Source organism: Streptomyces sp. JLSY215, from assembly GCF_059682825.1.
This window is the reverse complement of the sequence record NZ_CM185022.1, coordinates 7336935-7391372: the sequence shown is the minus strand read 5'-3', so window position 1 is coordinate 7391372 and position 54438 is coordinate 7336935. Positions and strand designations below refer to the sequence as shown.

55 protein-coding genes (2 of these 55 running past the window's edge) are annotated in these 54438 nt (G+C 72.0%); 30 read left to right on the top strand and 25 right to left on the bottom strand.

Annotated features, from left to right (window positions below):
• From AC5677_RS32780 to AC5677_RS32755, 6 genes are all read right to left on the bottom strand, one after another.
• A protein-coding gene (locus AC5677_RS32780; RefSeq protein ID WP_497191502.1) for an acetyl-CoA C-acetyltransferase crosses the window boundary here: on the bottom strand, window positions 1-367 show its 5' portion. The gene continues 848 nt to the left of window position 1, outside the view; 367 of the gene's 1215 nt are visible here — the first part of the coding sequence; the start codon lies at window positions 365-367; its stop codon lies beyond the left edge, outside the window.
• 111 nt (window positions 368-478) lie between these two features.
• Entirely contained in the window at window positions 479-1621 is a 1143-nt protein-coding gene (locus AC5677_RS32775; protein ID WP_497196840.1) for an acyl-CoA dehydrogenase family protein, read from the bottom strand.
• A gap of 27 nt (window positions 1622-1648) precedes the next feature.
• Window positions 1649-2674, bottom strand: a complete 1026-nt coding sequence (locus tag AC5677_RS32770) for an LLM class F420-dependent oxidoreductase (RefSeq protein ID WP_497191501.1) — start codon at window positions 2672-2674, stop codon at window positions 1649-1651.
• On the bottom strand, window positions 2674-3831 hold the full coding sequence (locus AC5677_RS32765; protein ID WP_497191500.1) for a CaiB/BaiF CoA transferase family protein: 1158 nt from the start codon (window positions 3829-3831) through the stop codon (window positions 2674-2676). Before AC5677_RS32765 ends, AC5677_RS32770 begins: the two co-directional genes overlap by 1 nt.
• Window positions 3832-4025: 194 nt before the next feature.
• Entirely contained in the window at window positions 4026-4403 is a 378-nt protein-coding gene (locus AC5677_RS32760; protein WP_497191499.1) for an MmcQ/YjbR family DNA-binding protein, read from the bottom strand.
• 478 nt (window positions 4404-4881) lie between these two features.
• Window positions 4882-5334 (bottom strand): winged helix-turn-helix transcriptional regulator, encoded by a 453-nt coding sequence (locus AC5677_RS32755; RefSeq protein WP_497191498.1) that lies wholly within the window; start codon window positions 5332-5334, stop codon window positions 4882-4884.
• A 100-nt stretch (window positions 5335-5434) separates the two neighbouring features.
• Here AC5677_RS32755 and AC5677_RS32750 point away from each other — a divergent pair, with 100 nt between their 5' ends.
• A complete protein-coding gene (locus AC5677_RS32750; RefSeq protein WP_497191497.1) occupies window positions 5435-6724 on the top strand; it encodes an MFS transporter in 1290 nt (429 codons plus the stop codon).
• Window positions 6725-6856: 132 nt separating this feature from the next.
• Here the strand turns inward: AC5677_RS32750 and AC5677_RS32745 are convergent, their stop codons facing one another.
• Window positions 6857-8275: a sialate:H+ symport family MFS transporter gene (locus AC5677_RS32745; RefSeq protein ID WP_497196839.1), complete on the bottom strand. Its 1419-nt coding sequence runs from the start codon at window positions 8273-8275 to the stop codon at window positions 6857-6859.
• Between the two features lie 137 nt (window positions 8276-8412).
• Window positions 8413-9360, bottom strand: a complete 948-nt coding sequence (locus AC5677_RS32740) for a dihydrodipicolinate synthase family protein (protein ID WP_497191496.1) — start codon at window positions 9358-9360, stop codon at window positions 8413-8415.
• A 251-nt stretch (window positions 9361-9611) separates the two neighbouring features.
• On the opposite strand from AC5677_RS32740, the gene AC5677_RS32735 reads away from it, so the two are divergent.
• Window positions 9612-10802 (top strand): saccharopine dehydrogenase family protein, encoded by a 1191-nt coding sequence (locus AC5677_RS32735; RefSeq protein ID WP_497191495.1) that lies wholly within the window; start codon window positions 9612-9614, stop codon window positions 10800-10802.
• A 35-nt stretch (window positions 10803-10837) separates the two neighbouring features.
• Window positions 10838-11143, top strand: coding sequence for a hypothetical protein (locus tag AC5677_RS32730; RefSeq protein WP_497191494.1), 306 nt, complete (start codon window positions 10838-10840; stop codon window positions 11141-11143).
• A 48-nt stretch (window positions 11144-11191) separates the two neighbouring features.
• Here the strand turns inward: AC5677_RS32730 and AC5677_RS32725 are convergent, their stop codons facing one another.
• Window positions 11192-11923, bottom strand: a complete 732-nt coding sequence (locus AC5677_RS32725; protein WP_497191493.1) for an endonuclease V — start codon at window positions 11921-11923, stop codon at window positions 11192-11194.
• A gap of 148 nt (window positions 11924-12071) precedes the next feature.
• Here AC5677_RS32725 and AC5677_RS32720 point away from each other — a divergent pair, with 148 nt between their 5' ends.
• The gene (locus AC5677_RS32720) at window positions 12072-12371 is read left to right on the top strand and encodes a YciI family protein (protein WP_497191492.1); all 300 of its coding nucleotides are present in this window, start codon (window positions 12072-12074) and stop codon (window positions 12369-12371) included.
• A gap of 64 nt (window positions 12372-12435) precedes the next feature.
• Here AC5677_RS32720 and AC5677_RS32715 read toward each other — a convergent pair whose 3' ends face one another.
• Window positions 12436-13881, bottom strand: a complete 1446-nt coding sequence (locus tag AC5677_RS32715) for a sugar porter family MFS transporter (RefSeq protein ID WP_497191491.1) — start codon at window positions 13879-13881, stop codon at window positions 12436-12438.
• A 330-nt stretch (window positions 13882-14211) separates the two neighbouring features.
• Here AC5677_RS32715 and AC5677_RS32710 point away from each other — a divergent pair, with 330 nt between their 5' ends.
• The 3 genes from AC5677_RS32710 to AC5677_RS32700 all read left to right on the top strand — a co-directional run bounded on the left by AC5677_RS32710 (window position 14212) and on the right by AC5677_RS32700 (window position 16956).
• On the top strand, window positions 14212-15120 hold the full coding sequence (locus AC5677_RS32710) for an SIS domain-containing protein (protein ID WP_497191490.1): 909 nt from the start codon (window positions 14212-14214) through the stop codon (window positions 15118-15120).
• A gap of 55 nt (window positions 15121-15175) precedes the next feature.
• Entirely contained in the window at window positions 15176-16057 is an 882-nt protein-coding gene (locus AC5677_RS32705) for a class II fructose-bisphosphate aldolase (protein ID WP_497191489.1), read from the top strand.
• Window positions 16058-16128: 71 nt separating this feature from the next.
• Window positions 16129-16956: a DeoR/GlpR family DNA-binding transcription regulator gene (locus AC5677_RS32700; RefSeq protein WP_497191488.1), complete on the top strand. Its 828-nt coding sequence runs from the start codon at window positions 16129-16131 to the stop codon at window positions 16954-16956.
• A 407-nt stretch (window positions 16957-17363) separates the two neighbouring features.
• Here AC5677_RS32700 and AC5677_RS32695 read toward each other — a convergent pair whose 3' ends face one another.
• Entirely contained in the window at window positions 17364-17798 is a 435-nt protein-coding gene (locus AC5677_RS32695; protein ID WP_497191487.1) for an SRPBCC family protein, read from the bottom strand.
• 175 nt (window positions 17799-17973) lie between these two features.
• Window positions 17974-18750, bottom strand: a complete 777-nt coding sequence (locus tag AC5677_RS32690) for an SDR family oxidoreductase (RefSeq protein ID WP_497191486.1) — start codon at window positions 18748-18750, stop codon at window positions 17974-17976.
• Between the two features lie 512 nt (window positions 18751-19262).
• Between AC5677_RS32690 and AC5677_RS32685 the strand changes: the two genes are divergently transcribed.
• On the top strand, window positions 19263-19907 hold the full coding sequence (locus AC5677_RS32685) for a TetR/AcrR family transcriptional regulator (protein WP_497191485.1): 645 nt from the start codon (window positions 19263-19265) through the stop codon (window positions 19905-19907).
• Window positions 19908-20146: 239 nt separating this feature from the next.
• Window positions 20147-20458: a hypothetical protein gene (locus AC5677_RS32680; protein WP_497191484.1), complete on the top strand. Its 312-nt coding sequence runs from the start codon at window positions 20147-20149 to the stop codon at window positions 20456-20458.
• A 378-nt stretch (window positions 20459-20836) separates the two neighbouring features.
• Here AC5677_RS32680 and AC5677_RS32675 read toward each other — a convergent pair whose 3' ends face one another.
• The gene (locus AC5677_RS32675) at window positions 20837-21454 is read right to left on the bottom strand and encodes a TetR/AcrR family transcriptional regulator (RefSeq protein WP_497191483.1); all 618 of its coding nucleotides are present in this window, start codon (window positions 21452-21454) and stop codon (window positions 20837-20839) included.
• Between the two features lie 87 nt (window positions 21455-21541).
• On the opposite strand from AC5677_RS32675, the gene AC5677_RS32670 reads away from it, so the two are divergent.
• Entirely contained in the window at window positions 21542-23332 is a 1791-nt protein-coding gene (locus AC5677_RS32670; RefSeq protein WP_497191482.1) for an FUSC family protein, read from the top strand.
• Between the two features lie 221 nt (window positions 23333-23553).
• Window positions 23554-24060: a MarR family winged helix-turn-helix transcriptional regulator gene (locus tag AC5677_RS32665; protein ID WP_497191481.1), complete on the top strand. Its 507-nt coding sequence runs from the start codon at window positions 23554-23556 to the stop codon at window positions 24058-24060.
• 67 nt (window positions 24061-24127) lie between these two features.
• Here AC5677_RS32665 and AC5677_RS32660 read toward each other — a convergent pair whose 3' ends face one another.
• On the bottom strand, window positions 24128-24475 hold the full coding sequence (locus AC5677_RS32660; RefSeq protein ID WP_497191480.1) for a hypothetical protein: 348 nt from the start codon (window positions 24473-24475) through the stop codon (window positions 24128-24130).
• A 544-nt stretch (window positions 24476-25019) separates the two neighbouring features.
• Here AC5677_RS32660 and ssgD (AC5677_RS32655) point away from each other — a divergent pair.
• Window positions 25020-25433: a spore wall synthesis regulator SsgD gene (ssgD, locus tag AC5677_RS32655; protein WP_497191479.1), complete on the top strand. Its 414-nt coding sequence runs from the start codon at window positions 25020-25022 to the stop codon at window positions 25431-25433.
• A gap of 216 nt (window positions 25434-25649) precedes the next feature.
• Here the strand turns inward: ssgD (AC5677_RS32655) and AC5677_RS32650 are convergent, their stop codons facing one another.
• Complete coding sequence (locus AC5677_RS32650; RefSeq protein ID WP_497191478.1) at window positions 25650-26264, bottom strand: TetR/AcrR family transcriptional regulator; 615 nt, start codon at window positions 26262-26264, stop codon at window positions 25650-25652.
• A gap of 333 nt (window positions 26265-26597) precedes the next feature.
• Here AC5677_RS32650 and AC5677_RS32645 point away from each other — a divergent pair, with 333 nt between their 5' ends.
• Window positions 26598-27116, top strand: coding sequence for a PH domain-containing protein (locus AC5677_RS32645; RefSeq protein WP_497191477.1), 519 nt, complete (start codon window positions 26598-26600; stop codon window positions 27114-27116).
• On the top strand, window positions 27113-28666 hold the full coding sequence (locus tag AC5677_RS32640; RefSeq protein WP_497191476.1) for a PH domain-containing protein: 1554 nt from the start codon (window positions 27113-27115) through the stop codon (window positions 28664-28666). The genes AC5677_RS32645 and AC5677_RS32640 overlap by 4 nt, the downstream gene beginning before the upstream one ends.
• Here the strand turns inward: AC5677_RS32640 and AC5677_RS32635 are convergent.
• Window positions 28653-29567 carry an NADP-dependent oxidoreductase gene (locus AC5677_RS32635; RefSeq protein ID WP_497191475.1) on the bottom strand — a complete coding sequence of 305 codons (915 nt, stop codon included), beginning with the start codon at window positions 29565-29567 and terminating at the stop codon, window positions 28653-28655. The two genes, AC5677_RS32640 and AC5677_RS32635, sit on opposite strands and share 14 nt — an antisense overlap.
• Window positions 29568-29716: 149 nt before the next feature.
• On the opposite strand from AC5677_RS32635, the gene AC5677_RS32630 reads away from it, so the two are divergent.
• Window positions 29717-30976 carry a LuxR C-terminal-related transcriptional regulator gene (locus tag AC5677_RS32630; RefSeq protein WP_497191474.1) on the top strand — a complete coding sequence of 420 codons (1260 nt, stop codon included), beginning with the start codon at window positions 29717-29719 and terminating at the stop codon, window positions 30974-30976.
• A 200-nt stretch (window positions 30977-31176) separates the two neighbouring features.
• Window positions 31177-31590 (top strand): spore wall synthesis regulator SsgD, encoded by a 414-nt coding sequence (gene ssgD, locus AC5677_RS32625; protein WP_497191473.1) that lies wholly within the window; start codon window positions 31177-31179, stop codon window positions 31588-31590.
• Between the two features lie 95 nt (window positions 31591-31685).
• Here ssgD (AC5677_RS32625) and AC5677_RS32620 read toward each other — a convergent pair whose 3' ends face one another.
• Window positions 31686-32462, bottom strand: coding sequence for a polysaccharide deacetylase family protein (locus AC5677_RS32620; protein WP_497191472.1), 777 nt, complete (start codon window positions 32460-32462; stop codon window positions 31686-31688).
• Window positions 32463-32609: 147 nt separating this feature from the next.
• Between AC5677_RS32620 and AC5677_RS32615 the strand changes: the two genes are divergently transcribed.
• From AC5677_RS32615 to AC5677_RS32600, 4 genes are all read left to right on the top strand, one after another.
• Window positions 32610-33317 (top strand): response regulator, encoded by a 708-nt coding sequence (locus AC5677_RS32615; protein WP_497191471.1) that lies wholly within the window; start codon window positions 32610-32612, stop codon window positions 33315-33317.
• A gap of 17 nt (window positions 33318-33334) precedes the next feature.
• Window positions 33335-34846: an ATP-binding protein gene (locus AC5677_RS32610; RefSeq protein ID WP_497191470.1), complete on the top strand. Its 1512-nt coding sequence runs from the start codon at window positions 33335-33337 to the stop codon at window positions 34844-34846.
• Window positions 34843-35448, top strand: a complete 606-nt coding sequence (locus tag AC5677_RS32605) for a hypothetical protein (protein ID WP_497191469.1) — start codon at window positions 34843-34845, stop codon at window positions 35446-35448. The genes AC5677_RS32610 and AC5677_RS32605 overlap by 4 nt, the downstream gene beginning before the upstream one ends.
• A 99-nt stretch (window positions 35449-35547) precedes the next feature.
• Window positions 35548-35949: a DnaJ family domain-containing protein gene (locus AC5677_RS32600; protein WP_497191468.1), complete on the top strand. Its 402-nt coding sequence runs from the start codon at window positions 35548-35550 to the stop codon at window positions 35947-35949.
• Between the two features lie 6 nt (window positions 35950-35955).
• Here AC5677_RS32600 and AC5677_RS32595 read toward each other — a convergent pair whose 3' ends face one another.
• Window positions 35956-37236 carry a DUF5005 domain-containing protein gene (locus AC5677_RS32595; protein WP_497191467.1) on the bottom strand — a complete coding sequence of 427 codons (1281 nt, stop codon included), beginning with the start codon at window positions 37234-37236 and terminating at the stop codon, window positions 35956-35958.
• A gap of 252 nt (window positions 37237-37488) precedes the next feature.
• On the opposite strand from AC5677_RS32595, the gene AC5677_RS32590 reads away from it, so the two are divergent.
• The 4 genes from AC5677_RS32590 (at window position 37489) to AC5677_RS32575 (ending at window position 43238) form a co-directional block, all read left to right on the top strand.
• Complete coding sequence (locus tag AC5677_RS32590; protein ID WP_497191466.1) at window positions 37489-39381, top strand: methylmalonyl-CoA mutase family protein; 1893 nt, start codon at window positions 37489-37491, stop codon at window positions 39379-39381.
• Window positions 39381-41603 carry a methylmalonyl-CoA mutase gene (gene scpA / locus AC5677_RS32585; protein WP_497191465.1) on the top strand — a complete coding sequence of 741 codons (2223 nt, stop codon included), beginning with the start codon at window positions 39381-39383 and terminating at the stop codon, window positions 41601-41603. Before AC5677_RS32590 ends, scpA begins: the two co-directional genes overlap by 1 nt.
• A 10-nt stretch (window positions 41604-41613) precedes the next feature.
• Complete coding sequence (gene meaB, locus AC5677_RS32580; RefSeq protein ID WP_497191464.1) at window positions 41614-42639, top strand: methylmalonyl Co-A mutase-associated GTPase MeaB; 1026 nt, start codon at window positions 41614-41616, stop codon at window positions 42637-42639.
• A 110-nt stretch (window positions 42640-42749) separates the two neighbouring features.
• Window positions 42750-43238: a coenzyme f390 synthetase gene (locus tag AC5677_RS32575; protein ID WP_497191463.1), complete on the top strand. Its 489-nt coding sequence runs from the start codon at window positions 42750-42752 to the stop codon at window positions 43236-43238.
• Window positions 43239-43272: 34 nt separating this feature from the next.
• On the opposite strand, the gene AC5677_RS32570 is transcribed toward AC5677_RS32575, so the two are convergent.
• A complete protein-coding gene (locus AC5677_RS32570) occupies window positions 43273-43758 on the bottom strand; it encodes an ATP-binding protein (RefSeq protein WP_497191462.1) in 486 nt (161 codons plus the stop codon).
• Between the two features lie 194 nt (window positions 43759-43952).
• On the opposite strand from AC5677_RS32570, the gene AC5677_RS32565 reads away from it, so the two are divergent.
• Window positions 43953-44195, top strand: a complete 243-nt coding sequence (locus AC5677_RS32565; protein ID WP_497191461.1) for a DUF397 domain-containing protein — start codon at window positions 43953-43955, stop codon at window positions 44193-44195.
• A 101-nt stretch (window positions 44196-44296) separates the two neighbouring features.
• Entirely contained in the window at window positions 44297-45205 is a 909-nt protein-coding gene (locus AC5677_RS32560) for a Sco1979 family transcriptional regulator (RefSeq protein WP_497191460.1), read from the top strand.
• A gap of 75 nt (window positions 45206-45280) precedes the next feature.
• Here AC5677_RS32560 and AC5677_RS32555 read toward each other — a convergent pair whose 3' ends face one another.
• The gene (locus AC5677_RS32555; RefSeq protein WP_497191459.1) at window positions 45281-46096 is read right to left on the bottom strand and encodes an SAM-dependent methyltransferase; all 816 of its coding nucleotides are present in this window, start codon (window positions 46094-46096) and stop codon (window positions 45281-45283) included.
• Between the two features lie 325 nt (window positions 46097-46421).
• Here AC5677_RS32555 and AC5677_RS32550 point away from each other — a divergent pair, with 325 nt between their 5' ends.
• Window positions 46422-47120 (top strand): ABC transporter ATP-binding protein, encoded by a 699-nt coding sequence (locus tag AC5677_RS32550; protein WP_497191458.1) that lies wholly within the window; start codon window positions 46422-46424, stop codon window positions 47118-47120.
• Here AC5677_RS32550 and AC5677_RS32545 read toward each other — a convergent pair.
• The 4 genes from AC5677_RS32545 to AC5677_RS32530 form a co-directional block, all read right to left on the bottom strand.
• Complete coding sequence (locus AC5677_RS32545) at window positions 47093-47680, bottom strand: ABC transporter substrate-binding protein (RefSeq protein WP_497191457.1); 588 nt, start codon at window positions 47678-47680, stop codon at window positions 47093-47095. The two genes, AC5677_RS32550 and AC5677_RS32545, sit on opposite strands and share 28 nt — an antisense overlap.
• Window positions 47680-48408, bottom strand: a complete 729-nt coding sequence (locus AC5677_RS32540) for a 2OG-Fe(II) oxygenase (RefSeq protein WP_497191456.1) — start codon at window positions 48406-48408, stop codon at window positions 47680-47682. The genes AC5677_RS32545 and AC5677_RS32540 overlap by 1 nt, the downstream gene beginning before the upstream one ends.
• 24 nt (window positions 48409-48432) lie before the next feature.
• On the bottom strand, window positions 48433-48939 hold the full coding sequence (locus tag AC5677_RS32535; RefSeq protein WP_497191455.1) for a methylated-DNA--[protein]-cysteine S-methyltransferase: 507 nt from the start codon (window positions 48937-48939) through the stop codon (window positions 48433-48435).
• A 151-nt stretch (window positions 48940-49090) separates the two neighbouring features.
• Window positions 49091-50608, bottom strand: a complete 1518-nt coding sequence (locus AC5677_RS32530; protein WP_497191454.1) for an AlkA N-terminal domain-containing protein — start codon at window positions 50606-50608, stop codon at window positions 49091-49093.
• A gap of 92 nt (window positions 50609-50700) precedes the next feature.
• Here AC5677_RS32530 and AC5677_RS32525 point away from each other — a divergent pair, with 92 nt between their 5' ends.
• Window positions 50701-51588, top strand: a complete 888-nt coding sequence (locus AC5677_RS32525) for a class I SAM-dependent methyltransferase (RefSeq protein ID WP_497191453.1) — start codon at window positions 50701-50703, stop codon at window positions 51586-51588.
• A gap of 81 nt (window positions 51589-51669) precedes the next feature.
• On the opposite strand, the gene AC5677_RS32520 is transcribed toward AC5677_RS32525, so the two are convergent.
• Entirely contained in the window at window positions 51670-52149 is a 480-nt protein-coding gene (locus tag AC5677_RS32520) for a DUF6314 family protein (RefSeq protein WP_497191452.1), read from the bottom strand.
• Between the two features lie 232 nt (window positions 52150-52381).
• Between AC5677_RS32520 and AC5677_RS32515 the strand changes: the two genes are divergently transcribed.
• Together AC5677_RS32515 and AC5677_RS32510 are read left to right on the top strand one after the other, a co-directional pair.
• Window positions 52382-53851, top strand: a complete 1470-nt coding sequence (locus AC5677_RS32515) for an aldehyde dehydrogenase family protein (RefSeq protein ID WP_497191451.1) — start codon at window positions 52382-52384, stop codon at window positions 53849-53851.
• Window positions 53848-54438, top strand: partial view of an APC family permease gene (locus AC5677_RS32510; RefSeq protein ID WP_497191450.1) — the beginning only. It continues 996 nt past the right edge of the window; 591 of the gene's 1587 nt are visible here — the first part of the coding sequence; the start codon lies at window positions 53848-53850; the stop codon falls past the right edge of the window. The genes AC5677_RS32515 and AC5677_RS32510 overlap by 4 nt, the downstream gene beginning before the upstream one ends.

Here is a 54438-nt window from a genome sequence, read left to right as displayed (position 1 = left end):
TCGACTCGACGCCGCCCGCGAGCACCAGGTCCTCCCATCCGGAACGGACCTTGGCAGCGGCCATGTTGACGGCTTCGAGGCCCGAGGCACAGAAGCGGTTCTCCTGGACGCCGGCAACGGTGTCGGGCAGTCCGGCGGCGATCGCCGCGATCCGGGCGATGTCGGAGCCCTGGTCGCCGACCGGGCCGACGACGCCGAGCACGATGTCGTCGATGGCGGCGGGGTCGAGCCCGGGGAAGCGGCGGCGTACTTCGTGGATCAGGCCGACGACCAGGTCGATCGGCTTGGTGCCGTGCAGTGCGCCATTGGCCTTGCCGCGGCCGCGCGGGGTGCGGATCGCGTCGTATACGTACGCTTCGGTACTCAAGTCAACAAGCCTTTCGGATGAGGGGTGAGGCGGGCGGCGGAGGGGGCCCGGGGACCGGGGCCGGGCCGCTGCCGTGCGGATTCGGTCCGGATGCCGTCGGAGGGACCGGGATCAGCCGAGGAGGGAGCGGCCGATGATCTCCTTCATGATCTCGGTGGTGCCTCCGTAGATCGTCTGGATACGGCCGTCGGTGAAGGCCTTGGCCACGCGGTATTCCGTCATATAGCCGTAACCGCCGTGGAGTTGCAGGCACCGGTCGGCGACCCGCTTCTGCAGCTCGGTGGCCCACCACTTGGCCATCGAGGCGTGCACCGCGTCCAGCTCGCCGGCCGAGTGGTCGGCGATGCAGCGGTCCAGGAAGGCGCGGGTGACGGCGCACTCGGTGGCCATCTCGGCTATCTCGAAGCGGATGTGCTGGAGCTTGGCCAGCGGCCGCCCGAACGCCTCCCGCTCCTTGACGTACTGGCTGGTGATCTCCAGCAGGTGTTCTGCGCCAGCGATGGCGGCGACGGCGATGCCCATCCGCTCCTGCGCGAGATGGGTCATCAGATGGATGAAGGCGCCGTTCAGCTCGCCGAGCAGATTCTCCTTGGGCACCCGTACGTCGTGGAAGAACAGTTCGGCGGTGTCCTGGGCCTTCTGGCCGATCTTGTCGAGGTTGCGGCCCCGCTCGAAGCCCTCCATGCCGCGCTCGACGACCAGCAGGCTCAGGCCGTGCGCCCCGCCCTCGGGGGTCGTCTTGGCGACGACGATGACCAGGTCGGCGAGGATGCCGTTGGAGATGAAGGTCTTGGAGCCGTTGAGGACCCAGTGGTCGCCGTCGTCCTCGGCGGAGGTGCGGATGCCCTGGAGGTCGGATCCCGCCCCCGGCTCGGTCATCGCGATGGCGGTGATGATCTCGCCGCTGCAGAAGCCGGGGAGCCAGCGCCGCTTCTGCTCGTCGGTGCCGAGGGTGGTCAGATACGGCCCGATGATGTCGTTGTGCAGTCCGACGGCGAGCCCGGCGGCGCCGGCCCGGGTGAACTCCTCGGCCAGTACGGCGCTGTAGCGGAAGTCGCTCTCCCCGCCGCCGCCGTACTCCTCGGGCACCGCCAGGCCCAGCAGCCCCTGCCGGCCGGCCGCCCGCCAGGCTTCCCGGCTGACGATGCCGTCCTTCTCCCACTGCTCGTAATGCGGCGTCACCTCCTTGGCCAGGAAGGTGCGTACGGTCTGCCGGAAGGCCTCGTGTTGCTCGGTGAAGATCTGGCGCTTCATCTGCGCGGTCATCGCTGCGGGCCCTCCTCAGAGCCAGTTCTTGACGGTTTCGATCAGCTTCGCGGGCTCGGGTCCTATGGGGTGGACGTTGAGCATCGTCACGCCCGCCTCCCGGAAGGCGGCGATGCGCTCGCGGACGTAGCTCTCGGGCCCGCACAGCGACATCAGTTCGCAGAACTCCTCCGGCACGGCGGCCTCGGCCTCGCGCTTCTTCCCGGCGAGGTAGAGCTCCTGGATGGTGTCCGCGGCCTCTTCGTAGCCATAGGCGGCGGCGAGGTCGTGGTAGAAGTTCCGGCCCTTGGCGCCCATGCCGCCGACGTAGAGCGCGATCAGCGGGCGGGCCAGCTCCCGCACGGCCGCGGCGTCCTCGCCGATCGCCAGCAGGCCGCCGGCAACCGTCTGCAGTGGCCCGAGCGCCGGGTCGCGGCGGGCGGCGCCCTCGGCCAGCGCGGCGCCCCACACCGCGCCCGCCTTCTCCGGGATGTAGAGGGCGGGCAGCCAGCCGTCGGCGACCTCGGCGGTCATCCGGACGTTGGCGGGGCCGAGCGCCGCGACGTAGACGGGGATCTCGGGGCGCACCGGCCGGGTGAGGATCTTCAGCGGCTTGCCGAGCGTGCCGCCCTTCTCCTTCGGCAGCGGCATATCGGTGATGCCGTGGTGGTCGATGATCTCGCGGCGCCAGATGCGGCGGCACAGGTCAATGGTCTCGCGGGTGCGGCCCAGCGGTTTGTCGTACGGCTTGCCGTGCCAGCCCTCGACGACCTGCGGGCCGGAGGCACCCAGGCCGAGCAGCGCCCGGCCGCCGGAGACGGCGTCGAGCCCGGCGGCGGTCTGGGCGATCAGGGCGGGGGTGCGGGAGTAGACGTTGAGGATCGCCGAGCCGATCTTGGCGCGTTCGGTGCGGGCGGCGAGGAAGCCCATGATGGTCGGCGAGTCGAAGCCGTAGGCCTCGGCGACCCAGATGGCGTCCAGTCCGGCGGATTCCAGGGCGGCGACCTCTTCGGCGGCCCGGCGGGGGTCGCCCGCGTACTGGAGCGTCGTGGCGAGTTCCATCAGCTGTCCGCCTCCTGCGGCGCGGTGCGGGCCGGGCCGGCGGCCAGGCCCGGGAGCTGCCAGTCGCGGGCGATCTCTTCGGCGTCCGCGCCGGGCCGCGCGGGCGGTCTGCGCACCGTCCCCGGGGTGTGCGAGAAGCGCGGCGCGGGTGCGGGCTGGCTGATCCCGCCGTGGTCGACGAAGGTGCCGCGGGCCGCGAGATGGGGGTGGTGCGGGGCCTCGCGCAGGGACAGTACGGGCGCCACGCAGGCGTCGGACCGCTGGAAGACGGCGGTCCATTCGTCGCGCGTACGGGTCTTGAAGCGGGCGGCGATGGCGGTACGCAGCTCGCCCCAGGCGGCGAGGTCGTCGCGGCTGGGTGCCTCCTTCTCGATGCCGAGCAGGCGGATGAATTCGGCGTAGAAGCGCTTCTCCAGCGCGCCGACGGCCATATAGCCGCCGTCCGCGGTCTCGTACGCCCCGTAGAACGGCGTCCCGCCGTCGAGCAGATTGGCGCCGCGCCGGTCCTGCCAGCCGCCGGCCGCCAGCATGCCGTGGATCATCGCCGTCAGATGGGCCGTGCCATCGACGATCGCGGCGTCCACGACCTGGCCCCGGCCGCCCTCGGAGCGGGCGTGCTGGAGCGCCGCGAGCACGCCGATGACCAGATAGAGGGAGCCGCCGGCGTAGTCGCCCACGAGGTTGGCGGGGATGGCGGGCGGGCCGTCCGGCGGGCCGATCATGCCCAGGGCGCCGGTGATGGCGATATAGCCGATGTCGTGTCCGGCGGTGTCGGCGAGCGGCCCGCCCTGTCCCCAGCCGGTCATCCGTCCGTAGACCAGCCGGGGGTTGCGGGCCAGGCACTCGTCGGGGCCGACGCCGAGCCGCTCGGCGACGCCGGGGCGGTATCCCTCGACCAGCACATCGGCCCGCTCGGCCAGATCGAGGACCTGAGCCACCCCTTCGGGTGCCTTGAGGTCCACCAGCACCGAGCGTTTGTTGCGGTTGGTGACGTCGTACGCCGGGTCGATGCGCAGCCCGGCGCCTCCGGGCCGGTCGACCCGGACCACATCGGCGCCGAGATCGGCCAGCAGCATGGCCGCGAACGGACCGGGGCCGATACCGGCGAGTTCGACCACTCGCACCCCGCTCAGCGGGCCGTTACCTGACTCTGCCATCGCGCCCCCGGTCCTTCCGCCGCACTTCGAAAGCCACTGTGACACTTCTGATGTAACACTCGCGATGTTAAGAACGTGTTCCACTTTCCACAAGCCCCCCGGACCAAGTGCCGACCACCGGAAAAGGCCCGCGCCGACGATGCTCGATCACCATCGCCGTCACGGGCCTTTGCGCGCCTGCTGCCGCTGCGCCGCTATCCCCCGTCGAGCTCGGCGATGAGCTTCTTCGGGGCTATGACGCGATAGGACTCCTCGGTCCAGTCGCAGAGCAGCTCGGCGGCCGGAGCGGCCTGCTCCGCCAGCGAAATCCGCACCCAGCCGGCCTTGCCCAGGCCGTAGCCTGCGGGCTCGGCGCCGGGCGAACTGAGCGCATGGGCATGCGCCTCCGGGGCCTTCAGCTTGACCGTGATCCCCGGCCGGCAGCCGGCGTCACCGGCGCCGAGGAAGACGAAGACCTTCTTGTTGACCTTGATGACGCTCTCGCCCCACGGAAACTCCTCCACCGCCCCGGGAAGCCCCAGCGCGAACTTGCGCACCCGTGCCCGTACCGCCGCCGGACCCGCCTTCGCCATGAGCTCCTCCACGTCCGCGCCCCCTCCCGCACCGCCCGCGATGCCCCTGCCGACGTGTCCCACGCACGCCCGGCCCATCGCATTCCACGCTAACCGCGACCACTGACAACGGCCCGCGGAGCGCCGGACGCAGGGCCGACGGAGGGACACGGCGCCCGGATCGCGGCCGCAACCGGCCGCCGGTCCGGTCGACTTGGGGCACCGGCAAGAACCGTGTCACCAGCCGCAATCGCGGCGTTCAGCCCAGCTCGTCACCCGTTCGGGCGCAGGGAAGTCCATACGGCTTCGGCGATCGGGGCTCAGCGAGGACGACGGCGACCGTGTCACGGGCGCCGATGGATGGCATGGATGGCGAGGAACCGGTCGCGCGCTGGGCGCTGCTGAAGGAGGGGCAGGCGCTCGTGCCGGGCAAGCGCGGTGGGACTCGGCAGGGGACCCGGCGAGACTCGGGGGACCGGCCCCCGGTCTCCGGCTCGGATCACCGGGTGGAGATCTTGTGGACGGTGGTGTCGTCGGGGTTCAGCCGTCGCCCGTCCGCGGACAGCACTTCCAGTGCGCGGAGGCGATGTCCCTGTCGGCGGTCGACCAACTGTGAGTGCGGTTCACCAGGTGCGAAGAAGTTCTCTTCGCCCCACTGCCGCAGGGCCACGATGACGGGGAAGAGCGCCTTGCCCTTCGGAGTCAGGACGTACTCGCGGTAGGCGCTGCCGTCCGAGGCGGGGACGGATTCGAGGACTCCTCCGGCGACCAGGGTGCGCAGACGCGCGGTGAGGATGTTCTTCGCCACTCCGAGGCTGCGCTGGAACTCCCCGAAGCGCCGGCTTCCGTCGAAGGCGTCCCGCACGATCAACAGGGACCACCAGTCGCCGATCGCGTCCACCGACCGGGCGACAGGGCATTCGCTGTCGTCGAAACGCTTCCTGGTCACCATGGCGTCCCTCACTCCCTCACACGCTGGTTGCAACATGCCACCAATAAGTCTACCGTCATCATCGGTAGCAAGATGAAACCAGATATGCGGAGGAGTGCCGATGCCCGGCAACTGTGCGGCCGTAACACGACGGACCGAGCCCCGAAGCGGGGAAGGGTCCGCGTTCGTCCTGTCCCATGGCCTCGTCATCCTGTTCGCCGTCGCCGCCGGGGCCGCGGTGGCCAATGTCTACTTCTCCCAGCCGCTCCTGGTGACCATGGGCCACGACCTCGCCATGAGCCCGGCACTCGTCGGCAGCGTGGTCACCCTCACGCATGTCGGCTACGGGCTGGGACTCTTCTTCCTCGTGCCACTGGGCGATGTGGCCGACCGCAGACGGGTCATCGTCGTCCAGTTACTGCTCCTGGTGGTGGCGCTGGCCGTGGTGGCCGCCGCCCACACGGCGACGATCCTGCTCGCGGGCATGGCCGCGACGGGGCTTCTCGCGGTCGTCACGCAGACATTGGTGGCCTTCGCGGCCTCACTGGCCCCTCCCGCCGGGCGCGGACGGGTCGTCGGTCTGGTCACCAGTGGTGTGGTCATCGGGATCCTGCTCGCCCGCACCGCATCCGGCCTCATGGCCGATCTCGCGGGCTGGCGCTCCGTCTACCTCGCCTCGGCATCGCTCACCGCTCTGCTCGCCCTGGTCCTGTACCGAGCGCTGCCGCGCCGCAGTGACGCTCCGCCGGCGACCCTGCGCTACGGACAGCTCCTGCGCTCCACGATCACCCTCTTCGCACGGGAACGGCAGCTGCGGCTCCGGGCCTTGTTCGGTCTGCTGATCTTCGCCGCCTTCAGCACCCTGTGGAGCAGCGTCGCGCTGCCGCTCAGCGCGGCCCCCTACTTCCTGCCCCACAGCGCGATCGGGGCGCTGGGGCTGATCGGCGTCGCCGGCGCCCTGGCCGCGACCGTGGCGGGCCGCCTGAACGACCGCGGACTCTCCCGTCGGACCACCGGCATCGCCCTGGCGCTGCTCGCCGCCTCGTGGGTGCCCTTGGCCTTCACCCGCAGCTCGTTCTGGGCCCTGGTCGTCGGGGTGATCCTTCTCGACCTCGCCGTGCAGGCGGTCCATGTCACCAACCAGACCCTGATCTACGCGCTGCACCCGGACGCGGGCAGCCGGCTGATCGGCGGATACATGGTCTTCTACTCGATCGGCAGCGCCACCGGCGCCATCGCCGCGACCTCCCTCTACACGGTGGCAGGCTGGGGCGCCGTATGCGCACTGGGTGCCGCGTTCAGCTGCCTCGGGCTCGTGCTGTGGGCGTTCACCCGGCACAGCACCCCGGCCCCCGCCGCCGAGGTGACCTCTCACAGCGAGGCCCGAACGATCTCGTCGAACGTTGAGTGACGGGCGCGCCCCAGGTCAGAGGTGTGTGCGGCCCCGTCGGGCAGTGGGTGACACGGCCCGCGCAGGGTGCTGGAGCCGTGGTGAGGAGTGCGCGGGGTGGCGCCGGGTGGGCGGTGCCGGGTGGGCCGGGCCCTACGGGGAGCCGGTGGGAGCCCCTTGGGGCAGGGCCCCGGAGCCGCCCGCCGGCGCGAAGTGGTCGTCGGGCGCCGCACGGTCCAGGAGCCGGGCCAGCCTCCGCGGAACATCCCCGCCCACCAGGACGATGACGAGGAACGTCAGCCCGAACGTGAGCACGGCCAGCGCCCGCCCCAGGGGCATCCCTTCGGCGAGCCGGGCCCCCAGGACCGGCGCGACCGCCCCGCCCAGGGCCCCCACGTTGTAGACGAAGCCGAGCGAGGCGGCACGGGTCGCGGTCGGGAAGTGCCCGGCGATGTACTTCGGCAGAATGCCGGAGATCCCCTGACTCAGCGCCAGCAGCCCGAACAGCAGCACTCCGAGCCCCACCAGGCTGTCCTGGACCGCGAAGACCGGGAAGACGAAGGCTAGGGAGGCCAGCAGGGTGCACGCGTAGGCGCGCCGGGTCCCCAGCCGGTCGCCGACGAATCCCGCCAGCCAGCATCCGGCCATGGTGCCGAAGCCCGCGTAGAACATCACGTCGGTGACCTGCGCGGGCGCGTACCCCAGCTCGGTCTTCAGATAGGTGGGCAGGAGGGCCTGAATGGGCCAGCTGTAGAGGAAGGCGCAGAAGACGGTCACCATCAGGGCCACATACCGCAGCCAGCCCTTGCGGCCGCCGAGCTGCGCGGCGAAGGCGATCAGGCACAGCGCCGCGAGGGCCGAGAGCCAGGGGATGTACGCCGCTCCCACGGGTGTGAAGACGCAGAACAGCGCGCCCGTGGCGGCCGTCATCAGGGCGGCGTTGCCCCAGGAGCGCAGGCGGCCGGTGAACAACGGCCGGAACGGATTGGGGCGTTCCGGCCGCGCGCCGGTCGCGGTGGGGCCGATCTCGGCCTGCCATTCGGCGGCCTCCGGCAGCGATCTGCGGATCCACACGGCCACCAGGACGGGCAGCACACCGATCCAGAACATCCAGCGCCAGCCCCAGTGCGGAACCACCCAGGTGTAGAGCTCGGCCGCGATGATGCTGCCGCCCGCATAACCGGAGATCAGGAATCCGGAGGCGCGGTTGCGCAGCCGGGTGGGCCAGCTCTCCAGCACATACGTCACGCTGGTGCTGTACTCCCCCGCCATCCCCAGGCCGATCACCAACCGGGCGACGAACAGACTGGTGTAGCCCCAGGCGAATCCGCAGGCGAAGGTGCCGAGCGAGTACAGCAGGATGCTGGCGATCATGGCCGTCTTGCGGCCGTAGCGGTCGCCCATCGCGCCCAGGACGGCCCCGCCCAGCCACCGGGTGATGAAGGCCCCGGAGATGAGCGAGGCGGCGGTGGCGGTGCCCAGGTGGAACTCGTCGGCGATTTCGGTCAGGACGAGGGTGATCAGGACGAAGTCGAAGCCGTCGAGGAGGTAGCCGATCCAGGCGGCGAACATCGCCTTCCACTGACGCGGGGCCACCTCCCGGTACCAGGGAGCGCTTCCGGCGGGACGGGCGGGAACGGCTGGACGGGCGGGACCGTCGGGGTGGCCGGGGCGTCCGGGAGGTTCGGGGCGGTCCGGGGAGCGCGTCGTCACAGCAGTCCTGCCTCCTCCAGCAGTCGGCGGACGGTTCGGATGGCGGCGCCGTCCAGCGGCAGCTGCGGGGCCGCGGTGGCCGGGCTGTCGAGGACGCCGAGCAGGTGAAGCGCGGCCTTGAAGGCGCCGAGGGCGGACGAACTGCGCCCCATCTCCGCTTCGTCCCCGACATCGGTGAGGGAGAACAGCGCGGCCAGCCGGTCCTGTTCGGCGGCCGCCGCCTCCCACCGGCCCGCTTTCGCATGCGCGTGGAGCCGTACATAGCCGGCCGGGTCGACATTCCCCAGACCCGGTACGACACCGTGGGCGCCGGCGAGCAGGGCGCCGTCCACGGAGAGTTCCGACCCGGTCAGAACGGAGAAGTGTGCGTTCACGGCGCGCAACCGGATGATCAGCCGGCGTAATGCGCCGTCATCGCCGCTGCTGTCCTTGAGCCCGGCGAGCACCCCGTCGGCGGCGAGCGCCAGCACCGTGCCGGCGGGCAGCTTGGTGTGTACGGCAAGAGGGATGTCGTACGCGAAGAGCGGCAGGTCGACGGCCTTGCGCAGCCGGGTGAAATGGTCCGCGATCTCGGCCGGGTGCGTGCGCGTGTAGAAGGGCGCGGTGGCCACGATGCCGTCGGCGCCCAGGCCGTGGGCCGTCCGGGCGTGATCCAGGACCCGGGCGGTGGCCATGTCGATGACGCCGGCCAGGACAGGCAGCCGGCCCCGGGCGGCCTCGACGACCGTCTCGATGACGGTGCGCCGTTGGACGTCCGACAAGTAGGCGGCCTCGCCCGTGGAACCGAGTACGAAGAGACCGTGGACCCCGGCGTCGACCAGACGCTCGGTCAGCGCGGCCAGCGACCTGGTATCGACCTGGCCGGCGTCGGTGAGCGGGGTGCACATCGGTGGCACGACCCCGGCGAGCGGTGCGGGGAGGGGCGGAGGAAGAGGAAGGGGCATCGCGTCCGGCTTTCTGCCGTACGGTCCGGTCCGGCGTACCGGGGAACAGAGCGGCGAACCCGGCAATCCGGACGTGGGACGTGGGACGTCCTGTGTCCTGCCGAATCTGACCCCGCTCCGACGCCGTGTCAAGAGTCCGCGCCACCGGGGGGAGCCACGCCGCGCGAGACCAATCGCATGACCGAGAGCCGTCGTTGACGGAGTGTCGATGACGTGCTTAGGGTCCTGAGCTCAGGTCGAGAGGATGTGCGATGCGACGGCAGGACACCTCAGGACGGGACCACGATCTCGTCCTCTACGGCGCCACCGGTTTTGCCGGGGCGCTCACCGCCGAGTACCTGGCCCGGCAGGCCCCCGAGGACTGCCGCTGGGCGCTGGCCGGACGCAACACCGCCAAGCTGGAGCGGCTGCGCGAGCGCCTGGCTAGCATCAACCCGGCCTGCGCCGGCCTCCCGCTGCTGCGGGCCGACAGCGACGACCCCGACTCGCTGCGCGCGCTCGCCGCCGGCACGCGTGTACTGGCCACGACCGTCGGCCCGTACCTGCTCCACGGCGAGCCGCTGGTCGCCGCCTGCGCCGCGGCGGGCACGGACTACGTCGATCTGACCGGCGAGCCGGAATTCATCGACCGGATGTACCTCCGCCACCATGCGACGGCCCGCGCGTCCGGCGCCCGACTGGTGCACGCCTCGGGCTTTGACTCCGTCCCGCACGACCTCGGGGTGCTCTACACCGTCGGGCTGCTCCCGGAGGGCGTGCCGCTGCGCATCGACGGTTTCGTCCGCACCAACGCCACGTTCTCCGGCGGCACCCTGGCCTCCGCGCTGACCGCGCTCTCCCGTCCGCTGCCCATGGCACGGGCCGCCCGCGAGCGCCGCAAGGCGGAGCCGCGTCCCGTCGGCCGTACGGTCCGGGCGCCCTTCGGCCCGCCTCTCAGGAGCGGCGAGACGGGTGCCTGGGGCGTGCCGCTGCCGACCCTGGACCCGCAGGTCATCGCCCGTTCGGCGGCCGCCCTGGAACGTTACGGTCCCGACTTCCGCTACCGCCACTACGCCGGCGTGCGGCATCTGCCGGTCGCCGTGGGCGGTGCGCTGGGGGTGGGCACGGTGGCCGCGCTCGCCCAGGTGCCGCCCGTCCGGCGCTGGTTGTCGGGGCGTCTGGAGCCGGGCGAGGGGCCGAGCCCGGAGCGGCGCGCGCGGAGCCGGTTCGCGGTGCGCTTCGTGGCGACCGGCGGCGGTCGGCGGCTGATCACGGAGGTCTCGGGCGGCGATCCCGGCTACGACGAGACCGCGAAGATGCTCGCCGAGTCGGCGCTCAGCCTGGCCTTTGACGACCTCCCCGAGACGGCCGGCCAGGTGACGTCGGCGGTCGCGATGGGGGACGCCCTGACCGACCGGCTCCAGAAGGCGGGCATCGTCTTCAGGGTGGTCCGGAGCCAGTGACCGTTCTGTGCAGCCCTGCATGAGGTGATCGACGCATGAGTTACTTCATGTACGACGTGAGGGGCGGCGTGATCGACGCGCCTGATGCGGACACGATGAGGCGGGTCCTGGCCGGTCTCGCGGAGGCGGATGACGAGCACCCCGATGTGTCGTTGACGCATGAGAGCGGGTGGTGCCTGAGCGCATTCGCCGATGGCTTGCTGATCTGGGAGAACACCGAGGACGGCTCGGTGTTCCCGGGCGAGATGCGCGGGGTCGGACGCGAGGAGACCGTGCGGCTCTTCGGTCTCCTGGCGGCCGGTGACGTCGCCGCGCTCGGGGCGCTGCCCTGGAGGGGGTGACCGGTCCCGGTCGTCCCGGCGGCCCGCAGCCGCCCCGGTGCCACGGTCTCAGGCGCCGGCCAACGCCTTCCGGCACAGGGAGTCGGCGGCCCGTGTCGTCTCCGGCAGGCGGTATTCGGACGCCAGATGCACGGTGTGCGCGCAGGCCCGGTCGAGATCGACGCGGTGCCCGACGGAAACGAAGACCGGCTTGACGCCCTTTTGGGTGCGCACCGCACGTCCCACCTCTTCGCCGGCGGTATCGCCTTCGCCCGGCTCGCCCCGGTCCAGAAGGGGGGAGGTCGCGCCGCGCTCGGGTCCGGGCGGCTCGTACCGGAAGGTGAAGGGGTTCTTGGCGACCCCGATGGTCGGCAGTCCGGTCAGCACCCCGAGGTGGCTGGCCAGGCCGAAACGCCGCGGGTGCGCCAGCCCGTACCCGTCGCAGACCACGAGATCCGGGGTATGGGTGAGGCGGGCGAGGGCCTTGAGCACGGTGGGAATCTCGCGGAAGGCGAGCAGCCCGGGGATGTACGGGAAGGAGACCTGTCCGATGGCGGTGGCCTCGTCGAGGACGGCGAGGGTAAGGGCGTCGAGGGCGACGGCCGCCGCGGCCACCACGTCGCGCTCGTCGTCGTAGGCGACGTCCACCCCGACGACGGTGCCCGCGAATCCTGGTTGCGGGCCGGGTTCGTCGAGCCGCACATGGTGCCGGAGCCGGTCCTGGACGGCACGCGCCTGGGCTTCGTCCGTCGGCCAGTGCCGCAGTTCGTCGTCACACGAGATCGTTCCGGGAGTGTCCATGGTGATCGCCACGCTACCGAACCCATGATCGGTTCCCACGGCCGCCGCCGCCGCCCTCGAGCGGGCCGCCTGCGACGCGGCGGGCGCCGCCGGATCCGCCGGCCGGGTGACCATGAGGGTGACCAGGGGCATTGTCTATATTGCCTGCATGTTCGTACTGGAGCTGACCTACACCGCGCCTCTCGAGCGCGTCGACGCCGCGCTGCAGGACCATGTGGCCTGGCTGAACAAGGAGTACGCCGCCGGGCACTTCATCGCCGCCGGACGCAAGGTGCCGCGGGACGGGGGCGTGATCATCGCGACCGGCCTGGACCGCGCGGCCGTCGAGAAGGTGGTGGCGGAGGACCCGTTCACCGTGGCCGGGGTGTGCACGTACCGCATCACCGAATTCGTGGCGACGACGACCGCCCCCGCTCTGGAGGAGTACCGGGAGCAGCTGCCGTCGTGAGGTGCCGCCCCGGGCAGCCGACGAAAACCGCCGCCCGGGGCACCGCTGTGAGGACCGGGGCTTCCTAGAGCGCGGCCTCCGGAGCAGCGGCCGGGGTCGTCGGGGCAGGGGTGGGGGCGGGCCAGCGGCCGCCGTTCCTCCAGTAGCCCTGGATCTCCTCCAGCTGGCGGCCCTTGGTCTCGGGCGCGGTGAAGGAGGCGAAGACCAGGGCGCAGAGCGCGAGGACGCCGAGTCCCGCGAACGTGCGGGCCGCCCCCGCCCAGGCCATCAGCGAGGGGAAGAACTGGGCGATCAGGAGATTCGCCACCAGGTCGGCCGTCAGCATCACCGATGCACCCGTGGAGCGCAGCTGGGCGGGGAACGCCTCGCTCGCATAGACCCAGATCAGCGATCCGAAGCCGAAGTTGAAGGCCGCGGTGAACAGCAGGATGGCGCCGAAGCCCACCCAGGTCGTGGCGCCGTGCAGATCGCCCATGGCGAAGACGACGGTCAGTACGGCGAGCATGGTGACCATCGTGCCGATACCGGAGAGCAGCACCACGCGGCGGCCGAGCCGGTCGATGATGAGGATGGCGAGCACGGTCGCGGCCAGTGAGGCCAGTTGCACGAAGGACGGCAGCAGGAAGTTCTGGCCGTTGCCGCTGAAGCCCATCTCCTCGAAGATCTGCGGGCTGTAGTACGTCACGGCATTGATGCCGGTGATCTGGCAGAAGAATCCGAGGCCGACGACGAAGAACGCGGCGCGGGCGTACGGCTTGCACAGCAGCGAGCGCGCCGAGCCGCCGTTCTCCTCGGCCAGTGCGGCGCTCACGGCGGCCACCTCGGCGCGCGCGTCGACCTCCGGATCGGTCATGGCCATGACTTCGATGGCGCGCTCCGTACGCCCCTTGAGCACGTACCAGCGCGGCGTGTCCGGCAGCCGGAACAGCGGAATCATCACGAGTGCCGCGGGGATCGCGGACAGGCCCAGCATCCAGCGCCAGTGGCCGCCGCCGGACAGTCCCCAGTTGACGAAGTAGGTGACGACGATGCCCGCGACCGTGGCCACCTGGTAGGTGGCCACGGATGCGCCGCGGATGCGTGCCGGCGTCGATTCCGCGATGTAGAGCGGGGCGGCCACGATCGAGATGCCAATGGCGACGCCGAGCAGGAAGCGCACCACATCCAGCACGACGACACTGGGCGCGGCCGCGGAGAGCGCGACGAAGACGGCATACGAGCCCGCGACGATCAGCATCGCCGCCTTGCGGCCCAAGAGATCGGCGAGCTTGCCGCCGATCAGCGCGCCGACGATGGAACCGAACACCAAAATGCTGTTGACCAGGCCTTTTTCCGCCTCGGTGAGGTGGAAGTCCTTGCTGAGAAACACCAGGGCGCCCGAGATGCTGCCGGTGTCATAGCCGTAGATGACGCCGACGACGGCACCGGTGAGCGCGAACAGTCTGCCGGTGCGGCGCGCGGTCTTGGGTGACGGCGGCTGAGGCGTCTCGGAGAGCGTGGCAATGGACATGGCGGAGTCCTTTGTGCGGCGGAGCGGCCTGCTGCATGACGAACCATGACTGATCTTGCGAGTATTCGACGCACTTCACGCAGTTGTCAACAGCTGCAAGAAAGCCTCGCGAGGCCGCCTCCGCCCCTGCGTCCCAGCCACCCGAACGGCCGCACGCTGCCCGTTTCTCTTGCCGTCTCCCCACCTCCCGCCACTCCCCTCTGCTTCGTCCACCCTTTCGAGGGATGGATGTCCGCCGCATGAGTGCGTAGAGTCGTTTGCAACGAAGCCAAAAGTTGCAGAATTGCGCAGCAGAGTAAGTAGGACCCACGGATCGCGGGAGGGCGTGCCATGAGCGAGACCTCATACATGGAGCAGGAGCTGAACAGTCAGCCGGAGACCTGGCGGAAGGCGGCAGGGATCGGGGCGGACGCGGGAGGCCCGCTGCCCAAGGCCGGCCGGCGCGTGGCCGTCGTCGGCTGCGGCACCTCATGGTTCATGGCGCAGTCGTACGCGGCGCTGCGCGAAGGCGCGGGGCTGGGGGTGACGGACCCATTCGCGGCATCGGAGGCGTTCCTGGGCAGCGACCGCGGCTACGACGCGGTGGTGGCGATCACCCGCTCGGGCACCACGACCGAGGTGCTGCGTGTCCTCGACGCGGTCAAGGGGCGGATCCCTACGGTGACGATCATCGGCGACCCCGAGACGCCGGCGGTCGCGCTCTCCGACGAGACGGTCGCGCTGCCGTTCGCCGATGAGAAGTCGGTGGTACAAACACGGTTCGCGACGACGGCGCTGACACTGTTGCGCGCGCATCTGGGCGAGGACGTCTCCCAGGCCGTGGCCGATGCACAGGAGGCACTGGCCGCGCCGCTGGAGCCGGAGTGGGTGGACGCCGAGCAGTTCTCCTTCCTCGGCACGGGCTGGACGTACGGGCTGGCCAATGAGGCCGCACTCAAGATGCGGGAGGCATCGCAGAGTTGGACGGAGTCCTACCCAGCGATGGAGTACCGCCACGGCCCGATCTCGATAGCGGCGCCCGGCCGGGTGACGTGGCTGTTCGGGCAGGCTCCGGAGGGTCTGGAGGCGGACGTGGCACGGACCGGCGCCCGGTTCGTCCGCCACGAGCGCGACCCGCTGGCCGATCTGGTGCTGGTGCAGCGGGTGGCCCTGGCGCGGGCCCGAGCCCGCGGCCTGGACCCGGACAACCCGCGCAGCCTCACGCGTTCCGTGATGCTCGAGGCCCCGGCCGTGCCGTAGCCCCCGTCGCCTCTCCGACGCCAACTCACCTATTTCGCAAGGGAGTCAGGATCCCATGCCCCTCGTTCCGACCTCATCCATCGTCGACGCCGCTCGTGAGACGCGGGTCGGTGCCGCGGCCTTCAACGTCATCCACCTCGAAACCGCCGAGGCACTCGTCACCGCCGCCGAGCGCACGAACACCCCCCTCATCCTGCAGATCAGCGAGAACTGCATCCGCTACCACGGGAGCCTGCCGCCCATCACCCGCGCCACGCTCGCCCTCGCCGAGAGCTCCGCGGCTCCGATCGCGGTGCACCTCGACCACATCACCGACGCGGAACTGATCCACCAGGGCGTCGCCGCCGGGGTGGGGTCGGTCATGGTGGACGCCTCCGCCCTCCCCTACGAACGGAACGTCTCCGCCACCGCCGAGCTCACCGCCTGGTGTCACGACCGTGACGTCTACGTCGAGGCGGAGCTCGGCGAGGTGGGCGGCAAGGACGGCGTGCATGCGCCCGGTGTGCGCACCGACCCGACCGAGGCGCTGGCCTTCGTCCGGGCAACGGGCGTGGACGCCCTCGCGGTCGCCGTCGGCTCCTCGCACGCCATGCAGGAGCGCACGGCCGTACTGGACAAGGACCTGATCGCGGAGTTGCGCGGGGCGCTGCCCGTGCCCCTGGTGCTGCACGGCTCTTCCGGTGTCCCGGACGAAGAGCTCCGCCGAGCCATCGCCGCCGGAATGACGAAGATCAATATTTCCACCCACCTGGTGTCCGTCTTCACCCACTCGATACGGCAGACACTCGGCGCGGACCCGGCGCTCATCGACTCCCGAAAGTACATCAAGCCGGCCCGGGAGGCGGTGGCGCAGGAGGCGGCGAGACTCCTGGACGTACTGAGCACTCCGGCGCCGGTCCATGAGCAGTACGCCGCCCAGGCACCGGCTCCTGGGTGAGGCCATGGTCGACGTCCCGGTGTGCTTGACCGGCCTCAACGCGGTCGATCGAAACGAAATAGGCTCGCGCCATGAAGCGCCATGAACGGATGAACGCACTGCTCGAGCTGCTCGGGGACAGGGGCCGGGTGGATGTCGAGGAGGCGGCGACCGAGCTGGAGGTCTCGGCCGCCACGATGCGGCGCGACATGGACGCCCTGGCCGAGCAACAGCTGCTGACCCGTACGCGGGGCGGGGCGGTGCTCAGCTCCGTGGCGTACGACCTGCCGATCCGGTACAAGCACGCCCATCGATCGGCGGAAAAAGAGGCGGTGGCACAGGCAGCGGCGAAGCTGGTCGAACGCGGTGACGTGGTGGGGTTGAGCGGCGGCACCACGACCACGGCGATCGCCCGGGTGCTCGCCACCCGCCCCGACTTCGCGGAAGCGGGTCCGCAACCGCATCTGACGATCGTCACCAACTCCCTCAACATCGCCAACGAGCTGGCGGTACGACCACAGATCAAGATCGTGCTCACCGGTGGAGTGGCACACTCGCGATCGTTTGAACTGGTCGGCCCCTTCAGCGAGTTGGTACTGCAGCAGATCTCCATCGACATCGCCTTCATCGGGGCGAACGGCGTGGACCCGATGATGGGAGCCATGGTGCACGACGAGGCGGAGGCCAGGGTGAACCGCCTGATGGCCGAGCGTGCCCGGCGCGCCGTCGTCGTCGCGGACTCGTCGAAGATCGGCGAGCGGTGCTTCGCCCGGGTCGGCGATGCGGACGTGTTCGACACCTTCATCACGGACAACGGAGCAAAGGAGGCAACGCGACGGGAGTTCACTGACCGGGGGCTGAGAGTCGTCACGGCCCGGCCGTCCGGCAGCACCGATACGGTCCCGGCCGCCGGGCACTGACACCGCGTGACCGGCTGAGGCCGAGCGTCGGGGCTTCTGGCCCAGTGGCGGTGTGGGCGCGTGAGCGCGTGGGCGGACGGCTGCTCGGTGCCGTGGGGGCGGATGGCCGCTGTGCCGTGCAGCCGCTGGCCGTGTGAGTGTGTAGCCGCTTGGCGGTCCGGCGGTCCGAACCCGCCGGCTGACCGGGCTTGGCTACCGATACGGCGTGGGCCTGGGTGTGTGCCTGGGCGTGGGTGTGGGCCTGGGCGCGAGCGTGAGCGCGACTGCTGACGAGGGGTGGGAGAGGGGGTGGGGTGGGTGGGGCGGAGGCCCCCGGGGGAGGAGAAGGCTGGAAGGCCCCCGGCCCCGGCGCCGGTCCCCCGCCACAGTCCCCCTCCCCTCCTCGCCTCTCTCCCCTTCCGCCCGCCCTACGGCCTGCCGAACCGCTCTTCCAGCGCCGCCAGCCCCGCCCCGTACACGCCGTCTCCGAAGACCTCCTCGACCTGGGGGACGGTCTCCTCGGCACCCTGGTAAGTCGCCGTCCAGCGCACCTCGGTGCCCTGGTCGTGGGGGGCTGCCGTCAGCGTGGCCTCGTAAGCGGTGACGGGGAGGAACGGGTTGAGGACCGTGTAACGGTACGAGCGCGCGGTGTCGTCCTTGGCAAGGAGGCGTTCGCGGGCCACAACCGTGCCCTCGAGGGTGAACGCCCGTATCGCGCCGGGGGTTTCGGGGTCGGCGTCGTCCTCGATGGCCGACGGCGGAACGTGCTGGTGCCAGTCGGCGAGGCCGTCGAAGCGGCCGATGGTGCGCCAGACCGTGTCGGGGTCGGCGGAGAGCACGGTGGTGCGGATGAGGCTTGGCATGGTGTCACCTGGTCCTGTCGTCCAGTGGTCCTGTGGTCCTGTGGTCCTGATGGGTCTTGCAGCCCTGTCGGCCAGTGGCTTTGGAGTGCCGCTGGCTCTGTAGTCCAGTGGTCAGTGGTCTGGGTAGGTGCACCGGGATATGCCCGGGCGGGGCGGCCGTTGCGGGAGGTTGGCGTTACCAGGTGCTGTCGCCGCGCAGTACCGCGTCGGCGCCGCCGTCGACGAAGACGACCTGGCCGGTGACATGCGTGTTCTCCGAGGAGGTCAGCCAGGCCAGCAGCGGGGCGACCTGCTCCGGACGGGCGTGGCCGTGCAGTGGCATCGGGACGGACGCGTCGACGACCTTGCGCATATCGGCGTTGCCGAGCATGGGCTCGGTCATCGGGGTGACGATGGTGCCGGGGGCGACGGCGTTGAGGGGGATGCCTGCGGCGGCCCAGTCCGCGGTGACGGCAGTGCGGCGGAGCCAGCGGGCGATGGCGTGTTTGGACGAGCCGTAGACGGCATGCCCCTCGCCCCGCTCGATAGCGGCCTGAGCGGCGGAAACAGCCGCTTCCTCATCGTTGGCCAAAGCCGCGTCGACAATGGCCGGGTCGTGGGGGTGGACCGAGGCGACCGAGGAAATCAGGACGGCACGCGGATCGGTGCCGGCGGCCAGTAGCGGGCGTAGCCCTTCGAGGGTGGCGACCATGCCGAAGTAGTTGACCCGGACGGTGAGCGGCGCGAACTGGGCGAGGCCGGCGCAGGCGATGACGGCATCGAGCCGCCCGCCCGTCAACTCGCGTGCTTGGTCGGCCAGTTCCGTACGACCTGTGGGGGTGGAGAGGTCTGCGGAGATATCGACACCCTTGAGGTCGGCGCCGAGCACGGCATGGCCCTGTTCACGGAGATGGGCGGCGGTGGCCTTGCCTATCCCGGAGGCCGCTCCGGTGACGAGGTAAGTACGCGGCATGATCGGCTCCTTCGCTGATGCGTACCGGTCGATAGCGAGTTGATGAGGGTTGGGACGCGTCGGGGCACATCGGGGGGAGAGCCGAGTGCAAGTCAAGTGCGAGTCGAGGGCGAGTCAGCAGGGGGCGGTAGGGACGAGCAGGCAGCGGCGATCGGGGCGGCGCAGTGGCGTCGGCGGTCCGGGCGGTCCGGGCAGCCGCGGCGGCAACCACGGCCGCACGATCGGTCACGGTCGCGGGGCCCCGGCGCCGCGGCCAACATACGCTTTATTGGCATGTCGTGCCAATAAACTGTTCCGTGACAGAGTTGAGCCTCGAACGGCCTGAACGGCCCGAAGGAGCCGGTAGGCCGGGTCAGACCAGATGGACAGGATGGACCGGACGGACCTCACGGACCGCACGGATGGAACGGCCACATGGGCCCAGACAGGCAACACGACCAAGACACCCAAGACAGCCCGAACAACCAGAACAACCAGAACAACCCGATGCAGCAGACGGCAAGGAGAGGTGGATGACGGCAGCGCGAGGCAGACCAACGCTGACCGAGCGACGGCGGCAGGAGACCCGGATGGAGATCGCGGAGGCCGCGGCGGCTCTGTTCTCCGACCAGGGGTACGACGCGACGACCGTCGAGGACATCGCGTTGGCGGCCGGCATCTCGCTGCGCACGTTCTACCGCTACTGCGCGGCGAAGGAGGACGCGCTCACGCCCGTACTGACCTCCAGCGTCGGCCAGCTCGTCGACGAGCTCGCCACCCGCCCCGTCGACGAACCGCTGACCAGCGCGGTCCGCGCGGCGTTCGGCACGTCGACATCGGCCCGGCGCCTCGCGGACACCGACCGGGCGCGGCGGCTGATCCGTGTCATGGGCAGCGTTCCGGCGATCCGCATGCGGTGGATGGCCGCCGGGCGCGATATGCAGGACCGGCTGGTGCCCGTGCTGGCGGCGCGTTCGGGAGCGTCGCCGGACAGTCTCGAGGTGCGGTTGCTGGCCTGTGCGCTGATCGACGCGATCACCGTCGCCACGGAGCACTGGGCCCGCCAGGACGACCCGACGGAGGACATGGCCGAGCTGACCCGTCGGGCGCTGGACTATCTGCGGCTCGACGAGCTCCAGGCCACCGCCGGGCCCCGGCCCCCCTCCCCCACCGCCTGACCTGCACCGCCGCCCGGCCCCCGGTTGCGGTTCCCGGAAAACGGCCCCGGTCCGGTTCCGAAAGGATCGCGCTTGGGGCGCGGTGCGCACCCAGGGCCGTATTTCTTCCGGCGCGTATGGACAATGGAGAATGAACGTGCGAAAGCCCGTCCGGTAACTCCGGTGACGGACCGGCGCCGGTCCGTTACGTGTCCGGCAGGAACGGCCTTCGCAGTGGTTCCCAACGGGGGAGAGATAACGTGCGGAAGATCATCGCAATAGCCCTGGCAACGGTGGCGTGCAGCGCCTCGCTGACCCTGTCCACGGCGGCCGACGCGGCGGCGGCCGACCGCCCGCCGCAGTGCGTCAAGGTACGGAAGTACTTCAGCAAGGGGCACAGCCGCTATGTGCAGCTGACGAACCTGTGCGGCAAGCGCACCTCGTGCTTCACCATCGTCGTCCCGCACGCGAAGGACCCACGCGGCCGCCTCCAGAGGGCCGAGACCAAGGACGTCCGTTACGGGAAGACGTCGGGTCCGCGGGCGCTGCTCGTCAAGAACACGTCCTGCTGAGCCGGCGGCCGCGTCCCCTGGCGGCCGCCGTCAGCGCCCGGTGATCCACCACTACGGCCGGTCCGCCACCTCGGCGGGCCGGCCGTAGTGCTGGGCCGGGGGAACGGCGGCGCGCAGCGAGGGACCACCACTGCCACCCGATACCGCCCTGCCACTGCCACTGCCGCGCCGCTGCCACTCCCCCTGGTCAGCTGCCGGTTCTCTGTTGATCTTCTGCCGATCTTCTGCCGGTACGGCCGGACGGAAGCCCGGCCGGGCACCGCGGCAAGCCCCGGCAGAGGAGCGCAGCCGCCGAAGCCCCTGGACGATCGACTCCTCGCCGCGGACCGGCGCCCGGACCACCGGCGGTGGATCGCCGGTGACCGACTCAGCCGCGGCTCACCCCCGTACGGCGATTCCGTCCAGCACCATCGAGAGGTACTGGCGGGCGATCTCCTCGGGGGTGTGCTGCCCGCCCGGCCGGTACCAGCTCGCGGCGACCCAGACGGTGTCGCGGACGAAGCGGTAGGTGAGCCGGATGTCGAGATCGGCCCGGAAGACGCCGTCGCGCACACCGCGTTCCAGGGTGCCCAGCCAGGCCTTCTCGAACTTGCGCTGGGAGTCGGCGAGGTAGCCGAACCGGGGCTGGGCGGCGAGCTGCTTGGACTCCTTCTGGTAGATGGCGACCGCCGCGCGGTGCCGGTCGATCTCCCGGAAGGACTCGGTGACCAGGGCCTCGATGGTTTCCCTCGGGCCGAGCCCGGCATCGAGGACGGCGTCGTATCCGTCCCAGAGCTCGTTCAGGAAAGTGGCGAGGATTTCGTCCAGCATCGATTCCTTGGAATCGAAGTGGTAGTAGAGGCTGCCCGCGAACATTCCGGCCTCGTCCGCGATCCGGCGGACGGTGGTGGCGTTGTACCCCTGCGCGGCGAACACCTCTGCCGCGATGGTCAGCAGTTCACTGCGGCGCTCCGGGGACGCGTTCGCGGTCGTCGTCTTCTTCTTGGCGGTTGGCACCTGGCCATTGTCGCTGCCGGGCCGGGCGACGGACGGCGGGCCGGGCGAAGATGATTCACGAGTAAAACACCTGCTAATGTTTTCTTCATGGGGAAGCACACCGAGCCCGCCGGGCACAGACCGACCACCGCGCGCGACGGTGGGGTGCGCACCCGTCCGCTGCCCCTCCGGAGCACCGTCCGGCTGCGCCGCCCCGTCGACATCTGGCACAAGCCGGCGCTCAGTGCGGTGGCGGCCATGGCGGTTCCCGATCTCACGCTGTACGCCCTCGGCCGGATGGACCTGGTCCTCTACACCTCCGCCGGATCGCTGTGCGCGCTGTACGCACACGGCCTCCCGTACGCCGCCCGTGCCCGCACGCTGCTGTGGGTGGTGCTCGGCATGGTCGCGAGCCTCGGCATCGCGCTGACCGCCGCGTCCGTGATCACCTCCGCCGCCGTGCTCGTCGTGCTCGCCTCGCTGCTCGCCGCCGCGCACAAGATGGCGTGCGATGCGACGCGCATCGGGCCCCCGGGGAATCTCATCCTGACCTTCGTCGCCGCATCGGCCTTCTTCGTGCCGCAGCGCCTCGGACAGGTACCCGCGCATCTGGCGCTCGCCCTCGGCGCCGGCGCACTCGCGTGGCTGGTGTGCATGGCGCCGGCGCTGGTGCGGCCGCGGGGTCCGGAGCGGATCGCCACCGCGCGCGCCCTGGAGGCCGCGGCCGGGCTGCTGCGTACGGGGGCGGGCGCGGGCGTCGCCGAGGGGCCCGGGGTGGCGCACGCCCGGCATGCCACCGCGGCCGCCGTGAACGCCGCCTGGCACACGCTCTTCCTCGTCCCGGCACACACCCCCGCACGGGCCGCCGCGCGCGGCGACCTGGAACGGCTCCTCGTACGGGCCGAAGCGGCGCTCGGCGGCGGCAGGTCCGGGGAAGCGAGCCGGGCGGCGGAGGCCGAAAGCCTCGGCGAACGGGCACACGAGCTGCGGCGCGGGCGGCCGCTGACCGAGGTCGCGCTCGCCACGGCGGCGGCCGCGGAGCCGGCCGGGACCGCGAAGGAGCGGGCGACGGGCCCGGCGACGCCGGCCCTGCGGCGTCCCGCGCCCGACCGCCCCCGCGGGGTGCGGGCGGTACTGGCGCGGCTGGCTCCGGGATCGCCGTTGCTGCCCATCGGCGCACGGGTCGCGGCGGGGTGTGTGCTGGCCGGCTGGGTGTCGATGGCGGTCGGTGTCGGGCACCCGTACTGGGCGGTGGTGACCGCGGCCTCGATCTACCAGGCCAACACCACCCTCTCCTGGCAGCGTGCGCTGCAGCGCACGGTCGGCAATCTGCTCGGCCTGCTGCTGTTCTGCGTGCTGCTGCCGCTGATCCACACCGGGCAGCTCGCGATGATCGCGCTCGCTCTGGCCTGCCAGTTCGGCGCCGAGGCCGGCATCACGAGGAACTACTGGCTGGGCTCGGTCTGCGTCACGCCCATGGCGCTGCTCCTGACCGAATTCGGCGGCCATCTGCCCGCCGACACCCTGATCGGCGACCGCTGGATCGACACCGTGGTGGGCGCGGCGGTCGGCCTGGCCTGCTGCGTAGCGGTGACCAACCGGCGCGCCGCCGACCGTATCGACCGCGCGCTGGAACGGGTGGCGGCCGCGGAGACCGCGGCGCGGCGGTTGCTCACCACGGCGCCCGCGCCCGGGGCGGGCGCGGCCGGGGAGGCCGACTGGGCCCGCGACCGGCTCGTCGGCTGCCTGGTGGAGCTGCGGGAAGCGGTCGATGCCGCGGCGGGCGAGTGGTGGCAGCGGGCGCTGCCGCAGGAGCGGATCGCCCGCGCCGAGCAGCGAGGACACCACGCGCTGGCCGGTCTCGTACGGCAACCCTCGGCGCCCGCGCCGGCGGCCTGACCACCCGCACCACCGAGCCGACGCCACACGACGGCCACCGCACGTCGGACCGCCCACGGCAGGCACAATTGGGTTCGTGGGACGGGGTCGTCACCAAGGCTCCGGTGAAACGGGGTGAAACGGTTCACGTGAACCGTTTCACGTGAAGCGCTACAGCTGTACCGCTTCAGGTGAAGCGCTACACGTGAAGCGGTACAGCAGTCGTCGAGAGGAGAGCACGGGTGGCCGAGGACATCGTCGCGGGGGTGCTGCGCCAGTGGCAGCAGGTGCACCCCGGGCTGGACACCGGCCCAATGGCGGTGATCGGGCGGCTGAACCGGTGTTCCGCGCTGCTGCAGCAGGCGGCCGACGCCCCGCTGCGGCGGGCCGGGCTGACCCGGCCCGAGTTCGACATCCTCGGCACGCTGCGCCGGATGGACCGCGAGCTGACCCCGGGCCGGATCGCGCGCGAGACCTTCGCCTCCGGTGCCGCGGTCACCAAACGCGTACGGCAGCTGGAGGCGCACGGCCTGATCGCCCGCCGCCCCGATGACCGGGACCGCCGCGTCACTCATCTCTCCCTCACCGACGAGGGGCGCGAGACCATCGACCGGCTGCTGCCCGAACAGCTGCAGTACGAGGCCGCGTTGCTGGACGGCATCGGCGACGAGCGGCAGGAGGAACTCTCCGCTGCGCTGGGTGAGTTGCTGGTGGTTCTGGAGGGGCGGCTCGGCAGCCTGCTGGAGTGAGCCGCCCCGCCCGGGGCGGCTCGGGCGCAGACGAGCGGAGCGAGCGCAGGCAGCAGGGACGCGCGGATCAGGCGGACCCGTCGGCCGCCTCCGCCGGGAACGGCTCGTCGTTCCAGCGGAACCACGCCGCATCGTCCTCGATGTGCAACAGGAACTCGACCACCGGCCGCCCGGCCGGAGCCACCAGCCGTACGCCCTCGGAGGCTCGGTTGTAGGCGTCCTCCCAGGCCGTCACGTCGTCGTCGATCGTGTCGATGAGCTCCAGCTCACGGGCGAAATGCGGCCGCACCTCCGGGTAGCCGGGGCCGGGTACGAACCGCCCGTTCAGCCAGGGGAAGTCGGCCTCCGTGATCGTGATCTCGCCGACCACTTCCGTCCCCCGTTCCACCCGCCACACCTCTCCGATCATCGGCATTGCCGCCTCCCCTTGGTCGTGCCAGTGACACGCGCGGCACGCCCCCCGCCGACGGTGCGGGGGCGTGCAGGTCGCGTGACGGTCGGACGACAGGATCGCAGACGGGACGAGGGCGGCGGAGCCGATAACGCTGCATCACCAACCGCATCACGGGCGAAATCACGGGCGCCATCACCGGCGGTATCACGGACCGTGCCGCCCGCCGGATCACGGACCGCGTCGCCGTCCACATCACGGGCCGCATCACGGGCCAGGTCGCCGGCTGGACCACTGACCGCATCCATGGCCGCACGCGCGCAACTCCCCCGGGCGCGCCGCGAGGTACGGCTGCGCACGTCCGGGAGAGCCTGCGGGCAAGGGGCACGAATAGGTTCGGACCTTCGCGGCAATGCTTGCATTTCGCATGCGTAAAGAGGGCATATCCTCGCATTCAAAGAGTGGTGACGCAGGTCACGCACGAATTCGATGCACGGTCGCGATAGCCCGCGCGTCCTAGTCGTTGTACAGACAACAAGGAACCGCACCGAACGTAAGGGAGCCGGCGATGTCCACCGTCATCGAACAAGCCGTTCAGGCCCGTCTCATCGCGACCGCACCGCCGTCGCGGGTGATTCCGGCTGCCCTTCGCTACGACCGCTCGGATCCCTATGCGGTGCGCCTGGTGTTTCCGCCCGCCGCCTCGCTGGACGGCGCCGAGGTCGCGTGGACCTTCGGGCGCGATCTGCTGGCGGAGGGACTGCGGCGGACCGCCGGGGCGGGGGATGTGCACATCTGGCCGTGCGGCATCGATGGCGTCGTGGTGGAGTTCCACACGGCCGACGGGATGGCGTTGGTGCAGTTCGAGGCCCGGGATCTGCGGCTGTTTCTGACCCGGTCCTACGCGGTCGTCGAAAAGGGCGACGAGGCGCGGCATCTGGATGTCGACGCCGATCTCGCCGCCCTGCTGCGGGAGGCGTAGCGGAAGCGGAAGCGGGGCGGAGGCGGGGCGGGAGCGGCCGGGCGGGAGCGCCGGACGCCGTCCGGCCGGGCGCGGGACGGGGCGTCAGCCGTCACCCTTCCGCTCCATCCACTCCTTCCGTTCCTTCCGTTCCTTGCGTTCCTCGTGTTCCTTGCGTTCCTTCTATTTCTCGCGCTCGTCGCGCTCGTCGCGTTCCTTGTGTTCCTCGTGCCCCTTCTATTCCTTCTGCTCCTCGCCGCCGAAGAGATTGGCCAACTGCAGGTCCATCAGGCGCATCGCCTGCTCGGGGTCGTGGACATCCAGCAGGACGTAGGTCGAGAGGCCGTCGGCCAGGCTGATCAGCAGCATGGCCTCGTCCTCGGTGGCCCGGTCGAGCGGGAGTTCGCCGCGTTCCGCGGCCCGGCGCAGCTGGTCGGCGAAGAAGGCGCGGAGTTTGGGGATGCCGTCCTTGGCCTCGGCGCGCAGCCCCTCGTCGTGGACGGCGCGCTGGAAGTACGCGGCGCCGACCAGCGTGCCGATGCGGCTCCTCTCGTCCAGCGGCAGCATCCCGGACAGGCAGGCACGCAGCACCTCGCGCGGTGACGGCTCCCCGGCCAGCGCGGCGATGCGCTCGCGGATCCGCCGGTCGGCCAGGCGGTTGATGTGCTGAAGGGCGAAGATGAGCATCTCGTCCTTGGTGCGGAAGTAGTGCTGGAGCCGGCCGAGCGAGATGCCGGCCTCGGCGGCGACGTCACGCAGGCTCGCGCCGTCCAGCCCCCGGGTGCTCGCGATCCGCCAGAGCGCCTCGGAGATCTCCTGGCGTCTGGCTTCATGGTCCACCTTCTTGGGCATGGACGGCTTCCCTTCTTTCTGTACGTCGTCCTACACGTCGTCCCGCGCGTCGTCCCGCAGGTCGCCAAGGGCGCCCGCCGACGGCTGTCCGTTTTCCCACGGCACTGCCACGTGTCACTGCCACGAGTCGCTGCCACGCGCCATTGCCACATGTCGCTGCCACGCATCGCATTCACGCGTCGCTCCCACGAGCCGCCGCGACGAGTCACCGTCACGCATCACGTCCACGAACCGCGTCGGCGAACCGCGTCGGCGAACCGCTTTTACAAGTCGCTTGTACCGTTATAACGTACCGCTACTCAATACACTTGACTTGGAAACCGGTGATCCCGCATGCCCGAGCACGCCGCCCCTCTCCTGCGCCCGCCCCGCCATCGCGTCGATCCCCGGGCCCGCCGCTGGTGGGCCGTGCAGGCGCTGGTCACGCTCAGCGGTCCGATGCTGCTGACGGCGCTCGTCATGGCGGCGCTCAGTGCGCTGTTCTTCCCGGGGGCGCTGCCGTGGCTGGGTCCGTTGCTGCTGGTCGTGCTCGTCCTGCCCGCGCTCGGCTATCTCGCGCTGATGCCGCGGTGGCGGTATGCGGTGCACGCATGGGAGCTGGGTGAGCGCGCGGTGTACGCGGCGGGCGGCTGGTTCTGGCAGCAGCGGCGGATCGCGCCGCTGTCGCGGGTGCAGACGGTGGACACCGTGCGCGGCCCCCTCCAGCGGCGGTACGGGCTGGCGACGGTGACCGTCACCACCGCGTCCACCGCCGGCGACATCAAGATCGCGGGCCTGTCGGACGCCGACGCCGAGGAGCTGGCGCGGCGCATCGGCGAGGCGGCGCAGGACGTGCCGGGGGATGCCGCATGACCCGCCATTCCCACCACGCCGCCGCCCACGCGCCCCTGTGGCAGCGCCTGGACCCCCGTACGCTGTTGGTGCACTGCGGCTGGATGGCGGCGCCGCTCGGTTCGCTGGGGCTGACGGCGCTGGCCACCGGGGGCCGGATCACCAGCGGCGCCTGGACCACCCTCATCGTCATCGCCGCGTCCTTCGCCGTCGTCACCGCGCTCGGCCTGATCCGCTGGGCGCGTACCGACTTCCGCATCGTCGACGACCGCTTCGAGGTCCGCAGCGGGCTGCTGACGCGGCGGCTGCGCAGTGTGCCGCTGCATCGCATCCGTACCGTCGATCTGACGGCCACTCCCCTCCACCGGCTGCTGGGCGTCACCGTGCTGCGGGCCGGTACGGCCGGCTCCGGGGACGGCGGCGGCGAGCTGTCGCTGGAGGCGCTGAAGGTCGCCGAAGCGGAGCGGCTGCGCGCCCGGCTGGTCGCCCGCGCGGGCGCCGGGGCGGACTCCGAGGACCCGGTGACGGCCCGCATCGACTGGCGCTGGCTGCGCTATGCGCCGCTCACGTTCTGGGTCGTCGGCGGCGTGTTCGCGGCGGCCGGGTCCGTCTACCGCGTGCTGGACGGCATCGGCATCGAGCCCTGGAAGATCGGCTTCGTCCAGCGGGCGTTCACCGAATTCGGCGCGAGCATGCTGTGGCTGACGGTCCCGGCGGCGCTGCTCGCCGTGCTGGCCCTCGGCACGGTCGGGGCGGTCGCCCTCTACGTCGAGAACTGGTGGAACTACCGCCTGGAGTGGACCGATGCGCACACCCTGCGGGTGCGCCGGGGGCTGTTCACCACCCGGTCCGTCACCATCGAACGGGCCCGGCTGCGGGGCGTGCTGGTGCGGGAGCCGCTGCTGCTGCGGGCCGGCGGCGGTGCGCTGGTCCGTGCGGTGGCGGGCGGCCTCGGCGACCGCGAGGAGAACCGCAGCCGCAGCGCACTGCTGCCTCCGGCGCCGCGCCGGGAAGCGCTACGGGTGGCCGGCGGCACCCTGCGATCCCCGTTCCCCGCAACGGAGTTGACGCCGCATCCGCGGGTGGCGCTGCGTCGGCGGCGGGTGCGCGGTCTGCTCTTCGCGGTGCTCCCCGGCACGGCCGTACTCGCCGGCCTCGGGGCAGCCTGGACGCCCGTGCTGCTGCACTGCGCCTGGATCTACGCAGTGGTCGGCACGGCCGCGGTGTGGTGGCTGGCGCGGGACGCGTACCGCGGTCTCGGCCACGGCATACGCGGCCGGTATCTGGTCATCCGCTCGGGCACCTTCAGCCGCGACACCCTCGCCCTGCAGCGGGAGGCGATCGCCGCCTGGACGTTCTCCACCTCGCCGTTCACCCGGCGGGCCGGGCTGGTCGCGCTGACCGCGGCGGTCGCGGCGGGCGAGGAGCGCTATCGCCTCCCCGACCTCGCCGCCGACGACGCCGTGGCCCTCGCCGTGGCGGCGGCCCCGGGAATCGTGGAGGAGTTCCTGAGCCATCCCGGGGCAGCGGCACGGCCCGGAGCGGAGGAGCGGCCGGTCAGATCTCGATGATCAGCTTGCCGCGGACGTGCCCCGCCTCGCTCAGCTCCTGCGCCTTGGCGGCATCGGCGAGCGGGAAGGTCCCGGCGACCGGGACGGCCAGGCGGCCCTCGACGGCCAGGCGGGCCTGCGCGGCGAGCCCCGCGCGGACCACCTCCGACGGCGTACCGCCCGCCGAGAACGGCACCCCGTGCTCGGCGGCATGCGTATCGGCGATGGTGACGATGCGCTCCGTCGTCCCGCCCCGCAGCTCGATCGACACCGGCAGAGCGTCATGGCCGGCCGCGTCGAAGACCGCGTCGATCCCCTGCGGGGCGGCCGCCCGTACCCGGTCGCCGAGCCCCTCTCCGTACGCCACGGGGACGGCGCCCAGCTCGCGCAGGAAGTCGTGGTTGGCCGGGGACGCGGTGCCGATCACGGTGGCTCCCAGGGCCACCGCGAGCTGCACGGCCACCTGGCCGACCGCGCCCGCCGCGCCGTGCAGCAGGAGGGTCTCGCCCTCCTTCAGGCCGAGCTCGTCCAGGACGCGCTGCGCGGTCTCCCCGGCGACGGGCAGCGTCGCGGCGGCCGCGAAGGAGAGCTCGGCGGGCTTGGCCACGATGTCGCCCGCGATGGCGTACTCCGCGTACGCCCCCGTGCTGGTCCAGCCGAAGACCTCGTCGCCGACGGCCGGTTCGGTGACGCCGTCGCCGAGCGCGTCCACGATCCCGGCGAACTCCAGACCCGGCACGGCGGGGAACGTCGTGGGGTAGTACTGCTCGACCCATCCGTAACGCCGCTTGTAGTCCAGGGGGTTGACGCCGACCGCCACCACCTTCACCCGGACCTCGCCCGGCGCGGGTTCCGGCTTGTCGGTGTGCCCGTGGTGGAGCACCTCTGCGCCGCCGAATTCGTTGTAGATGATCGCTCGCATGGCGGTTTCCCCGTTCGATGTGCTGGAAGCGGTGGTTGACGCCCCCCATCCTGGCCGGTGGGGCGCGGCGCACCGCCCGGCCATCGGGACAGTCCCACCTGGCCGAAAGGCCGGCCGCCGCCCCGGCGTCCCTGATTAGGCTCTGCGGCATGGAGCTGACCGGAGCCGTGCCCGCCCTGACCGCCGCCTATGAGGTGATCCGCCAGCCGCTGGGGGAGATCCTGCCCAAGCTCTCCTCGGTCCTGGCCGAGTCGGTCCCGCATCTGGCGGCGGCGGAACTGTCCACGCACTGCGCGCATTCCCCGTTCAAGACGCACGGCGCCCCGGAGATCATCGACCGGCTCACCACCGCCGACCTGGCTCCGCTGCTCGCCTCGGGCACGCCCGGCCTGCCCTGGCAGGGCACGCTCGACCTCGCCGGGGCCGAGCGACAGGTGCTCGCCGTGACCAGCCATGCGACGCCTCGGGGGGCGGTTCTGCTGCTGGTGCGGGAGGCGGCCGACGCACCGGCCGATGCGTCGGCGCTGGCCCTCGTGCAGGCGCTGTGGGACGTGGTGACCAGCCACTTCGACCGGCTGGCGACCGAGGCCATGCCCGGGGCGCTGGCCCGTTCGCGGACCGCCGCCGGGACCCGGGCCCGGGTGATCGCCGAGCTGGGCGAGGGGTACTCGGCCGCGCTCACGGGGCTGCTGGGGGTGCTGCGCAGCCGGAGCCTGGACGATGCGGTGGCGCGCGCCACCGCCACGGATCTGGCCGTCTCGGCGCTGGTGACGCTGCGCGCGGACGCCGAGCGGGACCAGGAGATCGCCGAGGAGCCGGCCGGGCAGGCGTTCGCCCGGCTCGCCGACTCGCTGCGGCCGCTGGTGCGCTACAGCTCCGTACGGCTGGAGCTGGGCGCGCCGGACTCGACGCGGACGCTGCCCGCCGATGTGGCGCACACGGCGCGGGCGACGGTCCGGGCGGTGCTGCTGAAGGTGCTGGAGCAGGAGGCGGTGAGCCGGGTGCACATCGGCTGGGCGATCGCGGACGGCGAACTGCGTATGACGGTGCGCGACGACGGGCCCGGCACCCTCACCTCGTGCGCCCTCTCCCCCCGTCTGCTGCGGGACCGGCTCGAAGTGCTGAACGGACGGCTGGACATCGACGCGGTGCCCGGGTGGGGGTCCACGGTCTCCGCGACGATCCCGCTGAGCGCCTCCCAGGATCCGGTGGCGGATCCGCTGACCGCGCTGGGCGAGCGGGAGTTGCAGGTGCTGGCCCGGCTGGCGCTCGGCCACCGCAACCGGATGATCGCGGAGGAGCTGCACATCAGCCAGTCGACGGTGAAGTTCCATGTCGCGAACATCCTGACCAAGCTGGGGGTGGAGTCGCGGGGCGCGGCGGCGGCGCTGTTCCACACGGTGGCGTAGGCGCCACGGCCGCCGCGCGGGCCGTCCCGGCGGCGGCCCGCCCCGCAACCCCGCAACCCCGCGCCCAATATGACGCAGATCACACAGACATCTCCCGCCGGCGCGTGCACGGCAACCGCCGGCCCGCCGTCCTAATGAACGAACTGAACGAGCCGAGCCAGGCCCCGTCCAGGACCGACAGCCGTGAGGGAGCAGCCGCGATGTCCAGCGTCATCGACCACGCCGTCCGAGTCCGTCTCATCGCGACCGCTCCCGGCCCGCAGGCGGTACCCGCCGTGCTGCAGTACCGGCCCGACGACCCGCTCGCCGTACGGATGTCCTTCCCGCCGGAGATCTCGCTGGACGGGGCCGCGGTGGACTGGGCGTTCGCCCGTGAGCTGCTGGACGAGGGGCTGCGTGGGCCCGCCGGGCGGGGCGACGTGCGGATACGGCCCTACGGTCCGGACCGCACGGTGATGGAGTTCCACGCGGACGAGGGCGTCGCGATGGTGCAGATGAAGACCGCGGACCTGCGGCTGTTCCTGGCGCGCTCGTACGCGGCCGTGCCGGCCGGCCAGGAGCTGGCGCAGAGCGCCGTCGAGCGCGGCCTGGCGGAGCTGTTCGGGGCGGCCTGAGCCCACGGGTTCCGGGGCGGCCCGGCCCACCGGATCCGGAGCGGTCCGGGCCGACGGGGTCCGGGGCGGCGCGTGGGCCGCCCCGGACGGCCCGGCTAGCGCTGCGGGAAGCCGAATCCGTAGCCCTGCTGCACCATCCACGGCAGCAGCCGGTCCAGCGACTCGACGGTCCTGGCGCGGTTGCCGCCGCCGTCGTGGAAGAGCACCGTCGGCCCGTTGGAGAGTTCGCCGCGCACCGTCGACTCGATCGTCTCCACGCTGCCGCTCTCGAAGTCCTTGCTGTCGACGTTCCAGCCCAGCGGGCGCATGCCGTGGTCGGCGGCGAGCTGACGGCTGTAGGGGGTGAAGGCGCCGCCGGGGGCGCGGTAGTACTCGACCCTGGCTCCGCCCGCGGCCTTCTCGATCATCTTCTGGGCGTCGAGGATCTCCTGCGACTGGTAGCTCTGCGGGCGGTGGTCCATGCCGGTGTTGTGGCTGACGGTGTGGTTGCAGAGCTTGTGTCCGGCGGCCACCACCTGCTTGACGATGTCGGGGTGCGCCGCGGCCTGCGGGCCGATCATGCAGAAGGTGGCCTTGACGTCGTGCTTCTCGAGGACTTCCAGCACCTTCGGGGTCCAGACCGGGTCCGGGCCGTCGTCGATGGTGATGTTGAGGCTGCGGCCGGGGCGGTCCGAGGCGTGCACGATCGACGACTTCACGGGCGCGGTCCGGGCCGGCTGCCGGCCCTGCTTGCCGCCGTCGAGGGTATCGGCGCTGGCCTTCACGGTGGCCCCGGGCTGGGCGAACGCGAGCAGCCCCGCCACGGACAGCGACACGGCCGCCGCCGCGACCATTCCTATGATCCCGCCCTGCTTGCCGAAGCGCCCTGCCATGTGAATCCCCGTCCCTCACCCGATGGTCGTGTGCCTAGCGAGGGCGGTGCCGCCGCACGCACCGCCTTTCACCACGACAGATGCAGGGGAGGGGGGACAGGCTGCTCCTGTTACGGATCCATCATGAAACTTATTGATACTGGAGCCATGCCACGTGTACTTCTGATCGAGGACGACGCCGCCGTACGGGACGGAGTGACCCTCGCACTACGGCGGCGCGGCCACGAGGTGGCGGCCGCGGCCAGCGGCGAAGAAGGGCTCGATGTGCTGCCGGGCTTCCGCCCGGACATCGTCCTGCTGGACCTGATGCTCCCCGGCAAGGACGGCTTCGAGGTGTGCCGGCTGATCCGCGCCGACCGGCAGCTGCCGATCATCATGCTCACCGCCCGCGGCGACGATCTGGACGTGGTGCTCGGGCTGGAGGCCGGCGCGGACGACTACATCGTCAAACCCGCCCGGGGCGAGGTCCTGGAGGCGCGGATCCGCGCGGTGCTGCGTCGTACGGCACTGCCCGCCAACGGCGAAACGGCCGCTGCGGAGCCCGGCCCGGCGCCCGTCGAGACGTACGGGGCACTGGCCATCGACCGGGCCGGTCTGGTGGTCGGCAAGGGCGGTCAGGATCTGGCGCTGGCCCCCTCGGAGATGAAGCTGCTGCTGTTCCTGTCGGCCACCCCGGGGCAGGTCTTCAGCCGCCAGCAGCTGCTGGAGCACGTCTGGGAGCACAGCTACCACGGCGATGCCCGGCTGGTCGACGCCTGTGTGATGCGGCTGCGGACGAAGATAGAGGACACCCCGCGCAGCCCCCGCTACGTCCAGACCGTGCGTGGCTTCGGCTACCGCTTCGGGCCGCTGTGAGCCGCCTGGGCCGCTGGGTGCCCACCCGTCTGGTGCCCACCCGGCTGCGCGGCCTGCGTGCCCGGCTGGTCGTGGCGTTCGTGCTGGTGGCCGCCGTGAGCGCGCTGACCACCGCGAGCCTGACCTACCGCGAGGCCCGCAACGCCATCCTCCAGCGCTCCCAGGACATCGCCGTCAACGACCTGCGGGCGCAGATCAATTCGCTGGCGCCGGAGCTGCCGGTGCCGCCGTCCCAGTCGGACCTGGACTTCTTCCGGGTGCAGCTGGAGCGCTCGGGCACCTCCCGGGACTGGGACATCTCGGTGCACTACAGCGGCGTCCCGGACAGCGAGGACAGCGCGCTGCGGGGCGGTGTGATGGTCCCGGCAGGCCTGCGGGAGTCGGTGGAGAAGCGCCATGTGCCGGTCTTCCAGCGCGTCGACCGCAACGGCGATCCCTGGCTGCTGATCGGCATGCCGGTACGGCAGTCCGACGGCGACGCCTCCGACCTGACCATCTACGCCCAGCTGCCGCTGAGCGCCGAGGAGGCCAATGTCGAGGCGCTGGTGGACGCGGCGCGCGGCGGCGCGCTGCCGGTGCTGGCGCTGGCGGTGATCCCGGCGCTGCTCGCCGCGCGCGGGGTGCTGCGTCCCGTACGGCGGCTGCGGCAGGCAGCCGGGCGGCTGGCCAAGGGCGAGCTGGACACCCGGCTGGAGGTCAAGGGCACCGACGAACTCGCCGATCTGTCCCGGAATTTCAACGACATGGCCGCCGAGCTGGAGGCGAGCGTCGCGGAGCTGCGCCGGCTGGAGGCCAACTCCCGGCGGTTCGCCGCCGATGTCTCGCACGAGCTGCGCACGCCGCTGGCGGCGATGACCGCGGTCACCGACGTCCTGGACGAGGATGCCGAGTCCCTCGACCCCGACACCGCCTCCGCGGTCCGGCTGATCAGCCAGGAGACCGGGAAGCTGGCGCGGATGGTGGAGGACCTGATGGAGGTCTCGCGGTTCGACGCGGGGGCCGCGGCGCTGCATCTGGACGAGGTGGACGTCGCCGAGACCATCCGCAAGACGCTGCAGGCCAGGGCCTGGCAGCAGCGGGTGACGGCCGAACTGCCGCCGGACGTACGGGCCCGGCTCGACCCGCGGCGGCTGGACGTGGTGGTCGCCAACCTGGTGGGCAACGCCCTGCACCACGGCGGCGAGCCGGTCCGGGTGATGCTGCACGCCCCGCAGCCGGGCGCGGACCGGCTGCTGATCGAGATCGCCGACAGCGGCCCCGGCATCGACCCCGAGGTGCTGCCGCATGTCTTCGACCGCTTCTACAAGGCCGACTCGGCGCGCGCCCGGTCGGAGGGCAGCGGCCTGGGGCTGGCCATCGCGCTGGAGAACGTACGGCTGCACGGCGGCACCCTGAGCGCCGCCAACTCCCCCGAGGGCGGCGCGGTCTTCACCGTGGATCTGCCGCTCGAACGGGCCGCCGGGCGGACCGGCGCGGACGACGGCCCCGGTGCCACCGGCCCCGCGGCCGGGAAGGAGGACGACGCATGAACGCCCCGACCACCGCGCTCGGCACGCGGGCCCGGCGGATCCTGGTGGCCGGCCTGACGGGCGGCCTGCTGGCCGGTGCGCTGGCGGGCGCGCTGACCGCCTGCGGTATCGCCCCCACCGACGCGATCGACGCCGGTGAGCCCGCCACCGGCCTGAAGTCCCCCGGCCAGCCGGCCGCCGATGTCCAGCTGTTCTTCTACGGCCCGAACGGGCTGCGCTCGGCGACCCGCCGCGCCAAGGCACCGGTCGGTCCCCAGGACGCGATCGAGATGCTGATGGCCGGCCCCAACCACGCCGAACGCCAGCGCGGCCTGTCCAGCGTGCTGCCGAAGTTCCCCGGGCGGCTGACCGCCACCACCGGCCGCGGCACCGTCGTCCTGACCCTGCCGATGAACGCCAAGCTGCTGGAGTCCGCCTCGCTGAACCAGCTGGTGTGCACGGCGGCCAACGCCCGCGTCCCGGGGGACAAGCAGCCGGGCGAGGTCACCGTCACGGTGGTGGGCGACGGCGTCCGCGTCGGCCCCATGGTCTGCGGCGGCAACAACGCCTTCCCGGTGGTCCAGCCGAGCCCGAACACCGCCGTGCCGCGGCCCTCCGGCTGAGGCTCCCCCGCTGCGGGACCGGCGCGTTAGCCTGAAGGCGGGCGCCCGCGCGAGCGGCCGCGCGGACCGGACGGCCCCACACCCCGGGAGGCGTACGCGATGACCGAGCGCAAACCCCCTGGCGTCTCCTTCGAGAGCTGGGTGGACAAGCAGATCCGCGAGGCCACCGAGCGCGGCGACTTCGCGGATCTGGCCGGCGTGGGCAAGCCGCTGCCCGGCCTGGACCGGTCGTACGACGAGCAGTGGTGGATCAAGGACAAGATGCGCCGCGAGAACCTCTCGTATCTGCCGCCGTCGCTGGCGCTGCGCAAGGAGGCCGAGGATGCGCTGGAGGCGGCGTCGCACGCCCCCAGCGAGGCGGCCCTGCGCCGCATCCTGACGGACGTCAACGAACGGATCCGCGAAGCCCTGCGGATGCCGCCGGAAGGCCCGCCGCTCCGGCTGAAGCCCTTCGACATCGACGAGGTGGCCCGCAACTGGCGGGAGAATCACGGGAGTTGAGCGCCCTCACCGGGTGACCGGCGCCAGCCGCACCCGCAGGAACCGCGGCCGGTAGAGCGCCACGTTCCCGTTGACGTGCGGGTCCGCCGGCCCCGGGCCGAGCCGGTTGATGTCGTAGCTGAGCAGCAGCCGTCCGGACGCGGTGAATTCGGGGTGCGCCTGGGGGTTGTACGCGGCCACGTACTGCGGCTCGGCGTCGGCGGGGCGGGGCGGGGTGATCCGGCCGGCCGGGCCGTGCCAGGGGCCGCGGGGCGAGCAGGACCAGTAGCCGGTGATCGTCCGCATCCCCGCCGTGCCGCCGCCCCCGGTGTCCATGGTGAACAGCATCCAGGCTCCCCCGGTCCCGCCCGCGCGGACCACGCTGAAGGCGCTGCCGACGCCGCGCCGCCCGGCCGCCCGCAGCACCGGCGCGGCCCGTTCGGCCCGCCGCTGCCAGTGGGCGCCGTCCCAGAACCGCCAGCGGGCGCGATCGGCGAGCCGCCCCGCCGGGACACGGGCGAGATAGGCGCTGGAGGCGGGCGACGACGGCGGGTCGTCGCCACCGAAGACATAGGTCCAGCCGCCGTCGGTGACCGCCGCGGTCCCGTACAGGACGCGGCGCCCCGGGTCCGCGACGGAGGTGGCGTCCACGGCCTGGGTGATGCCCTCCAGGTGCAGGCCGGGCAGCGAGAGCGTGGCGACCTCGGTGGTGCGCGGGACGCCGAAGATCCAGGGTCCGGTTCCGGGGGCGCGGTTCCACAGCAGTACGCGGACCACCTTTTCCCGGGCGCCCGGCGTACGCGGTTCCACGCTCGCATGGACCGGCCAGCGCCAGCCGCCGCCCGCGGGGTCCGGGAAGAGGGGGCCGGGCGCGGCCGCCGTGCCGCCGGTCAGGGTGCGCTCCGGGCGGCCCGAACGGGACGTCACGACCGCGGAGTTGTGCCGGAGGTAGGGGGTGCCGCCGCGGTCGGCGGTCCGCCAGGGGTAGGGCTGCCCCGCGGGGTTGGGCGGCGGCTGCACCCGGTCCAGGAAGGTGTCGGAGAAGAGCCAGAGGACGCGGCCGTCGGGCAGTCGCACCGAGTGGGTGCCGTCGCCGCCGGTCCAGTCGTCGACGCGGGTGTTGTCGTCGCCGTAGCGGGCGAAGGCGGCGGTGTGTCCGTCGTCGGCGGACCAGGAGGCGATCCGGCGGCCGGTGCAGGCCGCGCCGGCGTCGGGGGCGGCGGCCCGCGGCAGGACCCACAGGAGCAGGGCGGCGGTCAGGAGCAGGGCGGCGGCGGTCATGGTGCGGGTGATCGGCGGCCTGGGCATCGCGCTCCTCCGGGGGTCCCCCTGCTTCCCTTTTCCGAGCGCGGGGGAGGGTGCCGCGTCCACGGTACAGAACGGGACGATCACCGCCCGGCAGCCCCGCGCCGCCGATCGGTCCCGGCGCGGGTGCGGCCGGATGTCCGTGCGGCGGGTGCGTGATGTCGGCCCGAATACGGACAAACGCCAGGCCAAAGAGTGCAAGGTCACAGCGGGAGCCCCTGCTCCGGCTAACGGTCGTTCGCCTAGCCTGCTGCCATGACCGCCGAGTCCCCCGAACTCCCCCTGGCCGCCGCATTCCCGGACGTGGAACGAGCGCAGTGGCAGCGCCTCGTCGAAGGCGTGCTGCGCAAATCGGGCGTCCCGAAGTGGGCGGATGCCGCCGGTGCCGCCGCCGAGGACGCGCTCGCCACCGATGTACAGGACGGCATCCGTATCCGTCCGCTGTACACCGCCGAGGACGCCTCGCCCGCCGCCGGCCGGCCCGGCTTCCCGCCCTTCGTACGGGCCGGCCGCCCCGAGGGCACGGCCGTCGCCGGGTGGGACGTACGCCAGCGCCATGTGTACACCGACCCCGAGCGCGCCAATGAATCCGTCCTCGCCGACCTGGAGAACGGTGTCACCTCGCTGTGGCTGACCGTCGGGGACGGCGGGATCCCGGTGACCGGGCTGCCGCAGGCGCTGCGCGGCGTCTATCTGGATCTGGCCGCCGTGGTCCTGGATCCCGGCGCCGACTTCACCGCGGCCGCAGAGGAACTGCTGCGGCTGTACGAGGCCTCCCAGGTGCCGCTGTCCGAGGCGTCCGGCAACCTGGGCGCCGATCCGCTCGGCCTGCTGGCCCGAACCGGCGACGACGGCCCGCTGCGCGTCCAGTTGGCGGCCGCCGCCCGGCTCGCGGAGCGCTGCACCGCCGGGACGCCCGGCCTGCGGGCGCTGGCCGTGGACGCGCTGCCGTACCACGAGGCGGGTGGCTCGACCGCTGAGGAACTGGGCGCCTCGCTGGCCACCGGCGTCGCCTATCTGCGGGAGCTGACCGCCGCCGGGCTGAGCGTCGAAGACGCCTGCCGGCAGCTGGAGTTCCGCTACGCCGCCACCGCCGACCAGTTCCTGACCATCGCGAAGCTGCGCGCCGCCCGACGGCTGTGGGCGCGGGTCGCCGAGGTGTGCGGGGCGGCGCCGGAGGCGGCCGCGCAGCGCCAGCACGCGGTCACCTCCACGGTGATGATGACCCGTCGCGATCCCTGGGTGAACATGCTGCGCACCACCGTCGCCGGGCTGTCCGCGGGTGTCGGCGGCGCGGACGCGGTGACGGTGCTGCCGTTCGACGCGGCGCTGGGGCTGCCCGATGCGTTCGCCCGCCGGATCGCCCGTAACACCCAGTCCGTACTGCTGGAGGAGTCGCACCTGTCCAAGGTGATCGACCCGGCGGGCGGCTCGTGGTACGTGGAGCGGCTCACCGACGAACTGGCGCAGGCGGCCTGGGCGTTCTTCCAGGAGATCGAGGCCGCGGGCGGTCAGGCCGCGGCGCTGCGCTCCGGGATGCTCGGCGAGCGGCTGGCCAAAACCTGGCAGCGGCGCTCCGAGGACCTCGCGCGCCGCCGCGAACCCATCACCGGCGTCAGCGAGTTCCCGCATCTCGCCGAGCCGCCCGTGCACCGCGATCCGGCCCCCGCTCCGCTGGGCGGCGGCCGGGGGCTGCCGCGGGTGCGCAGGGACGATGCGTACGAGCGGCTGCGGTCGCGCTCCGATGCGCATCTGGCGGCCAACGGGGAGCGCCCGAAGGTGTTCCTGGCGGCGCTCGGTCCGGTCGCGGCGCACACCGCACGGGTGACGTTCGCCGCCAATCTCTTCCAGGCGGGCGGCATCGAGACCGTCCAGGAGGCCGTGGACGCGGAGTCGGCGGCCGAGGCGTTCGCGCGCAGCGGCGCGGGGATCGCCTGTCTGTGTGCGAGCGACGCGGTGTACGGCGAGCAGGCGGCGGCCGTGGCGGCCGCGCTGACGGCGGCGGGGGCGCGGCGGGTGCATCTGGCGGGCAAGCCCGGCGAGCGCCGGGAGGAATTCGTAACGGCCGGTGTGGAGGCGTTCGTCTTCGCGGGCTGCGATGCGGTCGAGGCGCTGTCCTCGGCTCTGGACGCAATGGAGGTGGCGTGATGGGTGAGTCGACGCAACAGGCGGGCGCCATCCCGGACTTCAGTACGGTGGAGCTGGGTCAGCCGGACGGCTCGGCCGGTGCCGGCGAGTGGGCGGACGCCGTCCAGCAGGCCACCGGCAAGGGCGTCGAGGACCTGACCTGGGAGACCCCGGAGGGCATCGACGTCAAGCCGCTCTACACCGAGGCGGACCTGGCGGGCCTGGACTTCCTGGGCACCTACCCGGGCATCACGCCGTATCTGCGCGGCCCGTACCCCACCATGTACGTCAACCAGCCCTGGACGATCCGCCAGTACGCCGGTTTCTCCACCGCCGAGGAGTCCAACGCCTTCTACCGGCGCAACCTCGCGGCCGGTCAGAAGGGCCTGTCCGTCGCCTTCGACCTGCCGACGCACCGCGGCTACGACAGCGACCACCCCCGTGTCACCGGCGATGTCGGCATGGCGGGCGTCGCCATCGACTCGATCTACGACATGCGGCAGCTCTTCGAGGGCATCCCGCTGGACAAGATGACCGTGTCGATGACGATGAACGGCGCGGTGCTGCCCGTGCTCGCCCTCTACATCGTGGCCGCCGAGGAGCAGGGCGTACCGCCCGAGAAGCTGGCCGGGACCATTCAGAACGACATCCTCAAGGAGTTCATGGTCCGCAACACCTACATCTATCCGCCGCAGCCCTCGATGCGGATCATCTCCGACATCTTCGCGTACACCTCGCAGAAGATGCCGCGCTACAACTCCATCTCGATCTCCGGCTATCACATCCAGGAGGCGGGTGCGACGGCCGACCTGGAGCTGGCGTACACCCTCGCCGACGGCGTGGAGTATCTGCGCGCGGGCATCGCGGCCGGTATGGACGTGGACTCCTTCGCGCCGCGGCTGTCGTTCTTCTGGGCGATCGGCATGAACTTCTTCATGGAGATCGCGAAGCTGCGGGCGGCCCGGCTGCTGTGGGCGCGCCTGGTCCAGCGTTTCGACCCGAAGAACCCCAAGTCCCTTTCGCTGCGCACCCATTCGCAGACGTCGGGCTGGTCGCTGACGGCGCAGGACGTGTTCAACAACGTCACCCGCACCTGTGTGGAGGCGATGGCGGCGACGCAGGGCCACACCCAGTCGCTGCACACCAACGCCCTCGACGAGGCGCTGGCGCTGCCCACCGACTTCTCCGCCCGGATCGCGCGCAACACCCAGCTCTTCCTCCAGCAGGAGTCGGGTACCTGCCGGGTCATCGACCCGTGGGGCGGCAGCGCGTACGTGGAGAAGCTCACGCACGATCTGGCGCGGCGGGCCTGGCAGCACATCGAGGAGGTCGAGGAGGCCGGCGGGATGGCCAAGGCCATCGACGCGGGCATCCCCAAGCTGCGCGTGGAGGAGGCCGCGGCCCGTACGCAGGCGCGGATCGACTCCGGGCGGCAAGCGTTGATCGGCGTCAACAAGTACCGGGTGGAGACGGACGAGGAGATCGAGGTCCTCAAGGTCGACAACTCCGCGGTGCGCGCCCAGCAGATCGAGAAGCTCCAGCGGCTGCGCGCGGAGCGCGACGAGGCGGCCTGCCAGGATGCGCTGCGGGCGCTGACGGAGGCGGCGAAGTCCGGTCCCGGCGAGGGACTCGAGGGCAATCTCCTGGCGCTGGCGGTGGACGCGGCGCGGGCGATGGCGACCGTCGGGGAGATCTCCGACGCCCTGGAGGCCGTCTACGGACGCCACTCGGGCCAGATCCGTACGATCTCCGGTGTGTACCGAGACGAAGCGGGCCCGTCCTCCGGTGTCGAGCGCACCCGGGACCTGGTGGCCGAGTTCGAGCGCGCCGAGGGGCGCCGGCCGCGCATCCTGGTGGCCAAGATGGGCCAGGACGGCCATGACCGGGGCCAGAAGGTGATCGCCACGGCCTTTGCCGACCTGGGCTTCGACGTCGATGTCGGCCCGCTGTTCCAGACGCCGGCCGAGGTCGCCCGCCAGGCGGTGGAGGCGGACGTCCACATCGTCGGGGTGTCGTCGCTGGCGGCCGGTCATCTCACCCTCGTTCCGGCGCTGAAGGAGGCGCTGGCCGCGGAGGACCGGGAGGACATCACGATCGTGGTGGGCGGGGTGATCCCGCCGCAGGACGTCCAGCCGCTGCGTGACATGGGCGCGGCCGCGGTCTTCCTGCCCGGCACGGTCATTCCCGATGCCGCCCACGACCTGGTGAAGGACCTGGCGCAGGTCCTCGGCCACGAGCTGTGATCGGGGGGCCATGCCTGCGACGATCGATGTCGAACGCTACGCCGAGGGGGTAAGGGCGGGCTCCCGTGCCTGGATCGCCCGCGCCGTGACCCTGGTCGAATCCACCCGCGCCGACCACCGCGCGGCGGCCCAGCAGCTGCTCGTCCGGCTGCTGCCGTACACGGGGCAGGCCCGGCGGGTGGGCATCAGCGGGGTGCCGGGCGTCGGCAAGTCGACCTTCATCGACGCGCTGGGCACGCTGCTGACGGGGCTGGGCCACCGGGTCGCGGTGCTTGCCGTCGACCCGTCCTCCAGCCGTACCGGCGGCTCCATCCTGGGTGACAAGACCCGGATGGAGCGGCTGGCGACGGACCCCGCGGCGTTCGTCCGCCCCTCCCCCACGTCCGGCACGCTGGGCGGGGTGGCGCGGGCGACCCGCGAGTCCATCGTCGTCATGGAGGCGGCGGGATATGACGTCGTCCTGGTGGAGACGGTCGGCGTCGGCCAGTCGGAGACGACCGTGGCCAATATGGTCGACACGTTTCTGCTGCTGACCCTGGCGCGTACCGGCGATCAGCTCCAGGGCATCAAGAAGGGCGTCCTGGAGCTGGCGGACCTGGTGTCCGTCAACAAGGCGGACGGTCCGCACGAACGGGACGCCCGCTCGGCGGCCCGCGAACTGGCCGGCGCGCTGCGGCTGTTGCAGCCGCCGGACGCCGTCTGGACCCCGCCCGTGCTCACCTGCAGCGCCCGTGAGGGCACCGGCCTGAAGGCGGTGTGGGAGCGGATCGAGCAGCATCGCGCGCTGCTGGACTCCACCGGCGCCCTGGCCGAGCGGCGTCGGGCGCAGCAGGTCGACTGGACGTGGTCGATGGTGCGGGAACGGCTGATCGACCGTCTCCAGGAGCACCCCGAGGTGCGCCGCCTCGGTCCCGCTGTCGAGCACGAGGTACGCGAGGGCAGGATCACGGCGACGCTGGCGGCCGAGCGCCTGCTGGACGCCTTCGGTCTCCCGGACGGCCCCGCGGACAGCGGGCGCACCGCGCGCGAGCCGTAGTCCGGGGTACTCACCCGGACGTCTGAGTAGCCGTGCTCATGACACCTCCGCCCCCGGCCCCGAGTATGTGGGTGACACACCCGCCGATCGGGTCCGGGGGATCTCGCGTCATGGGCGGTCACGGACGACGGTGGTTGCCGCGCACCCTCACCGGCGCGCGCCTCCCGCTCCGTCGGCTGCCCGGCAGGCGCCCCGTGACCGGTGGCGAGACCGTCGGCAAGGCCGATTCGACCGTCTCTTCCATGGGGGCCGCCATCAATCCGCAGGACGTCGCCGCGGGGCTGTACGCAGGCAATCCGCTGGCCGAGTTGATCGAGGGGTTCCTTCTGGCGCCGGCCGCGGGCGGCGATCTGGAGGCGCGGCCGGTGGTCCATGTCCAGGTGCGCCGCGGGGCGGCACTGTCGGCCGCGGAGGCGGACCGGCTGGCCAAGGCCTGCCAGCACGCCGTACTGCGCCATCTCGCGGCGATCAGCGGGGACTTCGGCCCGTCGGTCGAGGAGGACTCCGCCACCGTCGAGATCGCGATCGCCCTGCACTCCTACGGCACCGGCCCGTTCGGCGGCGACCGGGGCCGGTCCGACGGCTCGGCGCCGGAGTAGCGAACGCAGCGCGGGGCAGCGGCCCGGCGGATCGTCAGCCGCGCCTCGGCACCGTCGCCCAGACCGTTTTGCCCAGCCGGTCGGGCGGGGTCCAGCCCCAGGAATCGCTGAGCAGGTCGACGATGCGCAGTCCGCGGCCGGACTCGGCGAGCTCGTCGTGGGGGCGGACGACCGGGGCGCTGGGGGCGGAGTCCGAGACCGCGCACAGCACCGTGGCCTCCTGCCGGGTCAGCGCGAGCCAGGCGGAGCAGATGTCGCCGACGCCGCCGTCCGGGGTGCCGTACCGCAGGGCGTTGGTGACGAGTTCGGAGACGACCGTCGCGGCGTCCTCGGCGACGCCGGGGCAGAACTCCCAGCCCTGGAGGGTCGTCCGGGTGAAGCGGCGGGCCTGGGCCACGGTGTGCGCGGAGGGACTGAGGGCGCAGGCGGCGAAGCCGTTGGGACCGGGCATCCACCAGCTGTCGTCACTCGGCTCCTCCCCGAGGGCGTGGTGCACGATGTCGGCCGGATGTGTGGTCATCACCATCTCCGCGGAGGCATTTCGGGTCTGGGCGGGGAGTCCTCGGAGAGCTAATATCCTCGTCGGCCGCCCCCCGCTGCAAGTGCATCTGCAATTACATCGGTAAGGACGGTCGCTCAGGAGCTCGTTCACGCCAACTTGATCGCGAGCTCGGAACGGTAGGAGGCGTGGCCTCCAGCAAGGGAGCAGCTGTGATGGAGTCAGTGACCAACGGCATGCCGGCGACCGGCATCCAGGGCGCGCAGTGGCGCAAGAGCCGCCGCAGCAACCCCAGCGGCAACTGCGTTGAGCTGGCCGTTCTTTCGGACGGCGGGGTCGCGGTGCGCAATTCGCGGTTCGCTTCGGGCCCGGCGCTGATCTACACCCACGACGAGATGGCCGCCTTCGTCCAGGGCGCCAAGGACGGCGACTTCGACGATCTGATCGACCGCGGCTGACGCCACTGGCGGCATATGTCGGCCGGATAGTCATCATGACTGTACGTCCGCTCCGGCCGATGGGACACTGGGCGCTCGCCCGAACACTCAGGGGAGTCACGATGACGGCCGCGAAGCCGAGCAGCCAACCGTCTCTGCGCCGCTATCTGGAACATCCCCGGGGCGGTCCGACCGTTCTGCGGATCGTGCTGGGCACCCAGCTGCGGCGACTGCGGGAGGCGGCGGGCATCACCCGGGAGGCCGCCGGGGACGCGATCCGTGGCTCGCACGCGAAGATCAGCCGCCTGGAGCTCGGCCGGGTGAGCTGCAAGGAGCGGGACGTCGCGGATCTGCTGACGCTCTACGGCGTCACGGACGAGGCGGACCGCTCCGACTTCCTCAAGCTGGCCGGCCGGACGAGCTCGCCGGGCTGGTGGCATCAGTACGGCGATGTGCTGCCCAACTGGTTCGAGACGCACATCGGGTTGGAGGAGGCCGCGTCGGTCATCCGGATGTACGAGGTCCAGTTCGTGCCGGGCCTGCTGCAGACGGAGGACTACGCGCGTGCGGTGGCCAGGCTCGGGCACCCGCGGGCCTCGGCGGAGGAGATCGAGCGGCGGGTGGCGCTGCGGGTGCAGCGCCAGAAGCTGCTGACCGTGCCGGACGCGCCGCGGCTGTGGGCGGTGATCGACGAGGCGACGCTGCGCCGGCCGCTCGGCGGACCGGAGGTGATGGCGGCTCAGCTGAGACATCTGCGGGCGATGACGGAGCTGCCGAATGTGACGCTGCAGGTCGCGCCGTTCAGCCTGGGCGGCCTGGCGGCGGCCGGTGGACCGATCACGATCCTGCGGTTCCTGGAGCCGGATCTGCCGGACATCGTCTATCTGGAGCAGCTGACCAGCGCGCTCTATCTGGACAAGCGTGACGACGTCGATCACTACCTCGCCGTGATGGACCGGCTCAGCGCGCAGTCCGAGTCGCCGCGGGAGTCGCTGGCGATCCTGGACCGGCTGCTGGCAGAGAGCAGCTGACGGCGCCGGGCGCATACGTGGCGAGGCGGGACCTGCACGGGGGGTCCCGCCTCTTCGCATGCCGGGCGGGGCCCGCTACACCTTGCGGGCCACTCCCCCGAACTCGATCCATTCCTTGGTGAGTTGCTTGGGTCCGAGGTCCGCGTCCGGCATCCAGGTGGAGACCTCCACCAGCCCCGGTTCCTGGATCTCCAGCCCGTCCAGGAACGCCGCCAGCTCATGCGCCTGCCGCACCCGGCCCCAGTTGCCGTGGGTGCTCTCGTCCATGAACTTCGTGACGAAGTCGCGGGTCGCGGCGTCCTCGCTGACCAGCTGGCACACCACCAGGAAGCTGCCGGGCACCAGGCGGTCGGCGACCCGCTTGATGAGGCCCGCCGGATCGGCGGAGTCCGGGATGCAGTGGAGCACGGAGACGAACAGGGCGGCGACCGGCCGGTCGAAGTCGATCAGCCGCGAGACCTCGGGGCTGGTGAAGATGTCTTCGGTGTCGCGCATATCCGCCTGGATGACGGCGGTGTTGGCGTTCTCCTCGAGCAGGGCGCGGCCGTGGGCCAGCACGATGGGGTCGTTGTCGACGTACACCACCCGGGACTCCGGGTCGATCTGCTGCGCGACCTGGTGGACGTTGTCCTGGGTCGGCAGGCCGGAGCCGTGGTCTATGAACTGCCGGATGCCGTGCTCGCGGGCGAGCCAGCGGACCACCCGCTGCAGAAAGCGCCGGTTGTTGATCGCCAGCACCTGGGTGCTCGGCACGACCTTGCTCAGTTCGTCACACGCCTCGCGGTCGACGGCGTAGTTGTCCTTGCCGCCGAGGTAGTAGTCGTACATGCGCGCCACGCTCGGGATGCTGACATCGACGGCGCTGGACTGCGGTCGCGTCTCTTGGCTCATTCCACACTTTCCCGTCGCTTCGACAGTCACCGGCCATATCGCATCGGCGCGCCGGTCCGTATCGGAACGACTACGCCGCGCGGCGTCCAACATACCCACGGGACGGCCGATGTTGCAGGCAACAGGTGTGCGAATAGAGGGTGTTGAGGAGCCGTTTCCCGCCATGACCGGGGCGTCGTGGCCGGTACCCACCGTCGCTTTCGGGCCGCTTTCTCATGGCCGTCTCATTGCGCGCTCATCGCCCGGTCACCCCGCCGCCCTAGCGTTGCCGCAGGCCCGTCGCCCCGCCGTGCACCCCGGCCGGCGGACCGGAGGAGCGTGCGGCGTGTACCAGCTGACCGGTGTGACCAAGTGCTATCGACGCGGCGGGGACGCGGTGCGGGCACTGGACGGCGTCACGCTCTACGTCGAGGACGGCGGCGCGCTGGTCGTCCAGGGGGCGGCGGGCGCGGGCAAGTCGACGCTGCTGCGGATCCTGGGCGGGCTGGAGCGGCCCACCCGGGGCGGCGTCGAGCTCGACGGCACGGACCTGGCGACCCTGACGGAGTGCCGGCTCGCACGCCTGAGGAAGGAATCCATCGGCATGGTCCCCAGCGGCGGCGGCCTCGCGCCCGGCTTCACCGCGCGGCAGAACGTCGCGGGCGCCCTGCTCCCCCTGCGGCTGCGGCCCGCCGACCGCTGGGAGCTGGCGGGTGACGCCCTGCGGGAGGTCGGCATGGAGCGGCAACTGGACGTACCGGCGGAGGAGCTGACGGCCGGGGCGCGGCAGCGGGTGGCGCTGGCGCGGGCGCTGGTGAAGCGGCCCACCGTACTGCTCGCGGACCAGCCGACGGCCGGGCTGGATACGGCGACGCGGGCGGAGGTCGCGGAGTTGTTCGTCCGGGTGTGGGGCGAGCAGCGGCTGACCTGTGTGGTGGTCACCGAGGACGCGGCGCTCGCGGGGCGGGCGCCGCGGCTGGTGACCCTGGCCCGGGGGAGGGTGGCGGCGCCGGCCCGTCATCCGTTCGCCGGCACGGGCGGGTAGGCGGTGACCCAGCGGTGGCGCACCTCCCAGGTGCCGCCCCCGGCGGTCGCGCCGCGCAGGCCGTGGAGCGTGTCCGGGCCGGCCAGGGCGGGCAGCCGGGAGTCCTGGAGGGCGGCGAACGCCACCGTGCGGGCCGGGTCCCAGTCGGTGCTGTGCCGCAGACGGCGGGCGAGCTGGACGAAGCCGATCGGGGCGGCGGCGAAGACCCAGGCGTCCGGCGCCTCGACGGTCAGCCGCCTGGCCGGGCGCAGCCAGGAGGCGGCCGACTCGGGCCAGTCGACGACGGCGAGGACCGTGCCGCCGCGGGCCTGCCAGGCGGCGGTGAAGGCGTCGGCGGCGGCCCGGGAGGCGGCATCGCGGCCGTGGCCGAGGGCGACGCTCTCGATCCGGGATCTGGGGCGCGTCAACAGGCCGATGAGGGCGGCGAGTTCGGCGTCCGTATGCGGGGCGGGCCGGGGCAGTTCGCCGTACTCGGCGAGGGACTCGGCCAGGTCCGCGGCGCCGATGAGCGGCGAGGCGGGACCGTCGGGCGACCGGTCGGCCGCTGCGTGGACACCCATCAGGCGGCGTCGTGGAAGACCAGCCCGAGGGCGTGCCGGCGGCCGGAGCGGACGGTGCTCACGCCGTGTCGCATGGCCCCCGCCGACCAGCCGCGCTTGGTGGCCACCGGGCGGTCGCGGGTGGTGAAGATCAGGCCGTGGCCCTGCTGGAGCACCTGGGTGGTGCCGCGCGACTGCGCCCGCGGACGCTGTTCGACGAGCAGGAACTCGCCGCCGGTGTAGTCGGTGCCGTGCTCGTCCAGGCCGATGACGACCTGGAGCGGGAAGAGCATGTCGCCGAAGACGTCGCGGTGCAGGGCGTTCCAGTCGCCCGCCTCGTAGCGCAGCAGGATCTGCGCGGAGCGGTCCTGGCCCGCCTCGTGGCATCTGTCGAGCCATTCCTCCAGGGTGTCCGGCCAGGGCGCGGGGCGGCCGAGCCGGGCGGCCCAGTCGCGGGCGATGGTGAGCAGATGCGGGTAGAACGCGGCCCGCAGGGCGGCGATCTGCTCCGGAAGGTCGTGGTGGAAGTAGCGGTACTGGCCGGAGCCGAAGCGGTAGCGGGCCATGTCGATGGTGGTGCGGAACAGCTCCTCCTTCTCGTACAGCGCGGCGACCTCGGCGCACTGTGCGGGGGTCAGGAGCTGCGGGGTGAGGGCGCCGCCGTAGGTGTCCAGCTCTGCGGCCAGGGCGTCCCAGTCGGCGGCGGCGAGTTGGCGCTCGGCCCGAGCGGTGGCGTTCTTGGTGGTCATATGGGGTCTCCGGGAGGGGTGCGGTCAGGCCGCGGGGGTGACGCCTTCGAGCTGGAGGAGCTGCTGCTTGCGCTCCAGTCCGCCGGCGTAGCCGGTGAGCGAGCCGTTGGCGCCGATCACGCGGTGGCAGGGGCGGACGACCAGCAGCGGGTTGCGCCCGATGGCCGTGCCGACCGCGCGTACCGCGGCCCGCGAGGCGCCGATCTGCGCGGCGATCTCGCCGTAGCTGAAGGTTTTGCCGTAGGGGATGTCGTCCAGGGCGGTCCACACCCGCCGCTGGAAGTCGGAGCCGCCGGCGACGTACTCGATGTCGAAGCGGGTGCGCTTCCCGGCGAAGTAGGCGGCGAGCTGGGCGGTGATCTCCTCGAAGGCCGCCGCGTCCTCGGTCCAGCCGTCCTGGACGGTGGCGCCGCCCTTCTGGCCGGGGAGGGAGAGCGAGGCGAGCGCGGTGCCACCGGGGGCGGTGCCGGACTTCTCGCCGACCAGCAGCAGTTCGCCCAGGGGGCTGTCGATGGTGGTGTAGACCGTCATCGGTCCGTTCCTCTCTCGTTTCGGTGTGCTCCACCGGTGTCGCCCACCGGTGTGCTCGACGTGCTGTCTCGGCGTATTGCCCTGTCGATACGTCCATCCTGGTGCGTCACGCGGCGCCGTGCTGGCGGATTTCGGACGTCGCATTTCCGCTTCAGGTGGTGCCTGCCGAGGGCGCTCCCGCCGGGGCCGCGGCGTTCCAGAAGTGGTGCATGGCGTACGAGCGCCAGGGGCGCCAGGCATCGGAGTCGGCCATTCGCGCACCGGAGTGACGCATCCCGGCGAGCACCGCGACATCGCCCTCCAGCAGCACGTCAGGGTCGCCGAGGGCGCGCATCCGGATGTAGCCGGCCGTCCAGGGGCCGATGCCGCGGAGGTTGAGCAGCTCCTTCTCGGCCTGGTCGCGGTCGGCTCCGGCGTCCAGCGGCACGGTGCCGTCGGCGAGCGCCGCGGCGACGGTACGCAGGGTGGCGCGGCGGGAGTCGGGCATGCCCAGCTCCGTCAGGGAGGCCTCGGCGAGGTCCCCGATGGCGGGGAAGAGATGTGTGAGGCCGCCGCTGGGCTCGGCGAGGGGCTCGCCGTAGGCGGCGACGGCGGCGTTGCCGAGCTTGCGGCCGGCGGGGACCGAGACCTGCTGGCCGAGCACGGCGCGGACGGCGAGTTCATGGCCGTCGCAGGTGCCCGGCGAGCGCAGTCCGCGGCGCCGCGCCACGAGCGTGGCGAGCAGCGGGTCCTGGCTGAGGTGGTCGGCGACCGCGTACGGGTCGGCGTCCAGGTCCAGGAGGCGGCGCATCCGCTGGGTGGCCGTGGTCAGATCGCGCAGCTCGCTCAGGTGCAGCCGGCATTCCAGCCAGCCGCCGCCGGTCTCGGGCAGCGGCGCTCCCCCGCCGGGCCGCTCGTCGACCTCGGCGATGCCGGAGCCGTTGGGCAGCCGCAGGGTGCGGCGGTAGGTGCGGGTGCCGCGCGCGCCGAGGACCTCCTCGACACCGGTCAGCGCGCGGCGTTCGAGGTAGTCGAAGACCTCGGCCGCGGCGTACGGCCCGCGGAACGCGAGGCGCAGCGCTATGCCGCCCGCGCCGGCCTGCTGGGCCACCGGTCCGAACCGCGCGGCCTTGCCGGGCCGGGCGGCACGCAGCGCGGTGGGCGTGAGCGCGTAGATCTCCCGGATGGTGTCGTTGAACTGCCGCACGCTGGCGAATCCGGCGGCGAAGGCGATCTCGGAGATCGGGAGGGGGGTGGTCTGGAGCAGTATCCGCGCGGTGTGGGAGCGCTGGGCGCGGGCCAGGGCCACCGGGCCGGCGCCGAGCTCGGCGTTCAGCTGGCGCTGGACCTGGCGGGCGCTGTAGCCGAGCCGCTGGGCGAGCCCGGCCACTCCCTCACGGTCGACGACGCCGTCGCCGATCAGCCGCATGGCGCGGCCGACCATATCGGCCCGTACATTCCATTCGGCGGAGCCGGGCACCGCGTCCGGACGGCAGCGGCGGCAGGCCCGGAAACCGGAGCCCTGGGCCGCGGCCGCGGTCGGGAAGAAGCGGACGTTCTTCTGTTTGGGGGTGGTGGCCGGGCAGCTCGGCCGGCAGTAGATGCCGGTCGTGGAGACGGCGAAGAAGAAGTCGCCGTCGAACCGCGCGTCGCGGCTGCACACCGCCTCGTATTTGCTGCCATCGCTCATCACCCTTCCACTGTGCGGCAGGCCGCGCAGTGGTGCTGGCGGAAATCGGACGCGACGTTCGGACGCTGTTCGGACGTGGGTAGGAGGGACGGATGACCACAGAGCAGAGCGAGCCGACACCGGGGGCGCCGTCGGCGACGGGCGGTGCGCCGCCGACCGTGACGGAGATGGTGCTGGCCAACAAGGCGAACTGGGACGCACGTACCCCGGTCCATGTGGCCAGCGAGTTCTACGGCCTGGACGGTTCGCGGAGCGCGGAGGACTGGTTCGCGCCCTTCGAGTGGGCGGATCTCGGCGATCTGGCCGGGCGGGACGTGCTGCATCTGCAGTGTCACCTGGGCACGGAGACGGCGGCCTTCGCGGAGCGGGGCGCCGCGCACACCGTGGGCCTGGACTTCTCCGCCGCGTCCGTCGCGGCGGCGCGCCGCCTCGCGCAGCGGGCGGGCCAGGACGTGGAGTTCATCGAGTCGGATGTCCACGACGCCGTACGGGCGCTCGGCGGCCGCCGCTTCGACGTGGTCTACACGGGCAAGGGGGCGCTGTGTTATCTGCCCGACCTGACCGCCTGGGCGGAAACGGTCGGGGCGCTGCTGCGGCCGGGCGGAACGTTCTACCTCGTGGAGTTCCACCCGCTGCTCAATGCCCTGGGCCCGACGCCCGGTCCCGACGGGCAGCAGCTGCTGCTCCGTCACGACTACCTGGCGGGCCGCGGTCCGCTGCGCAGCGATACCCCGCACACCTACACCGACGGCCCGCCCTTGGAGGCCGCAACGACCAGCTACGAGTGGCGGCACGGCCTCGGCGAGGTCATCTCCGCGGTCGTCGCCGCCGGTCTGACGGTCGAGCTGGTACGGGAGACGGAGCTGCTGCCCTGGAAGCGGTTCGAGTCGATGGTGCCGGACGGGAACGGCTGGTGGCGGCTGCCGGATACGGAGCCGATCGTGCCGTTGCTGTTCGCCGTACGGGCGGTGAAGCGGTAGGGGCGGTGAAGCGGCAGGGGCCGTGACGAGGGCGGGGGCGGTGAAGCCGTACGGGCGGCGAAGGGGCGAGGTCCGCCCCCGCTAGGCGCCCCGGCGCCGGTACACCGACCGCAGCAGCTGGGTCTTCGCCGGGCCGCCGACCCGCCACTCCACATGCCATTCGTCGGCCGCGACGACGGTGAAGATCCCCTCGTAGCGGTCCTGTGCGCAGGGGTGCACGGCGGTCCAGCGGCCGGTCCGTAGATCCAGGTCGTGGAAGGGGCGGCCGTCGGCGAAGGAGATCTCGGCGGTGCCGTCCGGCAGCGGGGTCAGGCGCAGCGTCCGGCCGGCCGGATACACGGTCCCGCCCCAGGTCAGCTCGCCCTCCTCGACATGCAGGACTCCAGGGCCGGCCGTATCCGGCCGGAAGTGGGCGGTGCCGCGGAAGCTGCCCTCGGCACCGGACTGCAGGTCGTGGACGGAGCGGTCGATGTGCCAGCGGCCCGCCAGATAGGCCGCGGCGTCGGGGACCGGGTACCGGACGGGGCCCATGCTGCGGCGCTGAGGTTCCTGAGCAGGCATACCCCGATTGTCCCGCCTTCGGCGTCGGCCACACGCCCCCGGCCCCGCGTACCGTGCGGACCCGGGTCGCCCGTCTTACTCTCGGTGCAGTGATCGTCACATGGGGATACGCCGGAAGGGGATCCGCCGCACGGACCCACCACGCACGGATCCCCCACGCACGGAATCGCCACGCAGAGATCGCCGTACAGGGATCGCCGTACAGGGATCGTCACCGACCGGAGGGACGACCATGCCGGAGCTGTTCATCGGCGGTCAGTGGACCGCAGCGGCCGACGGGCAGGTGCGGGAGATCCGCTGCCCGGCGGACGGCAAGCTGGTCGCGACCGTCGACGAGGGCGGGCCGAAGGACGCGGCCGCGGCGATCGGCGCCGCCCGGCTGGCCTTCGACGACGGGCCCTGGCCACGCACGCCGGCGGCCGAGCGCGGCCGGCTGGTGCTGCGCGTCGCCGAGCTGCTGGAGCGCGACAAGGACGCGCTGGCCAGGGCCGAGTCCCTGGACACCGGCAAGCGGCTGGTGGAGAGCGCGTACGACATGGACGACATCGCCAACTGCTTCCGCTACTTCGGCAACCTGGGCGCGGCCGGCGGTGCGGACCGGGTCGTCGACACGGGCATGGCGGAGACGGACAGCACGGTGCGGCATGAGCCGGTCGGTGTCTGCGCGCTGATCACCCCGTGGAACTACCCCCTCCTCCAGACGGCCTGGAAGGTGGCTCCGGCGCTGGTCACCGGCAATACGTTCGTCCTGAAGCCGAGTGAGCTGACCCCGCACACCGCCATCCACCTGATGCGCCTGCTGGACGAGGCGGGGCTGCCGGCCGGCGCCGCCAATCTGGTGCTGGGCACCGGTCCGCTGGTCGGCGCGCCGCTGACCGAGGACGCGCGGGTGGACATGGTGTCGTTCACCGGCGGGCTGCTCACCGGCCGCCGCATCATGGCCGCGGCCGCGCCCACGGTGAAGAAGATCGCCCTGGAGCTGGGCGGCAAGAACCCGAACATCGTCTTCGCCGACGCCGATTTCGACACCGCCGTCGACTACGCGCTGATGGCGGTCTTCCTGCACTCCGGGCAGGTGTGTTCGGCGGGCGCCCGGCTGCTGGTCCAGGACGATCTGCACGATGCGTTCGTCGATGAGCTGGTCTCCCGCGCGCAGCGGATCCGGCTCGGCGGACCGTTCGACGAGGCCGCCCGGACCGGGCCGCTGATCTCCGCCGCGCACCGGGCGAAGGTGGAGGCGTATGTGGCGGCGGGGCTCGACGAGGGCGCCGTACTGCTCTGCGGCGGGTCCGCGCCGGACGATCCGGCGCTGGCGGACGGCTTCTACTACCTGCCGACGGTGCTGGACGAATGCACCCCGGACATGTCCGTCGTGCGCGAGGAATCGTTCGGGCCGGTGCTGACCGTGGAGCGGTTCCGGGACGAGGACGAGGCGGTCTCGCTCGCCAATGACACGGTGTACGGCCTGGCCGGGGCGGTGTGGACGCAGAACAGCGAGCGCGCCCACCGGGTGGCGGCGCGGATGCGCGCCGGAACGGTGTGGATCAACGACTTCCATCCGTATGTGCCGCAGGCGGAGTGGGGCGGGATGAAGCAGTCCGGTGTGGGGCGGGAGCTGGGGCCGGCGGGGCTGTCCGAGTATCAGGAGGCCAAGCACATCTGGCGTAATACGGCGCCGCGTCCGCAGAGGTGGTTCGAGTGACCCGACCCGGCGCGGAGTCCGGTTCCGGCGGCGAGCCGTTGCGGCCCGGGACCGGTGCCGACGGTCCGCACGACGATGAATCGCTCGCCGAACTCGGCTACAAGCCCGAGCTGAAGCGCACCCTGGGCAACTTCCACACCTTCGCCGCCGGCATCAGCTACATCTCCATCCTCACCGGCACCTTCCAGCTCTTCTACTTCGGTGTGAGCCACGGCGGTCCCGCGTACTGGTGGTCGTGGCCGATGGTCTTCGTCGGCCAGCTGATGGTGGCGCTGTGCTTCTGTGAGCTCGCCGCCCGCTACCCGGTGGCGGGCTCGATCTACAACTGGGCGAAGCAGCTGGGTGGTCCCCATGTCGGCTGGCTGGGCGGCTGGATGATGCTGACGGCCAGCATGGTCTCGCTGTCGGCCGTGGCGCTGGCCTATCAGGTGACGCTGCCGCAGATCTCGTCGTGGTTCCAGTTCGTCGGCGACGGCACCGGCAAGACCGATGCGGCGGCCAATGCCGTACTGCTCGGCACCGTCCTGGTCGCGTTCACCACCGTGGTCAACGCCTTCGGCGTGAAGCTGATGGCGCGGATCAACTCC

What these genes read in the sequence shown, in the direction of transcription:
- AC5677_RS32645 (WP_497191477.1), top strand. Translation starts at nt 26,598, where the DNA reads ATGCCCGAGCACGCCGCCCCTCTCCTGCGCCCGCCCCGCCATCGCGTC.
- scpA (WP_497191465.1), top strand. Translation starts at nt 39,381, where the DNA reads ATGGGTGAGTCGACGCAACAGGCGGGCGCCATCCCGGACTTCAGTACG.
- ssgD (WP_497191473.1), top strand. Translation starts at nt 31,177, where the DNA reads ATGTCCAGCGTCATCGACCACGCCGTCCGAGTCCGTCTCATCGCGACC.
- AC5677_RS32685 (WP_497191485.1), top strand. Translation starts at nt 19,263, where the DNA reads ATGACGGCAGCGCGAGGCAGACCAACGCTGACCGAGCGACGGCGGCAG.
- AC5677_RS32730 (WP_497191494.1), top strand. Translation starts at nt 10,838, where the DNA reads ATGAGTTACTTCATGTACGACGTGAGGGGCGGCGTGATCGACGCGCCT.
- AC5677_RS32530 (WP_497191454.1), bottom strand. Translation starts at nt 50,608, where the DNA reads ATGAGCGATGGCAGCAAATACGAGGCGGTGTGCAGCCGCGACGCGCGG.
- AC5677_RS32750 (WP_497191497.1), top strand. Translation starts at nt 5,435, where the DNA reads ATGCCCGGCAACTGTGCGGCCGTAACACGACGGACCGAGCCCCGAAGC.
- AC5677_RS32765 (WP_497191500.1), bottom strand. Translation starts at nt 3,831, where the DNA reads ATGGCAGAGTCAGGTAACGGCCCGCTGAGCGGGGTGCGAGTGGTCGAA.
- AC5677_RS32620 (WP_497191472.1), bottom strand. Translation starts at nt 32,462, where the DNA reads ATGGCAGGGCGCTTCGGCAAGCAGGGCGGGATCATAGGAATGGTCGCG.
- AC5677_RS32635 (WP_497191475.1), bottom strand. Translation starts at nt 29,567, where the DNA reads ATGCGAGCGATCATCTACAACGAATTCGGCGGCGCAGAGGTGCTCCAC.
- AC5677_RS32595 (WP_497191467.1), bottom strand. Translation starts at nt 37,236, where the DNA reads ATGCCCAGGCCGCCGATCACCCGCACCATGACCGCCGCCGCCCTGCTC.
- AC5677_RS32695 (WP_497191487.1), bottom strand. Translation starts at nt 17,798, where the DNA reads ATGCCAAGCCTCATCCGCACCACCGTGCTCTCCGCCGACCCCGACACG.
- AC5677_RS32760 (WP_497191499.1), bottom strand. Translation starts at nt 4,403, where the DNA reads ATGGCGAAGGCGGGTCCGGCGGCGGTACGGGCACGGGTGCGCAAGTTC.
- AC5677_RS32600 (WP_497191468.1), top strand. Translation starts at nt 35,548, where the DNA reads ATGACCGAGCGCAAACCCCCTGGCGTCTCCTTCGAGAGCTGGGTGGAC.
- AC5677_RS32560 (WP_497191460.1), top strand. Translation starts at nt 44,297, where the DNA reads ATGACGGCCGCGAAGCCGAGCAGCCAACCGTCTCTGCGCCGCTATCTG.
- AC5677_RS32535 (WP_497191455.1), bottom strand. Translation starts at nt 48,939, where the DNA reads ATGACGGTCTACACCACCATCGACAGCCCCCTGGGCGAACTGCTGCTG.
- AC5677_RS32720 (WP_497191492.1), top strand. Translation starts at nt 12,072, where the DNA reads ATGTTCGTACTGGAGCTGACCTACACCGCGCCTCTCGAGCGCGTCGAC.
- AC5677_RS32545 (WP_497191457.1), bottom strand. Translation starts at nt 47,680, where the DNA reads ATGGGTGTCCACGCAGCGGCCGACCGGTCGCCCGACGGTCCCGCCTCG.
- AC5677_RS32520 (WP_497191452.1), bottom strand. Translation starts at nt 52,149, where the DNA reads ATGCCTGCTCAGGAACCTCAGCGCCGCAGCATGGGCCCCGTCCGGTAC.
- AC5677_RS32705 (WP_497191489.1), top strand. Translation starts at nt 15,176, where the DNA reads ATGCCCCTCGTTCCGACCTCATCCATCGTCGACGCCGCTCGTGAGACG.
- meaB (WP_497191464.1), top strand. Translation starts at nt 41,614, where the DNA reads ATGCCTGCGACGATCGATGTCGAACGCTACGCCGAGGGGGTAAGGGCG.
- AC5677_RS32540 (WP_497191456.1), bottom strand. Translation starts at nt 48,408, where the DNA reads ATGACCACCAAGAACGCCACCGCTCGGGCCGAGCGCCAACTCGCCGCC.
- AC5677_RS32615 (WP_497191471.1), top strand. Translation starts at nt 32,610, where the DNA reads ATGCCACGTGTACTTCTGATCGAGGACGACGCCGCCGTACGGGACGGA.
- AC5677_RS32740 (WP_497191496.1), bottom strand. Translation starts at nt 9,360, where the DNA reads ATGCCCCTTCCTCTTCCTCCGCCCCTCCCCGCACCGCTCGCCGGGGTC.
- AC5677_RS32630 (WP_497191474.1), top strand. Translation starts at nt 29,717, where the DNA reads ATGGAGCTGACCGGAGCCGTGCCCGCCCTGACCGCCGCCTATGAGGTG.
- AC5677_RS32715 (WP_497191491.1), bottom strand. Translation starts at nt 13,881, where the DNA reads ATGTCCATTGCCACGCTCTCCGAGACGCCTCAGCCGCCGTCACCCAAG.
- AC5677_RS32745 (WP_497196839.1), bottom strand. Translation starts at nt 8,275, where the DNA reads ATGTTCGCCGCCTGGATCGGCTACCTCCTCGACGGCTTCGACTTCGTC.
- AC5677_RS32555 (WP_497191459.1), bottom strand. Translation starts at nt 46,096, where the DNA reads ATGAGCCAAGAGACGCGACCGCAGTCCAGCGCCGTCGATGTCAGCATC.
- AC5677_RS32565 (WP_497191461.1), top strand. Translation starts at nt 43,953, where the DNA reads ATGGAGTCAGTGACCAACGGCATGCCGGCGACCGGCATCCAGGGCGCG.
- AC5677_RS32755 (WP_497191498.1), bottom strand. Translation starts at nt 5,334, where the DNA reads ATGGTGACCAGGAAGCGTTTCGACGACAGCGAATGCCCTGTCGCCCGG.
- AC5677_RS32660 (WP_497191480.1), bottom strand. Translation starts at nt 24,475, where the DNA reads ATGCCGATGATCGGAGAGGTGTGGCGGGTGGAACGGGGGACGGAAGTG.
- AC5677_RS32605 (WP_497191469.1), top strand. Translation starts at nt 34,843, where the DNA reads ATGAACGCCCCGACCACCGCGCTCGGCACGCGGGCCCGGCGGATCCTG.
- AC5677_RS32515 (WP_497191451.1), top strand. Translation starts at nt 52,382, where the DNA reads ATGCCGGAGCTGTTCATCGGCGGTCAGTGGACCGCAGCGGCCGACGGG.
- AC5677_RS32650 (WP_497191478.1), bottom strand. Translation starts at nt 26,264, where the DNA reads ATGCCCAAGAAGGTGGACCATGAAGCCAGACGCCAGGAGATCTCCGAG.
- AC5677_RS32690 (WP_497191486.1), bottom strand. Translation starts at nt 18,750, where the DNA reads ATGCCGCGTACTTACCTCGTCACCGGAGCGGCCTCCGGGATAGGCAAG.
- AC5677_RS32670 (WP_497191482.1), top strand. Translation starts at nt 21,542, where the DNA reads ATGGGGAAGCACACCGAGCCCGCCGGGCACAGACCGACCACCGCGCGC.
- AC5677_RS32525 (WP_497191453.1), top strand. Translation starts at nt 50,701, where the DNA reads ATGACCACAGAGCAGAGCGAGCCGACACCGGGGGCGCCGTCGGCGACG.
- AC5677_RS32710 (WP_497191490.1), top strand. Translation starts at nt 14,212, where the DNA reads ATGAGCGAGACCTCATACATGGAGCAGGAGCTGAACAGTCAGCCGGAG.
- AC5677_RS32700 (WP_497191488.1), top strand. Translation starts at nt 16,129, where the DNA reads ATGAAGCGCCATGAACGGATGAACGCACTGCTCGAGCTGCTCGGGGAC.
- AC5677_RS32775 (WP_497196840.1), bottom strand. Translation starts at nt 1,621, where the DNA reads ATGAAGCGCCAGATCTTCACCGAGCAACACGAGGCCTTCCGGCAGACC.
- AC5677_RS32725 (WP_497191493.1), bottom strand. Translation starts at nt 11,923, where the DNA reads ATGGACACTCCCGGAACGATCTCGTGTGACGACGAACTGCGGCACTGG.
- AC5677_RS32770 (WP_497191501.1), bottom strand. Translation starts at nt 2,674, where the DNA reads ATGGAACTCGCCACGACGCTCCAGTACGCGGGCGACCCCCGCCGGGCC.
- AC5677_RS32570 (WP_497191462.1), bottom strand. Translation starts at nt 43,758, where the DNA reads ATGACCACACATCCGGCCGACATCGTGCACCACGCCCTCGGGGAGGAG.
- AC5677_RS32590 (WP_497191466.1), top strand. Translation starts at nt 37,489, where the DNA reads ATGACCGCCGAGTCCCCCGAACTCCCCCTGGCCGCCGCATTCCCGGAC.
- AC5677_RS32640 (WP_497191476.1), top strand. Translation starts at nt 27,113, where the DNA reads ATGACCCGCCATTCCCACCACGCCGCCGCCCACGCGCCCCTGTGGCAG.
- AC5677_RS32735 (WP_497191495.1), top strand. Translation starts at nt 9,612, where the DNA reads ATGCGACGGCAGGACACCTCAGGACGGGACCACGATCTCGTCCTCTAC.
- ssgD (WP_497191479.1), top strand. Translation starts at nt 25,020, where the DNA reads ATGTCCACCGTCATCGAACAAGCCGTTCAGGCCCGTCTCATCGCGACC.
- AC5677_RS32575 (WP_497191463.1), top strand. Translation starts at nt 42,750, where the DNA reads ATGGGCGGTCACGGACGACGGTGGTTGCCGCGCACCCTCACCGGCGCG.